The following is a 44145-nucleotide window of genomic DNA, read 5'->3' as shown; positions in this document are numbered from 1 at the left end:
AAGGCATTATAAATTACTTATTAGGTGTAGATGTAGAATTATTTAATACATATCACTACGTTCATGAGCTAAGAAGATTATTAAAAGAAAATCAAGTAGAGAAATTTAATTATAAACTCTTTTCTATTCATCTTTCAGATGTGTGTCCTAAATTACGCCCAGTCATTAGAACTTTAAGACGATTAGCAGCTTTCATTGAAAATACTATGACATATTCTAACCTGACCAACGGTCCGTTAGAAGGAATTAATAATAAAATCAAACTCATTAAAAGGGTATCTTTTGGTTATAGAAATTATGATAATTTGCGTAATCGAATTATTATAACTTCGCGACTATTTGCCTCAACAACAAAAAAAGAGATTAAACAACCTAAGGTTGCTTAATCTCAATATTTGGACTCATCAGTCCGATTTGACGTAGAGCCGTTTTTATTATTTTGATTTTTTCAAGATTTGATTTAACTCATCAAATTGTTTGATTGTTGTTGAAGTTGAACCATCGCTAAAGTACCATAGTTTAGGATCTAATTCATAAACATTACCATTTTTAACTGCATTTATATCTTTAATTACATCATTAGATAACGTTTGTTTTGCACTTGATTTGCCACTTACAACTTGTCCTCTATCCATTGCTAAGATAATATCAGGATTTTTACTTGTAATATACTCATTATTAATATTTTGGCCATGTGGACTTGCTTTGACATGCTCATCTGTAGGTTTAAATCCTAATGTATTGTAGATTAAACCTCCAAATCTACCACCTGGTCCAAATGTAGATAATTTACCTTCATTAACTAAAAGATACATTGCTTTCTTATCTAATTTTTCAACTTTCGCTTTTGTATCCGCTATTTTTTTATTCAACTCTTCAATTAATGATTTACCTTTATCTTCTTTACCATAAATTTTTCCTAATTTAGTTGTTACAGATTTCATATCATTTATATAATTTTTCTCACTGGCACCAACATAAACGATTTTAGTCTGGTGCAGCTTTTTTAAGTTCATCTATATTATTCACTGTTGCTGTTCTTCCAGAAATATAAATGACCTCTGGTTTGGCTTTAGCTATTTTATCAAAATTAATTTGTATTAAATTACCAGTATTGATGTATTCATCATCTTTGAATTCTGAAAGAAATTCAGGTAACGCAGCATTTTTCTCACCTTTAAGTAATCCAATAAAATAATGCGGTCTCGAACGCCAAACGTTTTTAATACATCAACGGCACCATAATCAAAGACAATTGCACGTTTTGGATTCTTCGGCACATCAACAGTTTCTTTAATTTCTTTGGTATCATTTTTATCTTTTTTCTCGCCTCTTGTCTTATAATTATTTTCAATTTGAACTATGTCTTTATTGTCATTCTTCTTCGAAGTATCATTGTTACCGTCAGAGCTTTTACCACACGCTGTTAAGACTAAAGCAAGACTTAATATTAAAAAAATATCGCCCTATTCTGGGCGATATTGAAAACTTATACCATCAATTTATTTATCGACTACTTCTTCTAATTCATCAATTTGTTTCATAGTTGTTGTAGTTGAACCAGAAGCAAAGTACCATAATTTAGGATCTAATTGATATACTTTATCATTTTTAACTGCTTTAACGTCTTTAATAACATTATTACTTAACACTTTTTTAGCAGTTGATTCTCCGCCTACAACTTCACCACGGTCCATTGCTAAAATAACATCTGGATTATGCTTGCTAATATATTCATTATTTACGTTTTGACCATGTGGACTATTGCTAACATTCTTATCTGCTGGTTTAAAGCCTAATGTATCAAATACTAAACCACCAAATCGACCTTTAGGACCAAATGTTGATAATTCACCTTCATTTACTAATAAATACATTACAGTTTTATTGAACTTCTTAGTTTCATCTTTCATTTCAGATATTTTTTCATCTAAGTCTTCGTTAATGTCTTTGGCTTTATCTACTTTGTCGTAAATTTTACCTAAGTTTTCAGTGTTTTTCTTCATGTCTTTAACTAAGTTTTTCTCATCCGCACCTACGTAAACGATTTTAGCGTCTGGTGCAGCTTTTTTGAATTCATCTAAATTCTTCTGATTTGCCGTTCTACCTGAGATAAATATAACTTCTGGTTTAGCAGCAGCTACTTTGTCGAAATTAACTTCTTTAAGATTTCCGGTGTTAACATATTTATCATCTTTAAATTCTTTTAAGAAATCAGGTAATGATTCGTTGTTTTCACCTTTTGGTAAGCCTTTTACTTTATCAGCCACACCTAATTCTTTAAGTACATCTAAAGCACCATAATCTAAGACTACTGCATTTTTAGGATTTTTAGGAACTTCAACAGTGTTGCTTACTTTCTTAGCGTCACTACCATCTTGTTCTTTACCTGAAGCTTCGAAATTATTTTTAATTTTCACAGTTTCTTTTGAATCTTTGCTATCACTCTTAGAACCTGAATCGTTACTACTTGATCCATTACTACAAGCTGATAAAACTAATACTAAAGATAATACTAAAAATAAGACTGTTTTTTTCATATGTACGACTCCTCTAAAAATATTTAACCTTTATGCTACGCATCAATTGGACTTCTCTCTTGTCTACGTCTTCGAATAGCATCACCCCTTTGAAATATCAGGTTAAATTATTTAATTATAAAAGTGAGTCAAAAGTGTCTTCATCATAATACAAACAAATTCGTTGTCCTCTAATTTCTTCGATATGAACATCCATCTCGTATAATTGTTTTAAAATCTCAGCTTGTATAACGTTATCTTTTGTATCTGCTTTGACAATTTCACCATTTTTTAGTGCAATGATGTCATCTGAATAGCATGAAGCAAAATTTATATCGTGTAGAACAATGACAATCGTTTTATTTAAGTCTTTGCAGAGGCGACGTAACGTCTGCATAATCTGTACAGAATGTTTCATATCTAGGTTGTTTAACGGTTCATCTAATAATATATAATCTGTATCTTGAGCAATTGTCATTGCAATATAAGCACGTTGTCTTTGACCACCAGATAACGTTTTTATGTTTCGATGACGAATATTCTGGAGTTGTAATAAGTCTAGTGCATATTCAACTTGTTCATAATCTTCTTTCTTCATACGACCTTTTGAATATGGAAATCGACCAAAATTAACTAATTGCTCAACTGTTATATTCATTTCTATATGATTTGTTTGTTTTAAAATACTTAATTTTTTAGCTAAATCATCATTTTTATAATCTACGACAGCTTTACCTTCAATCTTAATTGCTCCCTTTTCATACTCAAACAGACGACTAACAGCAGACAGTAAAGTACTTTTACCGGCGCCATTAGGTCCTATAAGCGATGTTAGTCTACCTTTTTGAATGTCGACGTTAATATTTTTTAAAATTGGCTTATTCTGTATAGCTTTGTCTAAATTTTTAATTTCAATCAATTTGCACTTCTCCTTTTGACAAGTAAGTAAATGAAGTAACTTCCACCGATTAAATCAATGATTAAGCTAAACTCTGTTGTCGCTTCAAATAAATTCTCAACGACCCATTGCGCCATAAATAAACTAATACAACTAATTAATATCGTCGCTGGCAATATATATTTATGTTCATATGTCTTCATTAATTCATGGGCTAAATTTACAGTTAGTAATCCTAAAAATGTAACAGGACCAACTAAAGCAGTGGAAATAGAAACTAATAGTGCCACTAATATGAGTAGCAAGCGCGTCATTGTCTCGTAAGAAACACCTAAATTGATTGCTTGTGCTCTTCCAAGTAGTAGTACATCTAAATATGGACGCATTATCACGGTAATAATAATTAAGACAAGCAATAAACATATAGATACTAATACCAATCGTGAGTTTGAGGCTTCGAAACTCGCAAACATGGCACTTTGAACCGCTAAGAATGACTCAGGATCCATGATTAGCTGAATAAAGCTAGTAATGCTTCGGAAGAATGTTCCTAAGATGACTCCTACAAGTAAAATGAAATATACTGAGAAATGTCCTAATTTAAACATGCCTTCAAAAAGCAATAATGAAAATAAGACCATCGCAATTAACGTCACAAAAAAGTTTAAATACACATTTGTAACCACTGCTGCTTGCGTACCGACTAAAAAAACTGGCAACACTTTTACAAATAGATAAACAGAGTCGAGACCCATGATTGATGGTGTTAATAATCGATTCGTTGTTATCGCTTGAAATATAACAACTGATGCCCCTATAGCACCACCAACAATGAGTATAAGTATTAATTTTCTTAATCGACTCTGAAATTGATATTGAAAAATTTCAAAGTCTAAACCTACTAATAAGTAAAATGCTGCCATGCAAATTGTCGCAATAATTAATATGATGATTTTCTTGTTAGAACTAATTTGCATAATGCTTTCTACCTTTCATTAGTAAGATTAGGAATATCACTGTCCCAAATACACCTATAGTCAATCCAATATTAATTTCATAAGGATAAACGATTAATCTACCGAAGATATCAGCGAATAATACAAATATTGACCCTAACATCAACGTATGTGGAAGTGCATTTTTCAGATGGTCCCCTCTATACATTGAAATAATATTTGGTACAATGAGACCTAAAAATGGCAAAGTACCTACAGTAACAACAACTAAAGCCGTCAATGCTGCTGTAATAAATAATGCAATGTTTATAATTTTTTCATAACTTACACCCAAATTATGACTAAAGTCTTTCCCCATACCAGCAATCGTAAAATGATTCGCAAAAATAAATGCGATAATGAGTAATGGAACTACAAGATAAAGCACTTCATAACGTCCGCTTGTGATAATTGCAAAGTTACCATTCATCCAGTTGCCAATACTTTGTAATGCATTGGTTCTTAACGCAATAAAAGTAGTAAAGCTAGATACAATACCACCTATCATAATTCCTAATAATGGTACGAATATAACTTCTTTAACACGAATCAAATTAATTAACTTCACAAATAAATATGTCCCTGCTAAACTCAATCCTACTGAAAATAACAACTTGATTAGGATGTGACCTTTCGGAAAAAAGATAAGCGAAATCAAAATACCTAACTTGGCCCACTCCATTGTTCCTACCGTAGTTGGACTTACAAATTTATTTTGCATCATCTGTTGCATAATTAATCCTGCTAACGCGAGTGAACTACCTGAAAGTAGGATACTAACCGTCCGTGGAATACGACTTGAGAACAAAATATTTTGTTGCTCTTCACTTAAGTGGAAAATATCTGAAAGAGAGAGCTGACTCACTCCAACAAATAAGGAGACTATAGTTAAACAAACTAATAAAATAAGTAAAACATAACCCTTAAATAAAAACTTCACTAATAATTCTCCTCATCTTGCTATATGTATTAAAATGATAATCGTTATCAACGATAATGATTATCATTGTTGTTAATATTAATATTAAAGATTACAGACGTGAATTTCAATAGTATTTTTATACATAAGTAAATATTTATTTTTGTTCAAATACGATGTACTCTTTTTGATACAAAAATAAGCCACTAAATTCGTAGTTGTTATCAACAACACTGAATCTAGTGGCTTATTAATGTTAGTCTTTGATAATTATTTATCAAAAATGAAATCTTCGTCTTGTAAGGCTTCTACATTTAATGCCAATGTGTATCCGTCACCTTTAACTGAGAAGAAATCATGGTTTTTAGTTGTAGTATCTAATGCATTTTCAATGATAGGATTAAATTCTTTTTCTTCAAAGTATGGTTCAAAGCCTAAGTTAGATAATGCTTTGTTTCCATTGTATTGGACATAGTTCAATACATCTTCACTTAAGCCGATATCATCGTATAACATATGTGTATAAGATACTTCATTAGCGTATAAATCTTCTAATAATTTATACATCTCTTTATCTGCTTTTTGTTTTTCATTTTCAGATAGTTCGTTACGTAAACTTTGAGCATCTAATCCTGTAAACACACCATGGATTGATTCGTCTAGTAAAATCTTTCTAATGATTTCACCAGAAGTAGTCATTTTACCTTGTCCAGCTAAATACAAAGGATAATAGAAACCAGAGTAGAATAAGAAAGTTTCTAAAAATACACTTGATACCCTTGCAATATATTGATCATATATAGAGGCTTCTTTGCCCCACAATTTGTGATAGTTTTCAATAATTTTATCAGATTTATATTTTAAATGAGGCTCTTCTATTACCCAAGTATCTAGTAAATAGTTTGTTTCACTAGATGGAAGTAAAGTTGTAAATATATGTGAATAACTTTTCGCATGAATTTGTTCCATCATTGCCATAAATGAATACACTGCTTTTTTACGTAAGTCTGTTGTGTGTAACATAATTAACGGCATACCATCATCTGCTTGATGTGTATCCAATCCTGTTAATCCTGCTAACGCACGTTTGAATGTATTCTTCTCGTCTTCAGTTAGTGTCTTCCAACTTGCAATATCTTTTGATACTTTAAATTCTGTTTCTACCCACATTTGAGAAATATTTTGACGCCAAAACATATTCGTCATATCTTCTTGGGTATTCCAATTGACGGCCTTCATTTATAAATCCTCCTTAATTACTAAAAAGCAAATCTCATTCGTTTAGAGGATAAGTTGAGAGTCATTTTTAAGTTTTGACTCTACAACCTTCCTCCTTTTCAAAATTTGTTATCTTAAGTTTCTTAAATTAGATAGCACAGCTTGTACATTCTTCTACACTCAATAATTTGTTACGAGTATAATATAGCGATTTAAGCCCTTTATGGTGAGCATAAACATATAATCTTGATAATTCACGTGTTGAAATTTCAGAATTCACATATAAAATTGTTGAAATACCTTGGTCCACGTGTGTTTGAATCGTAGCGATTAAATCTATTAATTTCATTTGGTCAGTATTGAATGCTGATTTATAATACCACATTGTTTCAGGAGACAAGAATGGCATTGGATAAAATGTTTCAGCATTACCATAAGTACGACGTTCAATTTGATCAACAATTGGCATAACTGAACTTGTTGCATTTTGTACATATGAAATACTTTGTGTAGGTGCAATTGCAAGTCTATATGCATGATATAAACCATGCTGTTGAACTTGTTCTTGTAATGCTTTCCAATCTTTAGCAGTTGGAATATCGATGTGATCAAATAGTCGTTTCACTTTCTCAAATTTAGGTTCAAATTCTTGAGAAGTATAAAACTCAAAGTATTTACCACTAGCATAATCTGATTGATCAAAGTCTTGATATACTTCACCACGTTCTTTCGCAATTTCCATTGAACGTTCGATTGAATAATAGTTCATCATCATGAAGAAAGTATTTGCAAAGTCTTTAGCTTCCTCTGATTCATATCCTATTTTATTTTTAGCTAAATAGCCGTGTAAGTTCATTACGCCTAGACCGACAGAGTGTAACTCACTGTTAGCTTTTCTCACACCTGGTGCGTTTTGAATATTTGCTTCATCACTAACTACTGTTAATGCATCCATACCTGTGTGAACAGAATCTTTAATTTTACCTGTTTCCATCACATTTACAATGTTTAAAGAACCTAAGTTACAAGATATGTCACGTTTAATTTCATCTTCGATACCATAATCATTAATCACTGATGTCTCTTGTAATTGGAAGATTTCTGTACATAAATTACTCATTTTAATTTGACCAATATTTGAATTGGCATGTACTTTGTTAGCATTATCTTTAAACATTAAGTATGGGTAACCTGATTGTAATTGTGTTTGGGCAATCATATTCAACATTTCTCTTGCGTCTTTTTTCTTCTTAACGATATTAGGGTTTGCAACCATGTCGTCATAGTATTTTTCTAAATCAATATCATCGAGTGTTACACCATATTCTTGTTTAACCGTATGTGGCGCAAACATATAGAAATCTTTACCTTCTTTTGCTAAATCAAAAAATTTAGACGGCACTATAAGACCAGTAGAAATTGTTGATAAACGTAAGTCTTCATCAGCATTTACCTTTTTAGTGTCTAAGAACTCTTCTACATCATAATGGAAGATATTTAAATATACTGCACCTGCACCTGGACGTTGGCCAAGTTGATCAGCATAGCTAAATCCGCCTTCTAATGCTTTGGCAACTGGTAACACCCCTTTGGCTACACCTTTAATACCTTTGATGGCTTCACCACGAGCACGTAATTTAGAAAGATTTATTGCTACACCGCCACCAATTTTACTTAATTGCTTGGCAGTAGAATCAATGAAATTGATAGAGTTCAAGCTATCATCTACCTCTAATAGGAAACATGATACTAATTCACCACGACGTGCGCGACCAGCATTCAAGAAAGTTGGTGTTGCAGGTTGATAACGTTGCTCGACCATTGCTAAGATAAATTGTTTCGCTTGCTGCTTATTACCGTCCGCTAAATATAGTGCAACGATTGCGACATGTTGATTATAATCCTCTAGATATTGTGATTTATCATTAGTTTTTAGCGCATAATCTTTATAAAACTTACTAGCAGACATATAGCTTGCAAATTCAAAGTTGATAGATTTTGCGAATTCAGTGATTTCAACTAAATCTTCTTCGCTATATTTGTCGAAGACATTAAAATAAAAATTATTATCTACTAGATAGTGTAAACGTTCAATCTCACTGTCAAAATAAATTGTTTTATCATGGATTTCTTCTAGATAAACCGCTAATGCTTCTTGATCTTTCTCCAAGTTAAAGAAACCATTTTCTTTACGTTTCGTAACTTCATTATTTAGTTCAATATGATTGTACTTTTTCTCGTTCATAATTTTCATTGAAATGCCCCACCTTATTTTTAAATTCAATAACATCTTTATTAGAACCTTGTACTTCAAACTCCATTAATAAAGGTACATGGTATTTTTCGGAAATTGTTCTACCCGCTTTCGCAAAGTTTTGTCCCCAATTACGGTTACCACTTGCCGCGACAGCGCGTAAATTATGATGATTAACTTCTAAAAACGATTGTACTTCTTTAGGTACTTCACCAAATCCAATTGTTCCCGTAACTAAAATATAAGGTTCTTCAAATGGATCTGTACAATTATCCTTAGTAATCTCCATTACATCTGAAATTTCACTTCGTTTAATAAATCTTCTTACATTACCTGAAAAAGAAAAATAAACTACTTTCATTGGAACGCCTTCTTTCGTCAATCCATAATATTAATTAAAAAGAAGTTCTCTTAATAGATAAGAAAACTTGCTAGACAATAAATACGACATATTTTAGACATTTAATTGGATGTCAACTAGCTGATGATTAATATACTAAAAGAAGTGACTTTCATTTCTAGCCACTACATGTAGTGTTTAGACTAAAATTTCGAGACTATTTCATCTATATGCTCGTTCGTATTAATAGTATTAAATTAGGAATTTCAACTTAAAATAAGTGTGAAATTGCCTTTAAAATGAATAATTTGTATAACACAAACTTTTTATACAACCACAACATGTTGTGGTTCGTTTCATGTTTTAATACTATATTCTGTGTTTCATTATACAGAATTGCTTTCTTAATTAAAAGTAACTATTTCGTGACAAAAGTTCGGAAAAACGTCTGAATGTGCATCAGACCAACTTAAATTAACGCAAATAATTATTTTTGAATATTTGATGTGTTTTAGTTGCATTTTTAGCAGCTAAATAAACTATTGAATTGTCGGCATTCTTGAAGTCCAATCATTTAAATTATCAATATATTTTGCGCAATTATTCAAATGTTAATTATATTTTGCTTCAAAAACACGAATATAACATTTGTAAAAAAATAGTATTTAACGTGTTTTTAATACAAACAGAACATTTGTTCGTATATAGATAATAATACATCTTGGTATTATTTTCAAGTATTCATGCATTAGCATTTGAATTATGCTACTATGTATACGGTAATTTATTACAAATGAGGCGATTAACCTTGAATCCAAAAGTTAAAGGTATTATTGCAATTTTAATTTCAGCTGTCGGTTTTAGTTTTATGTCAGTCTTTTTTAGACTCGCCGGAGATTTACCTGTATTTCAAAAATCCCTAGCTCGAAATTTTGTTGCAATGTTCATACCATTATTCTTCATATTTAAATATAAACAACCTATGTTTGGGAAATTAAGTAGCCAACCCCTTTTAATTTCTCGATCTACACTAGGCCTTATAGGTGTCTTATTAAATATATACGCTATAGATCATATGGTATTAAGCGATGCGGATACACTGATGAAACTTAATCCTTTTTGGACGATACTACTCAGTTTAATTTTTCTTAATGAGAAAGTTCGAAAATATCAAATCATTGCTATGATTGTAGCAATCTTAGGTATGTTATTTATAGTTAAACCAGAGTTGTCTTCAACAATGATTACTTCTTTAGCTGGATTATTTTCAGGTATCTTTGCTGCCTCTGCGTACACATGTGTTCGTGCATTAAGTAACAGAGAAGCACCATATACTATTGTTTTTTATTTTTCATTATTTTCAGTTGTCGTTTTAATACCGTTTTCAATCGCAACTTATGAGCCAATGACGACAATACAAATAATTTATCTTTTAGGGGCAGGCCTTTCTGCTGCAGTTGGCCAAATCGGTATTACACTAGCCTATAGTTTTGCACCTGCAAAAGATATTTCTATCTTTACGTATGCTTCAATCATTTTCACGGCTATATTCGGATTTATATTATTCGGTGAAACACCTGATTTCTATGCTCTTATCGGTTATGTCATTATTATTGGTGCAAGCTATTATATGTTCGAAAAGGCACGACGACAAAACCGCTATAACTAAACAACAATCTAACACTAAGGAGTGATTCAATTGACTCAAGGACGTCAAAAAGAAGAACTACAAGATATTACTTTATTAGGTAATCAAAATAATAAATATGAATTTGACTATACACCAGAAGTTTTGGAAACATTTGATAATAAACATCAAGGACGCGATTACTTCGTAAAATTCAATTGTCCTGAATTTACATCTCTTTGCCCAATTACAGGTCAACCAGATTTCGCAACGATTTATATTTCGTACATTCCAAATATTAAAATGGTAGAATCTAAGTCATTGAAATTGTACTTATTTAGCTTTAGAAATCATGGGGATTTCCATGAGGATTGTATGAATATCATTATGAATGACTTAATTGACTTAATGGACCCACATTATATTGAAGTTTGGGGCAAATTCACTCCACGAGGCGGTATTTCAATAGATCCATACACTAATTATGGACGCCCAAATTCTAAATATGAGAAGATGGCTGAACACCGATTAATGAATCATGATTTATATCCAGAAAAAATAGATAACAGATAAAAGATTAACTTAACCACTAAATTGTCAAACAATTTAGTGGATTTTTTCATTATTTGTGAGATTTTATTTAAATTTACTATTGCCTATTAGTGAATTAAAGCGTATTTTATTATTATCATTTAAAATTCCAAAAGAGTAAGATGATCTAAATAAAGCAACTTATTCTCATACAATTTTAAATCATCAACTCATTGACTGAAATTTCTAAAAATTTCTATTTTTAAGAAATTAATCAATTACACCTATCATATTCATGATTTTAAATTTCAGTCTTTAAAGAAAGAAAGGATTGGGATACATATGGCAACAAACAATTCCCATGAACAAGCTGTTCAAACAATACCTCAGCGAGGGTTCTTCGGACACCCTAGTGGTTTAGGAGTACTATTCTTTGTAGAATTTTGGGAAAGATTTAGTTATTATGGCATGCGTGCCATGCTTATTTTCTACATGTATGATCAAATTAAAAATGGTGGTTTAGGAATTGATCAAACGACTGCAATGTCTATCATGTCAGTCTATGGCGCATTAATTTACATGTCTTCAATTCCTGGTGCATGGGTCGCAGATAGACTATTCGGTACTAGAGGGGCAACCTTGATTGGTGCAGTACTCATTATCATCGGACATATTTGTCTAAGTTTACCATTCGCAATGTTCGGTTTATTTGCATCAATGTTCTTTATCATTATTGGTTCAGGCTTAATGAAACCAAATATTTCAAACATCGTTGGACGCTTATATCCTGAGAATGATACTCGTATGGATGCCGGTTTCGTTATATTCTACATGTCAGTTAACCTAGGTGCGCTTATCTCACCTATCATTCTGCAACATTTCCTAGACGTGAAAAACTATCATGGTGGTTTCTTAATTGCAGCGATTGGTATGGCATTAGGTTTAGTATGGTATATGATTTTCAATAAAAAGAATTTAGGTTCTATTGGTATGAATCCAACCAACCCGCTATCTTCTGAAGAAAAGAAAAAATATGGATTAATTGTAGGTATCATTGTAGCAGTCATTGCTATTGTACTATTAGTTACATATTTCACAAATACTTTATCATTCAATCTTATTAGTAATACGGTTCTAGTACTTGGTATAGCTCTACCAATCATTTACTTCACTACTATGATTCGAAGTAAAGATGTTACAGATGTAGAGCGTTCTCGTGTTAAAGCATTCATTCCGTTATTTATTTTAGGAATGTTATTCTGGGCAATACAAGAACAAGGATCAAACGTATTAAACATTTATGGTTTAGAACGTTCTGATATGAAAATGAATTTATTCGGTTGGACAACTAATTTCGGTGAGGCATGGTTCCAATCAATTAACCCATTATTTATTCTTTTATTCGCACCAATCGTATCTGCGATTTGGTTAAAAATGGGTAAAAAACAACCAAGCCTTCCAATAAAATTTGGAATTGGTACGCTATTAGCTGGTGCTTCATACATTTTAATGGGACTTATCGGTATGAGTTATGGTGATACACACTTCTCAGTAAACTGGGTTATCCTATCATACGTTGTATGTGTGGTTGGTGAATTATGTTTATCACCTACTGGTAATAGTGCGGCTGTTAAATTAGCACCTAAAGCATTTAATGCTCAAATGATGAGTGTTTGGTTATTAACAAACGCATCTGCACAAGCACTTAATGGTACATTAGTTAAATTAATCAAGCCTTTAGGGCAAACGAATTATTTCATCTTCTTAGGAAGCGTTGCTATCGTAATTACAGTAATCATCTTAGCTTTCACTCCTAAAATTTCAAAAGCAATGAAAGGTATTCATTAATCACCTTTGTATTGTTAAAAGATGACATTTAAACAAAACAAATAATTATCTTTAAGCATTTTCATAGTAATTTTATAACTATGAAGGTGCTTTTTCTATTTAAATTATCCTTATTGAGAAGATGACAAGGCATTTGAAAAAAATTCTATCTTGTCATTTCTTTGTATATCAACTAAAAAAATGTAATGATAAATACTTAAGCATTTGTTTTACTCAAATTATAATTAAGCAAATAACATTTCGGGTAAATAAATGTTAAATCAGAGTAAATAAATGAAAGTAGGCATACGTATGGGTCAAAAATTTAATCATGGTGTTCTTTTTTACCATGAACATAGTGGTCTCAAAGATATATATGAAGGTTTAGGAGAAGTAACTAAATCACTTACTACTATGTGCAAACACCTATCAATTCAACTAAGTGAAAATGAAGGCGACATTATTAAGTATTGTGAAAGAATTAAAAATCAAGAATATAGTAGTGATGTTGATATCGTTTTTATCCTAGGTGGAGATGGTACAGTTAATGAATTAGTTAATGGCGTTTTAGCAAATGACCTAAATGTACCTATTGGAATTATTCCTGGAGGTACATTTAATGATTTCACTAAAACATTAAACTTGAACCCTAACTTTAGTAAAGCTAGTGAACAACTTAAAACGTCTCACTTGGAATCATATGATATTATGAAAGTGAATGGCACTTATGTGCTTAACTTTGTGGGATTAGGACTTATAGTTCAAAACGCGGAAAACGTGCAAGAAGGTCGTAAAGATATCTTCGGTAAATTAAGCTATGTTGGTTCAACTGTTAAAACATTAATGAATCCAGAAGATTTTGATTATACATTAACTGTAGATGATAAAGAACTTAATGGTAATACCTCTATGCTAGTCGTTGCTAACGGTCCTAATATCGGTGGCAGTAGAATACCACTTATGGATTTATCACCTCAAGATGGTAAAGTGAATAGTTTCATTTTTGACAAACAAAGTTTTACTATTCTCAATGATGTATTCAAAAAACGCGATAGTATGGATTGGAATGAAATTACAAACGGAATTGATCACATAGCCGGCAAACATATTACATTATCGACGGATCCAGTTATGAAAGTAGATATTGACGGTGAAATTAGTCTTGAAACGCCAATTACAATTGAAGTTCTACCAAAAGCGCTTCAGATTCTAACTTTTCCAGAGAATGCTGAACAATAAGAATTTATTATACTAATATAAAAGCGATTAAGGTTAATGATTGGAATATCATACCTTAATCGCTTATTTTAACTACTCCCCTAGAAAGAATGCTTCTACATCTTTCCAACCGTTAACACGTTTAAAACGTTCTTCACTAACATTGTGAGACGCAGTAAAAATGATTGGTTCACCTTCAAATATTTGTAATTGACGAGGATTATCATCTATTAAATAATCAGTTTTCACTACATTTTTACGACCACAGAAGACAAATTGCTGCGGATCTAAAAATGGAAAGAATTCAAGTAACCACTCATATTTATCATGAAATGAAGTTGGAACATCCATAGCTGCAGTAGCAATGTAAACATCATATTGCTCAGTCAATTTCTTAACGACTTCTTGTGCATGAGGCATAACAGTTAAATTTCTAAAGAAACCTGGCGCTCTTAAAATATCACGAACTAAACCATCATGCTCTGGTATTACATTTTTAAGCTTTTGTCCATTTAAAGACTCAACTGTAATTCCTAATTCTGTTTTTACGTTAACCGCTTCAATAATTGCACCTAACGTGTCTGCTAATACTTCATCCATATCTATTGCTATAGATTTTCTAGACATACTATCTCTCCCTTAATCATCACCTATATACTTCTAAAGTATAGCAAAAATTTAAAAGGGAGTGCTACAAGACATTTAGAATCTATTGTAGCCCCCCCTTGCATAATCAACTTATGATGTACTTCTAAAACTCAACTAATCATTTTAAGTTAAAGAGCTTACGTATTTGACCAACTTAATAATCAAAATGTTTTAATACATCAATCATTCTGTCATTTTGTTCTGGGAATCCGATTGTAATACGAACGCCAGTTGGAAACGGACGTGTGATACAACCCACTTTTAGTAACGCTTCATATAATTCTTGTGCTTTTTTAGTTGCAACAAATACAAAGTTCGTCTGACTAGGTAAGAAATGTTCACTTTGTGGTATCTCAAAGAATTTTTCACGTTCTTTAGCATTTTTAGCTGTAATATCTTTCAAATAAGCTTGATCTTCTAATGCTGCAATCGCTGCGTATTCTGAAATACGAGTGACATTGAATGGTGGTCGAATGATGTTCCACTTTTCAATAGCTTCATTTGTAGCTACGACATACCCTACACGCAACCCAGCTAATCCATATGCCTTAGAAAATGTTCTTAACAAGAATGCATTATCAAAGCGTTCTTGCAATTTCAATGTATCTGGATAATCTTCTACTGTCACAAATTCAAAGTAAGCTTCATCAATCAATACAGGCACATGACTAGGTACGCGTTCTAAAAAGTGTTCCAATTCATCATGATTGAAATAGGTTCCAGTCGGATTATTCGGATTACATAACCACACTAAAGCAGTCTCTTCATCGACCTCTTTAATAATATTCTCTAAATCAAACCCACCATTTAGTAGAGGTACTTGAACAACTTCAGCAGATTCTACAATTGCATTATGATAATATTGTCCAAATGTGCCTTCACTTGTAACAATTTTATCTCCAGGCGTTAGCACTGCTCTTGAAATCATCAAGATGACTTCGTCTAACCCTGCACCAAATAGAATTCGAGAAGGATCCACGTTCAAATGTTCACTAATTGTCTTACGTAATGAAGGTGAGCCAGTCTCAGGATAATAAAATAACTCATCCAAATGTGCTTGAACTGCTTGCTTTGCTTTTGGAGAAGGACCGTATAAATTTTCATTTGAAGCAAGTTTATATAATTCTCCTTCTATACCGTGCTTTTCTTTAAGTGCTTGTGGTGATAATCCTGGTTGATATGCTGCTAATTGATTTAATTGTTGTTTCATTGCCAACCACTCCTTTTTCAAAAAATTAAAATGTTTATTTAATTATAAACCTGTTCCTCTAACATTGTTAAATTACAAGTCATTGACTAGTTAAAATTTATATTAACTTAATGTACACCATTCATCGCTCTCTTAACCATTGGAGAAATAGTTACTAAGATAACACCAATAAGCAGTGTAAACAATCCTGAGTATAAGAAGAACTCTTTCTCACTAATAATCTTAAATAATACAACGATTTGGCTATTGAGACTTTGTGCAGTGGCGTTACTGAGCATCCACAATGCCATCATTTGTGCAGAGAACTTTGCAGGTGCTAGTTTAGATGTTACAGATAACCCTACTGGTGAGATACATAATTCACCTAACGTGATTAAGAAGAAACTTAACACTAACCATATAGGGTGAATCAAATGCGCATCACTATTCAAAGGTATAATCATAACTAAATATGATAAACCTGCAAAGATGGCACCCAATGCAAATTTATATACTGTATTTGGATTATGTCTGCCTAATTTAGTCCATAAACTAGCAAAGACAGGTGCTAACATAATAATAAATACTGGATTGACAGACTGGAACCAAGCTGCTGGTATGTGGAAATCTAACACACCATTAGTCAATTTAGCTAAGCTAAGTTCTGTCTTCTGGTCAGCAAAGTTAGCCAAAACGGTCGAACCTTGTTCTTGAATCATCCAAAATGCAACAGACGTAATAAACAACGGTATGTAACTATAAATTCTAGAACGCTCTTCTTTGTGCGTCTTATTACTTGATAACATATAAACAAAAATACAAATTGGTAACACGATACCTATAATCGTTACAATGACACTGAAACTAGATAAACTCAATTTTCCAATAAATTGCAAGATAAGTAGGATAATTGCGAAAATTATTACGACAGTACCAGTAATAATTGATAATTTTTTGATTTCTTCTTTTCGAAGTGGGTTAGGAACGCTTAAACCAGCCAATCCTAGATTCTTTTTATTTGTAATAAGATAAGTGACTAATCCGATGAACATCCCTATAGCTGCTACCGCAAAACCAAAGTGGAACCCTAGTCTTGTTTGTAAGTAACCTGTCGCAAATGGTGATAGGAAACTACCTAAATTGATACCCATATAGAAAATAGTAAAAGCAGCATCTAAACGTCTATCATTATGGTCATATAATTCACCAACTGTAGTTGAAATATTAGGTTTCAATAAACCTGTACCAATAATAAGAAGTAATAGTGCTATCATTACTACTGTTAAACTACCTGGTATCGTTAACATGATGTGACCAAACATAATTAATATGCCGCCATAAAATAATGCATGTCTTGTACCAATGATTCTGTCTGCTATCCAACCCCCGATGGTACCAGACATATAGATGAGTGCACCATATAATGATACGATTTGTAACGCTGTACCCTGCGGTAAGCCGAAGCCACCTTTACTAACTGAATAGTAGAGATAATAAGCTAGAATCGCTTTCATACCATAGTAACTGAATCGCTCCCAAAATTCAGTAAAGAATAGTGTACTTAAACCTTTGGGATGTCCAAAGAATCCCTTTTGAGGCACACTCTTAACAATTTCTTGTCTCGAATAATTTCTAGTATTCACATTCTCCCTCCTAAAAACATACACGCTTTTTGTGTATTTATAGAATAGTGTAATTAAAAATAATTCAGATTACAATTGTATTTACAAATTTTGCTCTGTAAAAAAAGAACAAAACAACGAACTCATGATTAATTCGTTATCTTGTTCCAACATTTTCACGTGACTATTTATTTTACTAAACCTTCTTTTTCAAGATAATGTTTCGCAACATTATACGGATCTTCATTTTTCACGGTAACTTTGTAATTCATTTCTTGCATCTCTTCATCTGAAATTTTACCCTTTAATTTGTTGAGCGGTTTTTTAATTTCTGGATGTTGTTTTAAGAATTTTTCTTTAAACATTGGTGCACCTTGATATGGTGGGAATACGTGTTTATCATCTTTTAAGACTACCATATCATATTGTTTTAATTCTGCATCTGTTGAATATGCGTCAATTAAATTAATGTCACCTTTTTCTACTGCAGTATAGCGTAATTTAGGCTCCATTTTTTTAACATTAGATAAGTTGAGACCATATGCTTTTGCTACAGCTTTATAACCATCAGATCGATCATTAAATTCCATAGTGAACCCTGGTTTAATTTTATCTTCAACCTTTTGTAAATCACCAATTGTTTTAATATTATTTTCTTTAGCAAAGTCTTTCTTCACCGCTAAAGCATACGTATTATTATATTTCATAGGTTTTAACATCGTCATGTCATATTTCTTCTCTAGACTTTGTTTAGCTTGTTGATATACTGCATCTTCTTTTTTGGATTTTAAATCTTCTTTAGTTAATTCACCTAAAACTGTCCCTGTAAATTCTAAATATCCATCGATGTCGTCTGATTTTAATGCATTAAATAGGAATGATGTTTTACCCATACCATCTTTAACATCAACTGTATCATCCGTTTCATCCTCAATTAAAATTTTGTACATATTAGTAATAATTGAAGGTTCTGAACCTAATTTACCTGCAAGCGTAATTGTGTCACCTTTTTTACCGAAAAGTGGTACAACAATGACTAATAGTATAATAAGAATCATTGCACCTACAGTGATTAGTAGTTTCTTATAAGATAATTTCTCCATATAACGTAGTATTAAATCAAACATAATTGCGAGTAGTGCAGCAGGAATCGCTCCGATAAGGATTAGAGACGTATTGTTACGGTCAATACCTAGTAAAATTAAATCCCCTAGTCCACCAGCACCAATTAATGCGGCTAAAGTTGCTGTACCGATAATTAGAACCATAGCAGTACGAATACCGGCCATCATCACTGGCATAGCTATTGGCAATTCTACTTTAGTCAAACGACGCATCGGTTTCATACCAATACCTTTAGCAGCTTCAATAAGAGACGGATCAACTTCAGTAATGCCTGTATATGTATTTCTCAAAATTGGCAACAGTGCATACACAACTAATGCAATAATTGCTGGCACGCGACCAATACCAAATATTGGAATCATTAACCCTAATAATGCCAATGACGGAATGGTTTGTAATATAGCAGCTATATTCATAACGACTTCAGATAACCGCTTCGTCTTCGTTAAAGCAATCCCTAATGGCACGGCGATTAAAATTGCGATTAGCAGTGCAATAAATGAAATTTGGATATGTTCCAAGATGGTCGTAAGTACTTCGCCTTTACGATCATCGAGTGTGCTAAATAATTCGCTCATGCTTTAGCCCCCTTGTCGTTGTCTATCTCAGATAAATACTTAAAGATATCTTCACGTTTTAAGAGTGATTGCGTAGAGGTTGATATATCATTAACAATAACCGCTTCATGTTGGGCTAATGTAGAATAAACTGAACGTAATTGCACATCACTATTAATTTCCGGATAATCATGGTGTGTTTCTTTTTCTGTGAGTGGCGAAGTAATATTAAGATCTTTCAACTGTAAGCTTTCTTTATCTTGTTCTAAATGGCTTCCCATAAACTCTTCTACAAATTTATTTTTAGGTTGATTACGGAATGCTTGTGGTGTATCTATTTGTTCAACATGTCCATTGTTAAGTAAACAAATTCGATCACCTAACTTCATAGCTTCTTGAATATCATGCGTTACAAATACAATTGTCTTTTTGATTTTAGTTTGTAATTCTATTAAATCATCTTGTAGTTTTTCGCGACTGATTGGATCCAGTGCACTAAAAGGTTCATCCATCAATATAACTGGTGGATCTACAGCTAATGCTCTTACTACACCAACCCTCTGTCTTTGACCACCTGATAATTCATCTGGTTTACGATCTCGATATTTTTCAGGTTCTAAACCAACCATTTCAAGTAATTCGTCAACAAGTTGATCTATATCTTTATCTTTCCATTTTTTCATCTGTGGAACCTGTGCAATATTCTCTTTAATGGTCATATGAGGGAAAAGTGCGATTTGTTGCAACACATATCCAATATCCCATCTCATTTCATAAACAGGATAATCACTTATTGGTTTATCTTTAAAATAAATATAACCTTCACTTAACGGAATAAGTCTATTAATCATTTTCAAAGTAGTTGTTTTACCACACCCTGATGGACCTATGATTACAAAAAACTCACCCTCATTAATTTTAAAACTTACATCATCAACTGCCACATTATCCCCATAGCGTTTTGTTACATTTTTAAATTCAATCATTTAGTCACCTTCATTTGCTCTACTTATTCAAATAGTTTGCATTCTTATTCCCTATTTAAACATGTTTAATGAGGAATTCATATTAAATTAATCTAAATATAGAAATTACATTTAAAATTAATAATGTGACAATAGAATAAAGGTAAGGTTCGCTACAGAAATAGTAACAACCTTACCTTTCACTTTATATACTCGCTTTATATGAATGTATAATTTCTAAGAATTTTGGGCAATAATGTTTCAATTTATAGCTACCAACACCATCTATTGATATCATTTCTTGTTTGGATTCTGGCTTGCGTTTAGCAAACTCTTCTAACGTGTAATCAGAAAAAATACTAACCGGTGCAATATCCAATTTCTCACTTAACTTACGTCGAACTTCAACTAATTCACTGTATAATGCTCGATCTACACCTTCAACTGTATTGATATAGACTTTTTCTTTGGATTTTTGTTTAAATGGTGTCGTAAATACTTTCTCTTTATTGTTAAGTAACTTTTTAACACTTTCATCACATATTAAGATTTCATCATTTTCGTTTAAAAACCCTTTGAAGCGCAATTCATCAATTAAATGACTTAATTCTGAAGTGGTATAATCTTTCATCAAACCATGTGTTGTCAACTTATCATAATCATTATATTTAATATAATCACTTGTTTCTCCACGCAAGACTTGAATGATTATGCTATAGATTTCTTTTTGACGCATGCGTGCGATACAACTAATGATCATTTTAGCTTCTTGCGTCATATCATATGTTTTATTTTGTTGAATGCAGCTACTACATTGCCCGCACTCTTCTAATTTTTCGTTAGGTTCAAAGTAATGTACTACAGTCGCTTCAAGGCATTTTTTCGTTATCGTGTATTGAATCATTTTAGTGAGTTTCTCACCCATTTTATCCTTATAATCTTCATCAGCCTGTGAAACTGTAATAAAATATTCATGCAATCCTTTATCACGTTCACTAAATAAAAGAATGCATTCACTTTCTAATCCATCACGACCTGCACGGCCTGCCTCTTGATAATATGATTCTAAATCACCTGGCATATTATAGTGTATAACGTATCTAACATTTGATTTATCTATCCCCATACCAAAAGCATTTGTCGCTATAACAACCCTCACTTTATCATATACAAATTCGTTTTGAGCAGTCTCACGTTCTTTATTTGTTAAACCAGCATGATAAATTGCCGAAGAAACATTGATAACATCTAATGCTTCTTGTAACTCCTCAACTTGTTTACGTGTAGAGCAATAGATAATTCCTGCTTGTTCTTTATGTTTCTGCACATAATCTACAACAAATTTCTGACGTTGATAGGTAGGATTCACTTTAAAAATAAGATTCCGACGTTTCGTACTTGTTTTTACTTCATCTCGTCTATCGATGTTTAATTTTTCCATAATATCTTGTTGTACTTCTGCAGTAGCTGTTGCTGTTAGTGCAACGATTGTAAAGTTTTGAGGTAACGTGAATACTTTCTTAATTACACTTTGATAGCTAGGTCTAAAGTCATGCCCCCACTTAGAAATACAATGTGCCTCATCAAATGCGATAAGATGAATATCAATTCGACTTAATAAACTTAAAAAATATTGATTATCAAAACGTTCTGGCGCAACATATAAAAACTGAATATGACCTTTCATTAAATCATCTTCGATTTCTTTTTGTTGCTTCTTAGTTAAACTACTATTTAAGAATGCTGCTTTAATCCCCATTGCTTTAAGTTGATCAACTTGGTCTTTCATTAAAGATATTAGTGGACTAATTACAATTGTCGTTCCACCTAACATTAATCCAGGAACTTGGTAGCAAATTGATTTACCACCACCTGTAGGTAATACACCTAAAACATTATGATGATCCATTATTTTAGTAATGATTTCTTTTTGACCAGGTCTGAACTTGTCATACCCAAAATAATGCGATAATGTTGCTTTCATACTTTACATTCCCCTTATTGCTCTTTTAGTTCTTCTAATTCACTCCATCTCGTGATGTCTGTTTCATATGTTAGTTCTAATTGTTCTTTCTCTTCATTTAATTCTTTGATTTTGGCATAATCAGCACTGGCCTCAATCATCTCTTCATCTATTTCTTCTAAGCGTGTTTCAGTTTGTTCTATACGATCCATTAAAGTTTCGTATTCTCGTTTTTCCTTATAAGACAACCCTGATTTTTTTCGCACCGTTGTTTTTTGTTTTGGTTGTTGTGCTTGTTTCTCTAGTGCAACTAATTTATCCTGCTCTTTCTTATAAGACTCATAATCTTCAAAGGCACCTACAATACGTTCCATCTTTCCGTCATGAATATACCAGTACTCTTGAGCGACTTTATTTAAAAAATAGCGATCATGACTAACAGTTATAACTGAACCACCGAAACTACTAATATAATCTTCTAAAATAGTTAATGTTTCTGTATCTAAGTCATTTGTCGGTTCATCCAGTAACAGTACATTAGGTTGATGCACGAGTAATCTTAATAAATATAAGCGTTTTTGCTCTCCGCCTGATAATTTGTATATCTTCTTACCATGTGTTGAGCTTGGGAACAAGAAACGTTCTAGTAATTGAGTTACAGAAATTGAAGTTCCATCCTTCTCTTTAGCCACTTCACTCTCTTCTCGTAGGTAATCAATCATACGTATATCTCTATCTAACGTTTCTTCTGTTTGTTTAAAGTATGCTACTTTTACAGTTTGGCCAATTTTAAGTGTGCCTGTATAATCGTTCTCTTCTCCGCTTAAAATATTTAATAACGTGGTCTTTCCAGCTCCATTTGGCCCAACTATACCAATACGTTGCCCACTTTGAATAACTTCAGTAATATCTTCAAATAATGTTCTGCCGTTAATTTGTTTTGAAAGTTGTTCCAACTCATACACTTGTTTGCCTAATCTTGAATACGCTAGACTCAGTTGCCCTTTATCTTGAACGTGTTGAGCTTGTACTTCTGATTCCAAATCATTAAAACGATTGATACGCGCTTGTTGCTTTGTAGTTCTTGCCTTGGCGCCAGCTCTCATCCAAGCTAATTCTTGTTTATATAAAGCCTTTTGTTTTTCTTGTTGTTTTTGTTCAATAATTTCATTTTCTGCTCGCATTGCTATGTAATCTTCATAATTACCTGGATAAGATTTTAATTTACCTCGATCTAATTCAATGATTCTACTAGCAATTTCATTTAAAAAGTAACGATCATGGGTTACGAACAATACAGTATGAGGGTACTGCTTCACATAATTAATTAGCCATGTTATGGATTCAAAGTCTAGGTGGTTTGTAGGTTCGTCTAATAATAATAAATCAGGTTGTTCAATAAGCGTTTTAGCTAGCACAACACGTTTTTGTTGACCACCTGACAGTTCGTTCACCTTTTTAGTCGTATCATTAATACCTAGTTTAGATAATATGGTTTTAATTTCAGCATTATAATCCCATGCACTATTTTGGTCCATAGCCTCTTGTGCTTCCATCATCTTTTGAAAATGCGCGTCATCTTGTTGTTGTGTATATGCATTAACTGCTTCTTCATAAGCTTTTATAATTTGAAGAGTCGTTGTGTCTGAGGTAAGTACAGCTTGAAAAACAGTCATATCTCCATCTAGATCCTGCTTTTGAGAAGAATACCGTATACGATATTGATTAGGATGCGTAATATCAGCTGTATAATCATCATCTATATTCCCGATAACTTTAAGTAGAGTACTTTTACCAGTACCATTTATTCCAACCAATCCTATTCTTTCATGTTCAGAAATAGATAGGTTTAAATCATCGAAAATGATTTTATCCGCATATGATTTATTTAAGTTCTCTATTTTATACGCTTCCATGCATCTACTTCCTTTTCCAAATCGAAATATCGAATTTTTTAAATATTTTTGATAAGCTTAAATCAGTTCTATATATTATACACCTTTTTAGGCTTAAATGATACAAGGAGACAAGAGTTATGATTGACTTTTTCGAAAATTTACCGCCTTATATACAGGCGCTTTTAGCAGGTATTATTACTTGGCTACTCACAGCATTAGGTGCTGCTTCTGTATTTATATTTAAATCCGTAAATGAACGAATACTAACATCTATGCAAGGATTTGCTGCGGGCATTATGATAGCTGCCAGCTTTTGGTCTTTATTACAACCCTCTATTGACTATGGTAAAGATGGTAGTTTACCTGCTTGGTTACCTGCTGCAATTGGCTTTTTATTTGGTGGTATCTTTATACGTGTCCTCGATTCAGTTATTCCTCATTTACATCAAAGAATTGGCGATAAGAGTCAGTACCGCGAGGGTGTTAAGACTTCTTTAAGTAAGAATACATTATTAGTACTAGCTATTACGTTACATAATATTCCAGAAGGACTATCGATTGGTGTTGCTTTTGGTGGTATAGCAACTGGAAATAGTCAAGCTACATTTCTAGGTGCTTTAGGGTTAGCAATTGGTATAGGAATACAAAACATTCCGGAAGGTGCAGCATTATCTATGCCTATTAGAGCGGCAGGCGCGTCTCGTTGGAAAGCGTTTAATTACGGACAAGCTTCTGCAATTGTAGAACCTATCTTTGCTACTATTGGCGCTGCATTGATTTTAGTTATTACACCTGTTTTACCTTATGCATTAGCTTTTGCAGCTGGAGCTATGATATTCGTTGTTGTTGAAGAACTTATACCTGACTCACAATCTGGTAACAACACGGATTTAGCAACACTAAGTCTAATGTTAGGCTTTACAATTATGATGATTTTAGATGTAGCGCTTGGATAAAATTTGCAATTATCATAGATATTTAAATTAACTATTAATCAGCAATTATTTAAATTACAACATCATTTAAGACATGTATCTATAGCATCAACTATATATTGCAACTCAACATGTTGCACATAATCAAAATCATATTAAAAAAGACAATTTCTATTTATTTCAATAGAAATTGTCTTTTTTCATTAGTCTAAAAAATTTATATTATAGACTCTACTTGATTATTTTTGGTTCCCTTTAGGACCAGTTTTGTATTCATATTTAGACGGGTCAATTTTTTTGAAATCAGGATTTTTATAGAATCTGAGCAAGTCACCATTTAAGACATTGTCACTCATTTCTAAATCTTTCTCAACCTGTTTCTTATTCTTATCTAAATCTTTAGGTTCCGTTTCTAATAATTCATTAGTTTTATTAGAATATGCTTTACCGTTTACATATTTGTAATCTTTCGTAATGAAATCACCATTACGGAATGGAATTACATCATTATGATCTTTAGATAACATGTCAGTACCAAACATTAAGAAGTTTTTAGAGTCAATTCCTACTAAATGTAATATAGTAGGCATAACATCCATTTGACCAGCATATGTCTTATCTACTGTACCTTCTTTACCAGGAATTTTTAGCCAGAAACCTGTACGGTTTAAGTCCATAAATTTCGCTGGCGTAATCTTTTCACCTAATAATTTTTCCATCGCATTATTATGGTTCTCTGAAATACCATAATGGTCACCATATATCATAATAACTGAATCGTCGTATAAACCTTTCTTCTTAAGATCTGTTACGTACTCTTCAAGTGCTTGGTCTAAATAATGCGCTGTTTGAATGTAACCATCAACAGTTGAATCACCTGTATTAGGTTTATCAATATCTGCATCTTCCTCACTCAATGTGAATGGGTAGTGGTTTGTTAATGTAATTAAGTGTGAATAGAATGGTCCTTTCATTTTAGATTGATATTCTGCTGACTCTTTAAAGAACGGTTTATCTTTTAAACCTAAGTTAACAATATTATCGTCAGACATATCATAATATGTTGCATCGTAGAACTTATCAATACCAAAATGTTTATAAACTTGGTCACGGTTCCAGAATGTTTTGTAGTCACCGTGCATAACATCAGAAGTATAACCTTGCTTTTGATCTAATATAGCAGGTAATGATTGGTAAGTATTATCACCTTTTAATGAATATGCAGAACCTTGTGGTAAACCATAAAGGCTGTTATCCAATGTGAACTCAGCGTCTGATGTTTTACCTTGACCAGTTTGATGGAAGAAGTTTGGATAATATCTAAAATCTTCGTTACCTGTCGATAATTTATTTAAGAACGGTGTTACTTCTTTACCATTAACCTTTTTATTGATTAAAAATGTTTGGAAACTTTCTAGATGTATTTTAATAATATTTTTCTTCTTAGCAGCACCAAAATACTCTGAATTTGGTGTTGTATTTTTTTGTTTCGTGTAATTCAATACTTTAGTTAGGTCATCTTCAGAAGCCAATGCTTTTTGTTGGTTATTCTGGATCGTTTTAACGCCATCATAAACTGTAAAGTTATATGGACCTAAATACTTCACTAAATATTTATGGTCAAACGTACGTGTTAATAACTCAGGACGATCTGTTTCAGCAAAAGCTAAGTTCAAGAAGAATAATGCTACTGAAGCAGCCATTACAACCGGTACAAACTTTTTACTGAAAACACGCTTATCTAACCAACTTCCTTTGAAAATAAGGATAAATAGATAAATAATAGTATCTATAAAGTAAACAAAGTCATACCATTTAAATGATGCCCCAACAGCACCACCCATAGACTCAACATTCCCCGCTTGGTTAAGTGTACTAAATGTTAAAAAGTCTGAGAAGAATCTAAAATAAACTACATTTGCATATAGCAAGAATGATAGTAAAAATCCTCCAATAAAGATGAACCAATATGCTTTTTTTCCTTTAAAGAATAAGAACACACTTAAAATAAGCGCGATTAAACTATATGGATTCATCAATAGTATTAAGTTTTGAACTAGTCCTTTAACACCCAAAGAAAAATCAACATAATATGAAAAATACGTCTTCAATGTCACTGTAAAAACAGTCAGTAAGAAAAACGCAAAAAGACTTATTTTCTTTTTGTGTAAACTCATGTATGTTTCCTCCGTTTATAGTTATTCAACTTTGAAGAAATGTTAAAGACTTAACCGAAGACTTAAACACTTACTCAAATATGACCGTTATGCAATTACTTACTAATTTTTAAATTTCGCTATTTTAATTTATTAAGAATATGTCATACACATACATTAAATACAAACGATAATTCACTCTTACATATTTGTCCCAATGACGAACTATCCGTTAGTAATGCCTTATGTATACAATGTTGGATGCTATTCTATTTAATTATTAATAAAATATTAACAAATTATGAACTTTGTAATATTATTGTAATATTGCCCGTAGTTCAATATATAAATATATAGTATTTTTACTCATTTATCAAGAAAAAACATCTTTATATATCGACATCTCAATAGTTTGTCACAAATATATACAAGTATAATGATGACGCACTGATTTATTTATTATAGCTTCTTATATGATATTTTTAATCAGACTATAGACCTACTCAATCTATTAAAAAAACCGTTTAAATAAGTCGTACATTTAATTAATTATTAACAGTTATTTCATCATTTCTAATTGCATTCTGAATTCAATGCCGTGAAACAGTTGATTCATCCAATTGCTAAATTTTACAACATTTTTTTCAGCGGTTTCAATATCAATAAATTGGAATTTCAAACGTGACCCTTGTGGTTTCTGTGCAAGTTTAGTCAAATGATAACTCGCAATCGTTCCAATTTGAGGGTAACTTCCTATTGTATAATGATCGTTTAATAAGATAATCGGTGTACCATCTCTTTTAACTTGAATCGTTCCTCTTTTAACAGATTGATGTGCAGGCATATCATCGTAATATGCTTTTATCTTCTCACCATCTAATAACATACCAACACGATTTGATTTATTAGTTACTTTATATTCGCCTTTAATAAAATGGGATTGCGTTTCCTTATCAAAGTCTTCAGTACCTTTATTAGCGATAACATGAAACACGTCAGAGATATAGTTGAACGACAATGCATAACCATCAATACCCCAATCAGTAGTACGCTTTTCTTTTAGATTTTCAAACAACTTATGATGACGTTCAGTATATTCTCTTTTCATTTCAACTTCATCGCCATTTTCAAGTTTACGCCCGTGATAGCCACCAATGTGAACATTTAAATCTGTAGAATTCGAACCCAGCCAACTGTCTAATTTAAATCCTCCACCTATAGCAAGATATACACGTGACGTTTTATTTGTTTCTTTAAAAGATAACACATCATCTTTACCTAAAAGGTATATTTTATAAGGTTTTACTCGCAGGTTTTGTGTATAAGCTTCAAAATTTTGACCTGTTAATGCAATTAAAGTAGGTTCAGTGAATCGAATTTTAGCCATAATATGTGTCATTTCAAGTGTTGCTTCATTCTTGTCATTAGCGACAAGACGATTTGCTATTTCATGACCTAGCGTGTCTAAAGCTCCACACGGAATAACACCTGCATATTCATATCCATGACGCCCGAAATCTTGGAAACTACTAAACAATCCGGCTTTTTCTATTATGATTGACATGGTTTAAATTCTCCTAATTCAATATCTTTGCGTTTTTCTGGTTTGAAAGTGACATTATCTCCTAATTTTAGCAGTGTAAAATCTTCTTGTTCAGGAGTAAACAACGTTATAGGCGTGTACCCTATCACTAACCAATCATTATATGTATCAGTTGTAACAATCCCGCATTTTTTCCCTTCAATAATAACTGAACCTGCAGTAACAAGTTTCTTCTTATTACTTGTATGATTAACATACAATGCTTCATTCATTCCAGTTAAATATGGAAAGCCAGGAGCATAGCCCATCATAGAGACAAAGTAAGCATTACCAGAATGTAATTGAATAAATTCATCTTTTGTTAATTTGTAATACTCTAGCAAATCCTGTAAATCGGGACCAAATTCATCACCATAAATAATAGGAATTTCATAGGTCGTGCTCTCATCTTTGTTCATTTCTAATTGTTTTATTTCTTCTTGTATAGATGTTACTAATGCCTTCATATATTGAAAAGGTGAAGTAATGTTATGATGTTTAATCATATCTCGAGCATCATAGCAAATCATCATATCTGATTCAGTAGGAACAATTTCAGTTATAAATGGTAAATCTTTCTTTAATAAATGATTACGTACTGCGATTAACTCAGTTGTTACATTTTTAGATACATCTTTTTCAACCGCAATTACAATTGCTTGATCTCCCTGACTATAAATCTTCATAACTCCACCTCAAAACAATTATATTTAATGATGATAAAATATATTTAGAAAATCAACCACATAAGGAATGATTGAATTAATTAAAAAATAAATGAATACACATTGAATTAAAACGGTAACGGTTGCCACAATACGTGCCTTAATGAGTGCATTATTATTTAAATATCGATCTGCTAAATATTTACTTATCACATTTAAAATCACAATAATTACAACCCATAATATTGCCATAATTCACTCCGTTAGTTCGTTTTTATCAATAAATACGCATATACTTCCAATATTATTTTATAGATAAATAGACACATCGGCAACCTCTCGTAAACTATTTAGTAAATAGATACGTACCTGCTGATTATTTAATTTCTCACTGAGTTCTGTTTTAGTATAATTTTTGATTGAAAGTTTTCCTTCATCTATAAGAGATTGACGCATGCACCCCAATAAAAAGTCGTTGTCATAACTCGGCGTATAGTATGTACCATCTTCCTCTATCATTATATTACCAATATCAAATTCCAGAATTTTACCTTTTTCATCATATAATAATATTAAATCTGTCTCATGATCGTGTGTTAAATGCTGGCGTTCTGTGGTTTTGTTAATGATATATCGTTCGTTATAATGCGTTTGAACTTGCTGAAATTTAGCCGTAAATAGCGACTTTGGAGATAAAGGTTTAATTACATAATTCATATCGCCAGTTTTATCTATTTCTATTTTAAGTCGGAACGTGCCCTGTTGATGATTTTTTATAATCTTTTTTACAAGATGTAACCAGTTCTCCTTTGAAAAGGCATAACCCAAACGTCCACATGATTGTTGTATTCGATTAATATGATATTGAAGTCTTGGAATTTCACCATTTTCCAGACGCATCGTTTCAAACAAGTTCATTTATAACATCTCCAATATCTTTGTTTTATCTCGAAACTCTTGTACTTCTTTTTCAGGTATAGAATCAATTGTAATACCTGCACCTACACCGTAATGAACTTTCTCATTTCGATACTCAAGCGTTCTAATTGGAATATTAAATATCATTTTATCATCCGGAGATAATAATCCAATTGTGCCACAATAAATATTTCTAGGATTAGGCTCAAGCGCTTTAATGTATGACATCGTATTAAGTTTCGGTGCGCCCGTAATGGAACCACATGGAAACAGCGCTTTTAAAATATCAGTCAAACTCGTTTCGGCTTCTAATCGACCCGAGACCATACTCGTCATTTGATAAACAGTCTTATAACTTTCTATAAAGAATGGCTTATTAACGTGTATAGTTCCTGGCTTAGAAATTCTAGAAATATCATTACGCAATAAATCAACAATCATTACATTTTCAGCACGATCTTTAAGAGAGTTTTTCAATATGTCATAATTCATCAAATCTTCATCTTTATTAATACTACGTGGCATTGTCCCTTTCATCGGTTTACTTACGACTACATTTTCTTGGTTATTAAATGCTCCTTTTTGAAAGAATAATTCAGGAGAAATTGAGGCAACTTTAATCTCTTCTACATCTAATAATGCAGTATAACCACCATTATTTGTCTGGGTTAAATAATAATATAAATCAGAGATTGGGTAATGGATATCACTAACTAAACGCGTTGTATAGTTCACTTGATACGTTTCTCCATCAGTGATTGCGTCTTGAACTTGTTTGATCTTATCTTGCATTTCTGCATCACTCTCCAAAAAGCGAAACTGATGTTTAGGTATGTAGCTTTGTGAAAGATTGTTAGACAGATGTTTAGCCATATTAGGATTGAAACTATATGCAAGAGCTATGACTTGATTATTATCCAATTCATGCGTAGCCATTTCTTGATTAAAAAATTTTGCCGCTTCATATGTAAGATAAAGTGCTACGTAACGTCCGTTTGATTGTTCATCTTGAGCAAAGCGAACTACTGCACCGATGTCATTCAAAGTGTAAGCCACTTTTTTAGAGGCATACGTGCCAAAATTCAATGCTACTGTTTCAAAATGGTCAGGTGTCGTATAGTATCGATAATTAAATGCGATTTTCATAGTCTATCCCCACTTTTTCTAAAAATAGTCGTATCTGTTCATGACCATATTCACTTAAAATAGATTCAGGATGATACTGAACGCCATAAATAGGATATTTATTATGTTCAAAAGCCATTATAATCCCCTCTTCGTTATAAGCTGTCATATTTAAAACGGTAGGAATATGATTTTTATCTGCAATGAGTGAATGATATCTCATTACTTCAAACGATTGAGGTAGTCCTTTAAATAGTCCAGTTCCTCTATGAGTTAACGTTGTGGTATGACCGTGAACCGGCTTTAATCCATGAATAATAGTACCTCCATAATATTCATAAATAAATTGGAAACCTAAACAAACACCTAATATAGGAATTTCACCCTCAAATTGATTCATAATTTCAATTAAAATTGGATAGTCACTAGGTTTACCTGGACCTGGCGAGATGACAATTGCCTCTACGTTAGATGACCTTAATAGATCAACGGAAACGTCATCTACCTCGTATACAACTATCCCTTTATCAGTTTCTGTCTTAAAATAATCTATTAAATTATATGTAAATGAATCTTTATTATCTATAACTATAATCATTTATGTCGCTCCAACTCTATGTTAAATAACTTCATCTATAACCTTATTATAATTAATAATTTTTTGAAAATGTAAGGGTTTACTATTTATATTACTTTAAAATATAGCTTGATTTTAAGAAGTGAATATATTACGCTAACTAGCGTACTAAAAACTCAAAAGAGGTTCCTAGCTGAAACCCTCTATAAAAAACTAGACAATAATCGAAATATTTAGTTTGAAGGTAACATTACTTTTATATAACTAGTTGAAATGTTTCTAAGTCTATCTTTTTTATAGAGATAGACTTTTTTTATGTTCTCATGGCTAGGTTAGAGACAACATAAAGTATGATCTAATCTTTTCAAAAAAGGAGAATATTCATGACAAATCAAAATTTAAACAAGGACAAAACCATTGTAGTATTTAGCGGGGGGCAAGATAGCACAACGTGTTTATTTTACGCTAAAAAACATTTTAAAGATGTTGAATTGGTAACATTTAATTACGGTCAACGACATGATGCAGAAATTGAAGTTGCTACACGCATCGCAAAAGAGCAAAATTTAAAACATCATATTTTAGATATGTCACTATTATCACAATTAACTCCAAACGCCTTAACACAACATGATACGGACATTGAAACTGGTGAAGACGGTATTCCAAACACGTTTGTACCAGCACGTAATTTATTATTCTTATCATTTGCTGGTGCATTAGCTTATCAACGCAATGCCAAACATATTATTACCGGGGTTTGTGAAACGGACTTTTCAGGTTATCCAGACTGTCGTGATAGCTTTATTAAATCAATGAATGTAACGCTTAGTTTATCTATGGATAAAGACTTTGTTATTCATACCCCTTTAATGTGGTTAGACAAAGCACAGACATGGGAACTTAGTGACGAATTAGGTGTTCTAGATTATATTCGACACAATACACTTACATGCTATAACGGTGTTATTGGTGATGGTTGTGGAGAATGTCCAGCATGTCAATTAAGACAACGTGGTCTACAACATTATTTAGAAATAAAAGGAGCGAATTAAAATGATTCAACAACTTTATCCGTCAGTTACCCACCCCTATAGTTTTGAACTTAATAAAGATTTTAATTTTTCAGCCGCGCATTACATTCCAAGTGAAGATGCCGGTAAATGTATGAGAACGCATGGACATACTTACTTTGTTAATTTAACAATTGCAGGGGATAAACTTGATCATAATGGTTTCTTAATCAATTTTAGTGATTTAAAAAAACTAATCCACGACCAATTCGATCACTACTTATTAAATGATTTACCTCAACTTAAAGATAAGAGTCCTTCAACTGAAGTTGTAGCTCAAACAATATATAAAATGGTCCAAACTCATCTACAAAACTGTGATAATCAACCTCAATGTGTTCAAGTTTATCTACGTGAAACGCCGACTAGTTATGTCGTATATCGCCCAAAGGAGTATAAATAATGGCTGCTAAAATTCCAGTACTAGAAATTTTTGGACCTACGATTCAAGGTGAAGGACGTGTTATAGGTCGCAAAACGATGTTTGTTAGAACTGCAGGCTGTGATTATCGTTGTAGTTGGTGTGACTCTGCTTTCACTTGGGATGGAAGTGCTAAAGAAGACATTCAGTTAATGACAGCTGAAGAAATATATAATCAACTGAAAAAAATCGGCGGTGACTGTTTTGATCACGTTACGATATCTGGAGGTAACCCAGCACTAATTAAAAGTATACAAGATTTAGTGGATTTATTTGAAGAAAAACAGATATACACTGCTTTAGAAACTCAAGGAAGTAAATTCCAACCATGGATGAGACAAATTAACGATTTAACTATAAGTCCTAAACCACCAAGCTCTAATATGAAACCTAACATTGACATATTAGATAGTGTAATCGAACAATGCATTGAATCAACACTTAATTTAAAGGTCGTTATTTTTGATGATGATGATTACGAATTCGCCAAAATGATACATCATCGCTACCCAAACATTCCTTTTTACTTACAAGTAGGTAATCCCTACCTAGATGATGATGTTGACAACCATACAGAGAAACTTTTGAATCGATATGAAGCATTAGTTGATAGAGTGATGGCTAGTAATGATATGAACCAAGTTTATGTTTTACCACAGTTGCATACGTTATTGTGGAGTAACAAAAAAGGTGTTTAATAATTACTTTATAAATGAAAAATATTTTTTAAGTGTTTTGAAATGATTAAGTTTGTTTTAATTGGTATAATGTTCTAATGAACTATGTGAGATAGGAGTACAGCATGATTATATATGTATTAATTAATATCGCCGTAGTGCTTGGTGTACTCGGCTTTGACTTATATAAGCACCAATTCAAGCAACTTAAATTTAGCTCCGTATTAATAGCAATAACGATTAACGCTTTAATTAATGCTATCGTCATCGACAAATTTAATTTTATAACATTATGCTCAATCGCTTTTTTTATATGTTGGTTGGGACTTCAATATTACTTGAATCATCAACACTATACACTTGTTATTTATGAGTATAAATCTATTGCCTTGATATTTTCTATCATAATAAGTTGCTCATTATTTATTACCTATGGATCAAGTGATCAATCAATTTACATGTCTGTTCCATACTTAGCGCCAACAATATTCTTAATAGGTGCTAGTGCGATATTTTTAGGTACTTTCTCTAGAGGAGAACTTGGAATTTTTAAATTTATAAAAAAGCTTAAATTTCCAATTACTATAGGCTATATGCTTATTATAATTTCGATTGTATTATTAACTATTTTGACACCATTCTGGTATATCTTCTTAATCATTTATATTCTTTTAGGTATCTATCTAGCATGGCAACTTAAAAATACTAATTTAAAACCTCATATAGAAAATAATTAAACGCTTGAAGTTTCATCATTTAAAACTTCAAGCGTTTATTTTGATTTTTATTAATGTACTTTTTCTTTCTCTTGCTCTACTACTTTGAGATCGTGCGTTGGTTCTTTTAAATTTGATGCTTGCACAATATATTTAGGTCGTTGCTTAACTTCATAGTAAATTCGTCCAATATATTCACCTACTACACCAATAGAAATCAATTGAATTCCGCCAATAAGTAATACCGCAGCTATCGTTGTAAAATAACCAGGATTATTAATGCCATTGACCATTATACCTATCAGCAGATACAAGATATAAACGATACTTAAACTGAATATCGTCATTCCTAGATAAATCATCGCACGTAAAGGTTTATTATTAAATGAAATTAGCCCATCAATACCATAATTTAATAATTTAGTGAATGTCCATTTAGAATGACCCGCTTCTCGTTCTACATTTTGATATGTAAAGATTTTAGTATTATAACCAATCCATTCAAATAAACCTTTTGAAAAGCGGTTATATTCTTTAAGAGAAGCCATTGCTTTAACTGCACGCTGACTCAATAATCTAAAGTCACCGACACCGTCTATGAATTCAATGTCTTCGACAAAGCTATTTATCAATTTATAATATAACTTAGTCATTGACTTACGGGCTATGTTCTCTCCTGTTCGATCTCGCTTAGCAATAACTTGGTCATACCCCTCTTGGAATCCTTCTATCATTTGTGGAATGAATTCTGGTGGATGTTGTAAATCTCCATCTACCATCACCACAGCATCACATTCCACACTATGTTGAAAACCAGCTATCATTGCTGATTCTTTACCAAAATTTCGGCTGAAAGAAATATATTTAACATGTAGATCTAAGCTTGCTAAATATTGAACATGGTCGATTGTGTTATCTTTACTACCATCGTCGACAAATAAAAGGTCATAATCATACCCTTTGTCCAAACTATCTTTCATCAAAATTTCAGTCAATTTGTCGTAAGTTTTTGTTACGACTTCACCTTCGTTAAAACAAGGCACAATGACTCTGATTTTCATTAAATTACATCCTTTTCATCATTCTTAGTACTATTTTATCAATAAAATAAATAACTATTCTACTAAAAACTATGCAATTAACAAATAATTAATAAAAATTAAATAAAAAATATACAATCATTTTATAATTTTCAATGTCTGATTCCATTTAATAGAAACCAATTTATTTCAAATCACCTATACTCACTTCATCAGGATCTTTACCTTGACGCGCATTGCGATTTAAACTATCTATTTCAGCTATTTCTGTTAGTTCTAGGTTGAAATCAAATATATCATGATTTTCTCTTATACGTGATGGTGTTTTAGATTTTGGAATGACAACACGATTATGTGCCACGTGCCAACGTAATACGATTTGCGCTGGTGTTTTATCATACGCTTTTGCTAGTTTTGTTATAGTAGGATCGTCTAACAATCCTCTGTTTCTCATTAATGGCATCCATGCAGTAACTACTATATCATGCTTATCACAGAAATCTTGGACTTCTTGTTGATTAAAGTAAGGATGTACTTCAATTTGATTAACTTGTGGTACAATATTAGTTTCACGCATTAATTTTTCTAAGTGATGCACTTTGAAGTTACATACTCCAATTGCTTTTATTTTACCTTCTTCATATAATTTTTCTAATGCCTTATATGTTTCAATATAAAGTTCATTTTTTTCGCAAGGCCAGTGAATTAAATATAAATCGATATATTCTAAACCTAAATTATTTAATGAGCGATTAAAATACTCAAGTGTACTATCATAACCTTGATGGTCGTTCCATAGTTTAGTTGTAATAAACAAGTCTTCACGAGGCACTCCACTATTTTTTAGTGCTTTACCGAGTGCTTCTTCATTGTTATAAAAATATGCTGTATCAAATGCACGATAACCATCATCTAATGCAGCTTGAATCGCTGTTTCCATTTCTTCATCTGTAACCTTATAGACACCTAAGCCAAGTCTCGGCATCGGATAACCATTGTTTAAAATTTGTGTGTCATTTACCATAATATCTTCTCCTAACGTTCTTGATAATTTTAATCTATTAGTAATTAGGATAACTCTAATAGAGTCTATTGAACAATTAAAAGGACTGGAACTGAATTCTTTAGAATTCGTTGTCCCAGCCCTCAAAATTGAAAAGAACTGAGAAACACTTCATTTAGAGCGCCTTCTCAGCTCAGTCAGCTTATGCAAATTTGCGATATAGCTTTGTATAATATTAATTCATCCAATACTCTTTAAATTATTCACGACTTTCATCGCTATTATCTTTTTTATCTTCACTTTCATCTTCGTCTTTACCGAATGTTGGTCTATTATTGATGAACTCATATTTAAGTACAACCCAAACTAGTTGATGATTGTCCATTTCAGACACAATCCAACGATCATATTGCGTATCGATATGATCTTCAACTTGTAAATTAGTGTTGTGGGCTTGGAGCCAACCACCTATTGTATCAATGTCTTCTGAATCTTCAAATTCAATGTTGAATTTTTCATTGAGGTCATCAAGAAGGACACGTCCATTAATCTGATACGTATCTTCACCAAGTTTAACGATATCATTTACTTCATCATCATCAAACTCATCACGTATTTCACCGACAATTTCTTCAAGAATATCTTCCATTGTTAAAATACCAGCTGTACCACCGTACTCATCAATAATTAAACTGATATGTACGTGTTCACGTTGCATTCTAACTAACGCATCACTAATGGGAGTTGTCTCTGAAATCATCGGTAATTCATGGATATAATTATTGATTTTGATAGGTTTCCCAGAAGCATACTCTGTTAAGAATTCTTTAACGTTAATGAAACCTTTAATATGGTCTTTGTCTCCATCCTCAGTAATGGGGTAACGTGTAAATTGATGTTCTTTAATCGTCTCTAATAATTCGTCAACATTAAATGGTTCATTTAAAGTCACCATCTGAGTACGTGGTACCATGATATCTTTTGCATGTCTCTCATCAAATGAAAAGATGTTTTGCATATAGTTTAATTCTGTTTGATTGATTTCTCCACCATTATAACTGTTGTTAATAATGATCTTAATTTCCTCTTCTGACATAGCATCAGTTTGAGCGTCTGGATCAACACCCAACATTCTAATTATCACACGTGCTGAACCATTCATTAACCAAATCAAAGGTTTCATTATATTACCGAAATAGTACAATGGTCTAGCGTAAGTTAGGGCTAATTTTTCTGTATGTTGAATTGCTATAGATTTCGGTGCTAATTCACCTAATACTACGTGTAAGTATGTCACTACGATGAATGAAATTACAAATGAGATTGTTGTAGTTAATGCATCAGGTAACTGTAATAAGTTAAATAGAGGATGCAACAATTTTTCAAATGTTGGTTCCCCTAACCAACCTAATCCTAATGAAGTAACTGTAATACCTAATTGACAGGCTGATAAATAATAGTCCAGATTCGCAATCATCTTTTTGACAATTTTAGCGCTACGATTACCTTCTTCAGCTAATTGTTCAATACGCGTTGAACGTACTTTAACTAATGCAAATTCTGAACCTACGAATACTGTTGTTAATGCTATTAATAGAAAAAATATTACTAAATTTATTATGGTCACTGTATCCAATTAATTCCCTATTCCTAGGGATTCACCTCCAAATAAATGTGTCCCATATGGGTAACACGAATTTAATTCGTAATGTGCTTTGACGATATAAAAACATGTTAAGACCTTCCCATTGCGACACCCCCGAAAAAATGTATTACTTTTATTTTATCATATATTAATTACCAATAGTTGATTGTAACGCTTTTGATTAAAAAGTTACAACTTATCATTAAAAACTAATATTGCGTAATAGTCAAGAGAGGACTACACTAAAGCGCTTGGAAGTCACAAAGCATAAATTCTTTATCACTAAAACGCTTTGCTTCCTATGAAATACTCTCATATGTCTACCCATTTTTACATATTTTAATGACTCTATATCAATTTGAAATGATAATGTTTATTATCACTGTAATTTATGACTAAGACAAAAATGAAGCAAGACATAATTCATAATAAATTCATTATCTTGTCTTAATCTTGATAATATAGACTCCTCGTCTAGTTATGAAGAATAAATTAAAGTATTAAAAAAATCTCTCGCCCAATTATTAGGGCAAGAGATTTTTATTTCTATTCATCCATAGCTTTTGAAGCTTCAATTTCGTTTTTAGTTACTTTTGGTTTCAATAAACCATACATAATTGCTGAAACAAGTGTACCTACAATTAAAGCAATTAATGTTTGTAAGATATGACTAAAGTCAGTCGCTGCAATAACAATGATACCACCGTGTGGTGCATTGATTCTTGAACCTAATGCTAATGCAATTGCACCACCTACACCTGAACCTACCATCATTGATGGAATCACACGTAATGGGTCAGCTGCAGCAAATGGAATTGCACCCTCAGTGATGAATGATAAGCCCATCACATAGTTTGGCACGATAGAACCACGTTGTTCTTTAGTGAATTTACGTTTAAAGAATATCATTGCTGTTGCGATTGCTAATGGTGGAATCATACCGCCTACCATTGCTGCAGTAATTGGTGCGGCATTTCCTTCTGTCAATGCTGCTGTAGCGAATACATATGCTGCTTTGTTAAATGGTCCACCCATATCGATAGCCATCATTGCACCGATAACTAAACCAAGTAATACAATATTTGAACCTGATAAGCTATTTAATCCATTTAATAATAAGTTATTTAACCATGCTGCAGGCGGGTTAAATGCATAAATCATTAATAAACCAGTGATAGTTACACTTAATAGTGGATAAATTAACGTTGGTTTTAAACCTTCAACTGCTTGTGGTAAGCCACGTGTAATATATTTAATACCTTGTGTTAAGTAACCTGCTAAGAAACCTGCAATAATACCACCAATAAATCCAGAACCACCAAAAATTGCTAACATACCGCCAACTAAACCAGCTGCGAAACCTGGTTTATCTGCAATACTACGAGCGATGAAACCTGATAAGATTGGAATGATTAAGGCAAAGGCACTCTTATTACCTATATTCCATAATTGTTCTGCAAAAGCGTTGTGCTCAGAGCTTTTAGGGTCAAATGAGTTAGCCCCGAATAAGAATACAATAGCCATCAAGATACCACCAGCAATTACTAAAGGTAGCATATTTGATACACCGTTCATTAAGTGTTTATAGAACGCTTTACCAAAGCTTTGTTTCTCATTACTTTCACTATCTGTAGATTTAGAGTTACCACCACGTGCTACAAATGGTTTACGACTTGTATCAAGTGCTGTGTTAATAAGTTCTTCTGGTCGTTTGATACCATCAGCAACTGGTACTTCAACTACGTTTTTACCGTCGAAACGATCTGTTTCAACATGAACATCTGCCGCTACGATAACACCTGTCGCACGTTCGATGTCTTGTTGAGTTAAATGGTTTTTAATACCGCCTGAACCATTTGTTTCAACTTTCATTTTAACGCCCATTTTATCGGCTTGTTTTTTCAATGCATCGCGAGCCATATAAGTATGTGCGATACCTGTAGGACATGCTGTAACAGCTAATACATAAGCCTCATTAGTATCTGTCGTATTTGCAGAACCACTTGTCGCACCAGCGGTCACTGCCTCTTGTTCTTGCGCTTCTTTTTCCTCTTCTTTAGTTGCTTCATCATCCGCATTATCAATAATTTGAAGCACTTCTTCAGGAGAGTTAGCATGTAGTAAGCTTTCTCTCACTTTATCATCCATTAAAATACCAGATAATTTAGCTAGTGCATCTAAGTGTGTTTGTGCGCCACCTTCTGGAGCAGCAATCATAAAGAATAAATGTGCTGGTTGACCGTCTAAACTTTGGTAATCCACACCTTCCTTAGATTTACCAAAAGCAATGGCTGGAGATTTTACTGCTGCTACTTTTGCATGAGGAATAGCAATTCCTTCTCCAATACCTGTTGTACTTTGTGATTCACGATTATGGATTGCTTCTTTAAATTGAGCAATATCACTTAACTTGCCAGCTTTATCTAATTGATTCACTAATTTATCAATGACACCATTTTTATCAGACGCTGATAAATCCATAGCAATTGTATCTTTTGTTAGTAATTCTGTTATTCTCATTAATTTCACTCTCCATCAAGTACTGTAATAGTAACCTGTGATTTAATTTTTTCTATATCTTCTATTGTCGCTAAATCTTCAGTAAATGCCGTTGCTGTCCCAGAAGCAACAGCTTGTTGAAATGCATCTTCAAGTGATAATCCAGATTCAAGACCTGCCACCATACCAGCAACAGTGCTATCTCCTGAACCAACCGTATTAACAACTTGTCCTTTAGGATTTTGAGCTTTTATACTACGTGCTTTATCTATATAAATTGCACCATCTCCACCTAAAGATATAATGACTGATTGTGCACCTTCTTTTAAGATTTCACGACCATACTTAACAACATCTTGGTCGCTCTCAACAGTCATATCAAACATTTCTTCTAATTCATCTTTATTAGGTTTAATAAATAATGGTTGATATTTTAGCACTGTGTTAACTAAATCTTTTTCAGCATCAACCACCAATTTTGCACCTGTGCTTTGAGTTATTTCTGCAATTTGAGCATACGCATCACTTGGAATACTCTTAGGTACACTACCAGCAACAATGACTGTATCTTCCTTTGTTGTCTGTTTAATTTGATTTAATAATGCTAGAAATTGGTCATAAGTAATAGACGGTCCAGGTGCATTAATTTCAGTTTCATCACCAGATTTAAGTTTTACATTAATACGTGTATCATCATCAACTTTAATAAAGTCCGTTTTAATTTGACTTTCTTCTAATGTCTGAGCTATAAATTCTCCAGGAAAACCTCCAGTAAATCCTAATGCTGTAGATGGTACACCTAGTGTTTTTAAAACACGAGATACATTGATACCTTTTCCACCTGCAAATTTATAAGTAGATGTCGCTCTATTTAACCCTTTTATTTCAAATCCATTAGTAAACATAATGTAGTCAATAGATGGATTGAATGTTACTGTATAAATCATGGTTACCCTCCTATAAACACGTACTTCTCTTTATATTGTTCAAAATGTGAAAGTGCTATTGTTTGCTTTGAAACCACCATTTCAACATGGTTTTGACTAATTGGCACATGTGCAAAATAAACTTCATCTATTTTTGAATGATCAAGTAAAACATATGATTGATTTGCTTGTTCCATGGCCTTCTCTTTTATTAGTGCCTCTTTTTCATCTGGCGTCGTAAGACCATATTTTAAATCTAAACCATTCATTCCTAAAAAAGCCTTATCAAAACAATAACGACTCAAGGTATCAAGTGCACTAGCACCTACTGTGGCAAATGTTGTTTCTTTAACCTGTCCACCTATCATCAAAGTTTTGATGCCTTGGTTAAGTAACTTTTCAACATGTGTTAACCCATTTGTAACCACTACAATATTTTGTGCTTTAATGAATGGAATCATTTCAATCGTTGATGAACCAGCATCCATAAAAATGCAGTCATTATCTTCGATGAGTTTTGCAGCAAATTGACCAATCACTCTTTTTTCTTTTAAATTTTGCGACAATTTATCCGACAGAATTGGTTCATTATTTCTATTACTATTTAATGTTGCTCCTCCATGAACTCTTTGAAGTCGACCTTGTTGTTGCAATTTCGATAAATCTCTTCTAACAGTTGAAGCGCTGCAACCTGTTCGCTCTATTAATTCTTGGAGTGTGAGAAAATCTTTTTTCCTTAATTCCTGAAGTATTAAGTCATGTCTTTTTTCAGAAATCATGTAACCACCCCGCTTCAACTCACATTATAATGTGTACGCTTACATTTTTCAATCACAAATTGTCAAAATCAATCAAAAACATTCATTTCGGTTTAAAAATTAACAGATATTACACAATTTGTCATCCCATTTGTAATATCTGTCACTATATTGCTATTTTTGAGTAATGTCTTCTACTTGTGCATTTGTCATTGAAACAAGATCTTCAAGTTGTAACACAATTTGAATTCCTCGTTGTCCACCACTCACGATAATTTTTTCGCGTAAAGAAGCAGATTGATCAATTGTAGTTGGAAATAAATGTTTCATACCTACTGGAGAACAACCACCTCGTATATAACCTGTTACTTGTTTCAAATTATCTAATGGCATTAGCTGTAATTTTTTTTCATTAACGACACTTGCCGCTGCTTTCATATCTAATGACTCACTGACTGGAACTACAAATACGAAATGATCATGTTCAGCATTTTCTAATACAAGTGTTTTAAAAACATCATGGACATTTTCACCGACTAATTCTGCAACGCGTTCACCATCCATATGCCCATCTTCCAATTCAAATGTTTTGACTTCATAATCTATTTTGGCTCTGTCTAACATACGCATCGCATTTGTTTTCTTATGTTTCATACACGTTCACCTCAAATTCATCTTTAATTATAATCGGCTCTACGTCAAATCGGACTGATGAGTCCAAATATTGAGATTAAGCAACCTTAGGTTGTTTAATCTCTTTTTTTGTTGTTGAGGCAAATAGTCGCGAAGTTATAATAATTCGATTACGCAAATTATCATAATTTCTATAACCAAAAGATACCCTTTTAATGAGTTTGATTTTATTATTAATTCCTTCTAACGGACCGTTGGTCAGGTTAGAATATGTCATAGTATTTTCAATGAAAGCTGCTAATCGTCTTAAAGTTCTAATGACTGGGCGTAATTTAGGACACACATCTGAAAGATGAATAGAAAAGAGTTTATAATTAAATTTCTCTACTTGATTTTCTTTTAATAATCTTCTTAGCTCATGAACGTAGTGATATGTATTAAATAATTCTACATCTACACCTAATAAGTAATTTATAATGCCTT

General features: G+C 32.4%; 39 protein-coding genes, 1 pseudogene and 1 riboswitch. Of the genes and pseudogenes, 10 read left to right on the top strand and 30 right to left on the bottom strand.

Annotated elements, in window-relative coordinates:
• Positions 1-386: transposase (locus BDW31_RS10545; RefSeq protein WP_142641273.1), on the top strand; the 386-nt coding region annotated here is incomplete at its 5' end.
• A gap of 48 nt (positions 387-434) precedes the next feature.
• Here the strand turns inward: BDW31_RS10545 and BDW31_RS10540 are convergent.
• The 8 genes and pseudogenes from BDW31_RS10540 to nrdI all read right to left on the bottom strand — a co-directional run bounded on the left by BDW31_RS10540 (position 435) and on the right by nrdI (position 9164).
• Positions 435-1460: pseudogene (locus tag BDW31_RS10540) on the bottom strand (ferrated catecholamine ABC transporter substrate-binding lipoprotein SstD).
• A gap of 42 nt (positions 1461-1502) precedes the next feature.
• A complete protein-coding gene (locus tag BDW31_RS10535) occupies positions 1503-2540 on the bottom strand; it encodes a ferrated catecholamine ABC transporter substrate-binding lipoprotein SstD (RefSeq protein ID WP_037548541.1) in 1038 nt (345 codons plus the stop codon).
• Positions 2541-2655: 115 nt separating this feature from the next.
• Entirely contained in the window at positions 2656-3438 is a 783-nt protein-coding gene (locus tag BDW31_RS10530) for an iron ABC transporter ATP-binding protein (protein WP_037548537.1), read from the bottom strand.
• Positions 3435-4394, bottom strand: a complete 960-nt coding sequence (locus BDW31_RS10525; RefSeq protein ID WP_053024235.1) for an iron chelate uptake ABC transporter family permease subunit — start codon at positions 4392-4394, stop codon at positions 3435-3437. Before BDW31_RS10525 ends, BDW31_RS10530 begins: the two co-directional genes overlap by 4 nt.
• Positions 4384-5352, bottom strand: coding sequence for an ABC transporter permease (locus BDW31_RS10520; RefSeq protein ID WP_053024234.1), 969 nt, complete (start codon positions 5350-5352; stop codon positions 4384-4386). Before BDW31_RS10520 ends, BDW31_RS10525 begins: the two co-directional genes overlap by 11 nt.
• Before the next feature lie 249 nt (positions 5353-5601).
• Positions 5602-6570, bottom strand: a complete 969-nt coding sequence (gene nrdF, locus BDW31_RS10515) for a class 1b ribonucleoside-diphosphate reductase subunit beta (protein ID WP_037548528.1) — start codon at positions 6568-6570, stop codon at positions 5602-5604.
• 127 nt (positions 6571-6697) lie between these two features.
• Positions 6698-8803, bottom strand: a complete 2106-nt coding sequence (gene nrdE, locus BDW31_RS10510; protein ID WP_053024233.1) for a class 1b ribonucleoside-diphosphate reductase subunit alpha — start codon at positions 8801-8803, stop codon at positions 6698-6700.
• Entirely contained in the window at positions 8766-9164 is a 399-nt protein-coding gene (gene nrdI, locus BDW31_RS10505; RefSeq protein ID WP_037548524.1) for a class Ib ribonucleoside-diphosphate reductase assembly flavoprotein NrdI, read from the bottom strand. Before nrdI ends, nrdE begins: the two co-directional genes overlap by 38 nt.
• 787 nt (positions 9165-9951) lie before the next feature.
• Between nrdI and BDW31_RS10500 the strand changes: the two genes are divergently transcribed.
• The 4 genes from BDW31_RS10500 to BDW31_RS10485 all read left to right on the top strand — a co-directional run bounded on the left by BDW31_RS10500 (position 9952) and on the right by BDW31_RS10485 (position 14367).
• Positions 9952-10812, top strand: coding sequence for a DMT family transporter (locus BDW31_RS10500; RefSeq protein WP_180542653.1), 861 nt, complete (start codon positions 9952-9954; stop codon positions 10810-10812).
• A gap of 30 nt (positions 10813-10842) precedes the next feature.
• Entirely contained in the window at positions 10843-11343 is a 501-nt protein-coding gene (gene queF / locus BDW31_RS10495) for a preQ(1) synthase (RefSeq protein WP_011276427.1), read from the top strand.
• A gap of 300 nt (positions 11344-11643) precedes the next feature.
• Positions 11644-13149, top strand: coding sequence for an S-Cys-Gly-3M3SH uptake peptide MFS transporter (locus BDW31_RS10490; RefSeq protein ID WP_053024232.1), 1506 nt, complete (start codon positions 11644-11646; stop codon positions 13147-13149).
• 291 nt (positions 13150-13440) lie between these two features.
• A complete protein-coding gene (locus BDW31_RS10485; protein ID WP_053024231.1) occupies positions 13441-14367 on the top strand; it encodes a diacylglycerol/lipid kinase family protein in 927 nt (308 codons plus the stop codon).
• 72 nt (positions 14368-14439) lie between these two features.
• On the opposite strand, the gene BDW31_RS10480 is transcribed toward BDW31_RS10485, so the two are convergent.
• The 7 genes from BDW31_RS10480 to BDW31_RS10450 form a co-directional block, all read right to left on the bottom strand.
• A complete protein-coding gene (locus tag BDW31_RS10480) occupies positions 14440-14973 on the bottom strand; it encodes a 5' nucleotidase, NT5C type (RefSeq protein ID WP_011276430.1) in 534 nt (177 codons plus the stop codon).
• Between the two features lie 175 nt (positions 14974-15148).
• A complete protein-coding gene (gene hisC / locus BDW31_RS10475; protein WP_110709635.1) occupies positions 15149-16204 on the bottom strand; it encodes a histidinol-phosphate transaminase in 1056 nt (351 codons plus the stop codon).
• Positions 16205-16311: 107 nt separating this feature from the next.
• A complete protein-coding gene (locus BDW31_RS10470; RefSeq protein WP_110709634.1) occupies positions 16312-17826 on the bottom strand; it encodes a peptide MFS transporter in 1515 nt (504 codons plus the stop codon).
• Positions 17827-17993: 167 nt separating this feature from the next.
• Positions 17994-19508, bottom strand: a complete 1515-nt coding sequence (locus BDW31_RS10465) for an ABC transporter permease/substrate-binding protein (protein ID WP_053026593.1) — start codon at positions 19506-19508, stop codon at positions 17994-17996.
• Positions 19505-20473, bottom strand: coding sequence for an ABC transporter ATP-binding protein (locus BDW31_RS10460; protein ID WP_053024227.1), 969 nt, complete (start codon positions 20471-20473; stop codon positions 19505-19507). Before BDW31_RS10460 ends, BDW31_RS10465 begins: the two co-directional genes overlap by 4 nt.
• A 184-nt stretch (positions 20474-20657) precedes the next feature.
• A complete protein-coding gene (gene recQ, locus BDW31_RS10455) occupies positions 20658-22436 on the bottom strand; it encodes a DNA helicase RecQ (protein ID WP_110709632.1) in 1779 nt (592 codons plus the stop codon).
• Positions 22437-22450: 14 nt separating this feature from the next.
• On the bottom strand, positions 22451-24331 hold the full coding sequence (locus BDW31_RS10450) for an ABC-F family ATP-binding cassette domain-containing protein (RefSeq protein WP_053024225.1): 1881 nt from the start codon (positions 24329-24331) through the stop codon (positions 22451-22453).
• 119 nt (positions 24332-24450) lie between these two features.
• On the opposite strand from BDW31_RS10450, the gene BDW31_RS10445 reads away from it, so the two are divergent.
• Complete coding sequence (locus tag BDW31_RS10445) at positions 24451-25269, top strand: ZIP family metal transporter (RefSeq protein WP_053024224.1); 819 nt, start codon at positions 24451-24453, stop codon at positions 25267-25269.
• Positions 25270-25487: 218 nt separating this feature from the next.
• Here BDW31_RS10445 and ltaS read toward each other — a convergent pair whose 3' ends face one another.
• The 7 genes from ltaS to BDW31_RS10410 all read right to left on the bottom strand — a co-directional run bounded on the left by ltaS (position 25488) and on the right by BDW31_RS10410 (position 32292).
• Positions 25488-27425, bottom strand: a complete 1938-nt coding sequence (gene ltaS / locus BDW31_RS10440) for a polyglycerol-phosphate lipoteichoic acid synthase LtaS (protein ID WP_110709630.1) — start codon at positions 27423-27425, stop codon at positions 25488-25490.
• Between the two features lie 538 nt (positions 27426-27963).
• On the bottom strand, positions 27964-28968 hold the full coding sequence (locus BDW31_RS10435) for a 5-oxoprolinase subunit C family protein (RefSeq protein WP_110709629.1): 1005 nt from the start codon (positions 28966-28968) through the stop codon (positions 27964-27966).
• Positions 28956-29672 carry a 5-oxoprolinase subunit B family protein gene (locus BDW31_RS10430; protein ID WP_053024221.1) on the bottom strand — a complete coding sequence of 239 codons (717 nt, stop codon included), beginning with the start codon at positions 29670-29672 and terminating at the stop codon, positions 28956-28958. Before BDW31_RS10430 ends, BDW31_RS10435 begins: the two co-directional genes overlap by 13 nt.
• Before the next feature lie 24 nt (positions 29673-29696).
• The gene (locus tag BDW31_RS10425) at positions 29697-29903 is read right to left on the bottom strand and encodes a hypothetical protein (RefSeq protein ID WP_037548483.1); all 207 of its coding nucleotides are present in this window, start codon (positions 29901-29903) and stop codon (positions 29697-29699) included.
• Between the two features lie 57 nt (positions 29904-29960).
• Positions 29961-30569, bottom strand: a complete 609-nt coding sequence (locus BDW31_RS10420; RefSeq protein ID WP_053024220.1) for an aminotransferase class IV — start codon at positions 30567-30569, stop codon at positions 29961-29963.
• Complete coding sequence (gene pabB / locus BDW31_RS10415; RefSeq protein WP_037548478.1) at positions 30570-31715, bottom strand: aminodeoxychorismate synthase component I; 1146 nt, start codon at positions 31713-31715, stop codon at positions 30570-30572.
• Positions 31699-32292 (bottom strand): anthranilate synthase component II, encoded by a 594-nt coding sequence (locus BDW31_RS10410; RefSeq protein ID WP_037548470.1) that lies wholly within the window; start codon positions 32290-32292, stop codon positions 31699-31701. Before BDW31_RS10410 ends, pabB begins: the two co-directional genes overlap by 17 nt.
• Positions 32293-32447: 155 nt before the next feature.
• A riboswitch (PreQ1 riboswitch) is annotated at positions 32448-32494 on the top strand.
• A gap of 160 nt (positions 32495-32654) precedes the next feature.
• Here BDW31_RS10410 and queC point away from each other — a divergent pair.
• The 4 genes from queC to BDW31_RS10390 all read left to right on the top strand — a co-directional run bounded on the left by queC (position 32655) and on the right by BDW31_RS10390 (position 35179).
• Positions 32655-33326: a 7-cyano-7-deazaguanine synthase QueC gene (queC, locus tag BDW31_RS10405; RefSeq protein ID WP_053024219.1), complete on the top strand. Its 672-nt coding sequence runs from the start codon at positions 32655-32657 to the stop codon at positions 33324-33326.
• Between the two features lies 1 nt (position 33327).
• Positions 33328-33747 carry a 6-carboxytetrahydropterin synthase QueD gene (gene queD, locus BDW31_RS10400; RefSeq protein WP_037548465.1) on the top strand — a complete coding sequence of 140 codons (420 nt, stop codon included), beginning with the start codon at positions 33328-33330 and terminating at the stop codon, positions 33745-33747.
• Positions 33747-34463, top strand: a complete 717-nt coding sequence (gene queE / locus BDW31_RS10395) for a 7-carboxy-7-deazaguanine synthase QueE (protein WP_053024218.1) — start codon at positions 33747-33749, stop codon at positions 34461-34463. The genes queD and queE overlap by 1 nt, the downstream gene beginning before the upstream one ends.
• 104 nt (positions 34464-34567) lie before the next feature.
• A complete protein-coding gene (locus tag BDW31_RS10390; protein WP_037548459.1) occupies positions 34568-35179 on the top strand; it encodes a DUF2273 domain-containing protein in 612 nt (203 codons plus the stop codon).
• Positions 35180-35229: 50 nt separating this feature from the next.
• Here the strand turns inward: BDW31_RS10390 and BDW31_RS10385 are convergent, their stop codons facing one another.
• From BDW31_RS10385 to BDW31_RS10350, 8 genes are all read right to left on the bottom strand, one after another.
• Entirely contained in the window at positions 35230-36219 is a 990-nt protein-coding gene (locus tag BDW31_RS10385; RefSeq protein WP_037548456.1) for a glycosyltransferase family 2 protein, read from the bottom strand.
• A 163-nt stretch (positions 36220-36382) separates the two neighbouring features.
• Positions 36383-37222 (bottom strand): aldo/keto reductase, encoded by an 840-nt coding sequence (locus BDW31_RS10380; protein ID WP_011276452.1) that lies wholly within the window; start codon positions 37220-37222, stop codon positions 36383-36385.
• Between the two features lie 238 nt (positions 37223-37460).
• Positions 37461-38837, bottom strand: a complete 1377-nt coding sequence (locus BDW31_RS10375; protein WP_037548454.1) for a hemolysin family protein — start codon at positions 38835-38837, stop codon at positions 37461-37463.
• Positions 38838-39392: 555 nt separating this feature from the next.
• Complete coding sequence (locus tag BDW31_RS10370; RefSeq protein WP_110709627.1) at positions 39393-41366, bottom strand: PTS fructose transporter subunit IIABC; 1974 nt, start codon at positions 41364-41366, stop codon at positions 39393-39395.
• Positions 41367-41371: 5 nt separating this feature from the next.
• Positions 41372-42292: a 1-phosphofructokinase gene (gene pfkB, locus BDW31_RS10365; protein WP_053024215.1), complete on the bottom strand. Its 921-nt coding sequence runs from the start codon at positions 42290-42292 to the stop codon at positions 41372-41374.
• A 2-nt stretch (positions 42293-42294) separates the two neighbouring features.
• Positions 42295-43050: a DeoR/GlpR family DNA-binding transcription regulator gene (locus tag BDW31_RS10360; RefSeq protein WP_053018723.1), complete on the bottom strand. Its 756-nt coding sequence runs from the start codon at positions 43048-43050 to the stop codon at positions 42295-42297.
• Between the two features lie 153 nt (positions 43051-43203).
• The gene (gene ybaK, locus BDW31_RS10355; protein WP_037548444.1) at positions 43204-43683 is read right to left on the bottom strand and encodes a Cys-tRNA(Pro) deacylase; all 480 of its coding nucleotides are present in this window, start codon (positions 43681-43683) and stop codon (positions 43204-43206) included.
• 76 nt (positions 43684-43759) lie between these two features.
• Positions 43760-44145: transposase (locus BDW31_RS10350; protein WP_142641273.1), on the bottom strand; the 386-nt coding region annotated here is incomplete at its 5' end.

The sequence above is a fragment of the Staphylococcus sp. AtHG25 genome (assembly GCF_003217445.1).
Taxonomy (GTDB): Bacteria; Bacillota; Bacilli; order Staphylococcales; family Staphylococcaceae; genus Staphylococcus; species Staphylococcus haemolyticus.
The sequence above is the reverse complement of the archived record's forward strand: the minus strand, read 5'-3'. Positions and strand labels throughout refer to the sequence as shown.

Excerpts from the sequence above, each read along its gene's own strand:
- BDW31_RS10535 (WP_037548541.1), bottom strand. The coding sequence starts at position 2,540 with ATGAAAAAAACAGTCTTATTTTTAGTATTATCTTTAGTATTAGTTTTA.
- BDW31_RS10525 (WP_053024235.1), bottom strand. The coding sequence starts at position 4,394 with ATGCAAATTAGTTCTAACAAGAAAATCATCATATTAATTATTGCGACA.
- nrdF (WP_037548528.1), bottom strand. The coding sequence starts at position 6,570 with ATGAAGGCCGTCAATTGGAATACCCAAGAAGATATGACGAATATGTTT.
- nrdE (WP_053024233.1), bottom strand. The coding sequence starts at position 8,803 with ATGAAAATTATGAACGAGAAAAAGTACAATCATATTGAACTAAATAAT.
- nrdI (WP_037548524.1), bottom strand. The coding sequence starts at position 9,164 with ATGAAAGTAGTTTATTTTTCTTTTTCAGGTAATGTAAGAAGATTTATT.
- BDW31_RS10490 (WP_053024232.1), top strand. The coding sequence starts at position 11,644 with ATGGCAACAAACAATTCCCATGAACAAGCTGTTCAAACAATACCTCAG.
- BDW31_RS10485 (WP_053024231.1), top strand. The coding sequence starts at position 13,441 with ATGGGTCAAAAATTTAATCATGGTGTTCTTTTTTACCATGAACATAGT.
- BDW31_RS10480 (WP_011276430.1), bottom strand. The coding sequence starts at position 14,973 with ATGTCTAGAAAATCTATAGCAATAGATATGGATGAAGTATTAGCAGAC.
- hisC (WP_110709635.1), bottom strand. The coding sequence starts at position 16,204 with ATGAAACAACAATTAAATCAATTAGCAGCATATCAACCAGGATTATCA.
- BDW31_RS10465 (WP_053026593.1), bottom strand. The coding sequence starts at position 19,508 with ATGAGCGAATTATTTAGCACACTCGATGATCGTAAAGGCGAAGTACTT.
- BDW31_RS10460 (WP_053024227.1), bottom strand. The coding sequence starts at position 20,473 with ATGATTGAATTTAAAAATGTAACAAAACGCTATGGGGATAATGTGGCA.
- recQ (WP_110709632.1), bottom strand. The coding sequence starts at position 22,436 with ATGAAAGCAACATTATCGCATTATTTTGGGTATGACAAGTTCAGACCT.
- BDW31_RS10450 (WP_053024225.1), bottom strand. The coding sequence starts at position 24,331 with ATGGAAGCGTATAAAATAGAGAACTTAAATAAATCATATGCGGATAAA.
- BDW31_RS10445 (WP_053024224.1), top strand. The coding sequence starts at position 24,451 with ATGATTGACTTTTTCGAAAATTTACCGCCTTATATACAGGCGCTTTTA.
- ltaS (WP_110709630.1), bottom strand. The coding sequence starts at position 27,425 with ATGAGTTTACACAAAAAGAAAATAAGTCTTTTTGCGTTTTTCTTACTG.
- BDW31_RS10435 (WP_110709629.1), bottom strand. The coding sequence starts at position 28,968 with ATGTCAATCATAATAGAAAAAGCCGGATTGTTTAGTAGTTTCCAAGAT.
- BDW31_RS10430 (WP_053024221.1), bottom strand. The coding sequence starts at position 29,672 with ATGAAGATTTATAGTCAGGGAGATCAAGCAATTGTAATTGCGGTTGAA.
- BDW31_RS10425 (WP_037548483.1), bottom strand. The coding sequence starts at position 29,903 with ATGGCAATATTATGGGTTGTAATTATTGTGATTTTAAATGTGATAAGT.
- BDW31_RS10420 (WP_053024220.1), bottom strand. The coding sequence starts at position 30,569 with ATGAACTTGTTTGAAACGATGCGTCTGGAAAATGGTGAAATTCCAAGA.
- pabB (WP_037548478.1), bottom strand. The coding sequence starts at position 31,715 with ATGAAAATCGCATTTAATTATCGATACTATACGACACCTGACCATTTT.
- BDW31_RS10410 (WP_037548470.1), bottom strand. The coding sequence starts at position 32,292 with ATGATTATAGTTATAGATAATAAAGATTCATTTACATATAATTTAATA.
- queC (WP_053024219.1), top strand. The coding sequence starts at position 32,655 with ATGACAAATCAAAATTTAAACAAGGACAAAACCATTGTAGTATTTAGC.
- queD (WP_037548465.1), top strand. The coding sequence starts at position 33,328 with ATGATTCAACAACTTTATCCGTCAGTTACCCACCCCTATAGTTTTGAA.
- queE (WP_053024218.1), top strand. The coding sequence starts at position 33,747 with ATGGCTGCTAAAATTCCAGTACTAGAAATTTTTGGACCTACGATTCAA.
- BDW31_RS10390 (WP_037548459.1), top strand. The coding sequence starts at position 34,568 with ATGATTATATATGTATTAATTAATATCGCCGTAGTGCTTGGTGTACTC.
- BDW31_RS10385 (WP_037548456.1), bottom strand. The coding sequence starts at position 36,219 with ATGAAAATCAGAGTCATTGTGCCTTGTTTTAACGAAGGTGAAGTCGTA.
- BDW31_RS10380 (WP_011276452.1), bottom strand. The coding sequence starts at position 37,222 with ATGGTAAATGACACACAAATTTTAAACAATGGTTATCCGATGCCGAGA.
- BDW31_RS10370 (WP_110709627.1), bottom strand. The coding sequence starts at position 41,366 with ATGAGAATAACAGAATTACTAACAAAAGATACAATTGCTATGGATTTA.
- pfkB (WP_053024215.1), bottom strand. The coding sequence starts at position 42,292 with ATGATTTATACAGTAACATTCAATCCATCTATTGACTACATTATGTTT.
- BDW31_RS10360 (WP_053018723.1), bottom strand. The coding sequence starts at position 43,050 with ATGATTTCTGAAAAAAGACATGACTTAATACTTCAGGAATTAAGGAAA.
- ybaK (WP_037548444.1), bottom strand. The coding sequence starts at position 43,683 with ATGAAACATAAGAAAACAAATGCGATGCGTATGTTAGACAGAGCCAAA.